The following is a 47141-nucleotide window of genomic DNA, read 5'->3' as shown; positions in this document are numbered from 1 at the left end:
CGCACACCTACGGCCGCGTCGACGCCGAGGGTACCTTCCACACCCTGTGGGGCGAAGACAAGTCCGAGATCTCGGCAGTCGACACGCACTAGGGACCCTGCCCCACTCGGTTCCTGACAAAGGCCGGCACTTCCCCGATACTGTGGGAGGCGCCGGCCTTTGCCGTAGGCAGGTCCTGCAGGAAACACCAACCCGCCACACGAGGAGCAGTCCATGCCGCAACGCGTCGCATTTGTCACAGGTGCGTCAACCGGAATCGGCTTCGAAGCCGCCATCAGACTCAGCAAGGCCGGGTTGCTCGTGTACGCGGGGGCGCGGCGCGTCGAAAAGATGGAGCCGCTCAAAGCCCACGGAATCAAGGTGTTGTCCCTGGACGTCACTGAGGATGACTCGATGAAGGCTGCAGTGGACCTTGTCCTGGCCGAGCAGGGGCGGATCGACGTACTGGTCAACAACGCCGGATACGGGTCCTACGGTTCCTTGGAGGAGGTGCCGCTGGATGAGGGCCGCCGCCAGTTCGAGGTCAACGTCTTCGGACTCGCCCGGATGTCGCAGCTGGTGATTCCCGTGATGCGTGCTGCGGCCTCCGGCAGGATCATCAACGTGTCCTCGATCGGCGGCAAAATGTATGAACCCCTCGGCGCCTGGTACCACGGAACAAAATTCGCCGTCGAGGGCCTCAGCGACTCCCTCCGTCTGGAACTGAAGCCCCATGGCATCGACGTGGCAATCATCGAGCCCGCCGGCACGGACACGGAATGGGGCACCATCGCGGGGGAGAGCCTGCTGACGGTCTCGGGACATGGACCGTATCGCGAGCAGGCAGGGATCGTCGCGGCCGCCTTGGCATCGACGTCGGGAACCGCGCTGTCGACGCACCCGCGTACTGTGGCGGGAGCCATAGTGCATGCGGCAACGTCGCGAAGGCCCAGGACCCGATACCCTGTGGGCAGGGGGGCCTGGACCATTCTCGCCTTGCGCAGGATACTTCCCGACCGGGCGTTCGACACCGTTTTCTGGAACGCCTACAAGCGCTTTTCCGGCTAGATCCGGTATTCGATGTAGTATTCGGCGGGATCGACGGCGGGCTTGGTTTCGCTCTTGGCATCGCGGTGCCGCCACGTTGCGGGAACGCCGGTGATGATCGACTCAGGCGGTGCGTCCTTGACCACCACGGCGTTGGCGCCAATGGCACTGTCGGCGCCGATGGTGATGGGACCAAGTACCTTGGCCCCGGCTCCGATGGTGACGCGATCTCCGATGGTGGGGTGTCGCTTGACCTTGGCCAACGAACGGCCACCCAACGTCACGCCGTGGTAGATCATGACGTCTTCGCCGATCTCGGCAGTCTCACCGATCACCACACCCATGCCGTGGTCAATGAAGAACCTGCGGCCGATGGTTGCGCCGGGGTGGATCTCGATACCGGTCAGGAAGCGGGCAAGCTGGGAAATGAGCCGTGCCGGGAAGCGCAGCTCAGGGTTTTGCCACAGTTTGTGCGTCAGGCGGTGCGCCCAGATGGCATGCAGGCCGGAGTATGCAAAAAAGTTCTCAAAGGAGCCTCGGGCCGCCGGGTCATGTGACCGGGCAGCCTCGAGGTCCTCCATAAGTCTTGCGAAGAAGCTCACAAAGACCTTTCTACAGGAAATGAAAGAAAGCGGTTGCGGGGAGTCCGCAATCAGCCGCGAATGTCGTCAAAAAGCACTGTGGAGATGTAACGTTCGCCGAAGTCGGGAACGATCGCCACGATGAGCTTGTCCTTGTTCTCCGGACGCTTTGCCAGCTCCAAGGCACCCCACACGGCTGCGCCGGCCGAGATGCCGCCCAGGATGCCTTCCTTGGTGCCGAGGGCACGTGCGGTGGCCACGGAGTCCTCGAGGGTTGCGTCGAGGACCTCGTCATAGACGTTCGTGTCCAGGATTTCCGGAATGAAGTTCGCGCCAAGTCCCTGGATCTTGTGCGGGCCGGGGGCGCCGCCGTTCAGGATGGCGGAGTCCTTGGGCTCAACGGCCACAATTTGGATTTCGGGCTTGCGCTCCTTCAGGACCTGCCCGACGCCGGTGATGGTGCCGCCCGTGCCGACGCCGCCGACGAAGATGTCCACTCCGCCTTCGGTGTCCGCCCAGATTTCCTCGGCCGTGGTGGCGCGGTGGATTGCCGGGTTTGCCTCGTTGGCGAACTGCTGGGCCCAGATGGAGTTCTCCGTGTTGGCGACGATCTCCTGTGCCTTCTCGACGGCGCCACGCATGCCTTCAGAGCCGGGAGTCAGGACAATGTCCGCACCGTAGGCGCGCAGCATGACGCGGCGCTCGGTGGACATGGTTTCCGGCATTGTCAGGATGACCTTGTAACCGCGCGCCGCGCCGACCAGGGCCAGTGCGATGCCGGTGTTACCGGAAGTTCCCTCGACGATGGTGCCGCCCGGCTTCAGCGCACCGGATTTCTCGGCGGCGTCGACGATGGCGACGCCGATACGGTCCTTGACGCTATTGGCGGGGTTGTAGAACTCGAGCTTCACGGCAACCGTGGCGTCCAAGCCTTCGGTGAGCCTGTTCAAGCGGACCAGGGGGGTTCCGCCGATCAGCTGGGTGACGTCGTCGTAGATCCGTGCCATGTAATCATGCCTATTCTCTGAATTCGCTGAAATAGCTACTGCTGAGGTCAGCCTAACGAGCGGTGCTACACGCTGCTACGCGCGGAGCCACGAAGAGTAATATTTCCGGGCCTTGGCGAGCTTGGGGTTGATGATCACCTGACAATAGCCTTGCTCCGGGAACTTGGCGTAGTAGTCCTGGTGGATGGACTCGGCTTCGTAAAAGTCCGGCAGCCTACTGACCTCGGTCACAATCGGCTTGGACCACAGTTCCTGGTTCCGGAGGATGGCTTCTTCGAAGAGGATCTTTTCTTCCGTGGTGGTGTAGAACATCGAGGAACGGTACTGGGTCCCGACGTCGTAGCCTTGGCGGTTGAGCGTGGTGGGATCGTGCAGGGCGAAGAACATGTCCAGGATGATGTCCGCCGGGATGATGTCCTCGTCGAAAGTCACAGCGACGACCTCTGCGTGGCCCGTCATTCCGGAGCAGACATCGTAATAGTCGGGGTTGCGGATGTGCCCGCCCGTGTATCCGGAAACCACGGAACTGACGCCCTTGGTCTTCTGATAGACAGCGTCAAGGCACCAGAAGCAGCCTCCACCAAGTACAAAAGTTTTCATGATCTCTTCAATGGCTGGGAGTCCTGGATGATTCCCGCACAACCTTACGGGACTGTGACGGCGCAGACCCGGCCGGTGGCAACAATCTCAAACAGTCCGGTAGCCGCAAGCGCGTCTTGGCCGTCGGATGCGCAAGAATGTAATGCATGGAAGCTGTGAACACCGCGGTTGCAGATACAGGATCCGGGGAAGAACCGGAAAACGGTGCAGCCGGAAGTCCAAGAGCCAGCACCCCTACGCTAGGTCAGGTCTTATTGGCAGTGGAAGAGCTCTGGCCGGAGTCGCTCGCTGAGGACTGGGACGAGGTGGGCCTTGTGGTCGGACGGCCAACCGCCACCGTCACCAAGGTCATGTTCGCTGTGGATCCGACCCTCGCCGCTATTGAAGAAGCCATTGAATGGGGCGCCGAGCTCCTCGTCACGCACCATCCTTTGCTGCTCAAGGGTGTCACCTCCGTTGCCGCCACGAGTGCCAAGGGCCTTGCCGTCCATCGGCTCATAGAGTCAGGTACCGGACTGTTGACCGTGCACACCAACGGGGACTCCGCCGTCGGAGGCGTTTCCGATGTCCTCGCCGACGCGTTCGGGCTGGACAACGTTGTCCCACTGGCGCCTGCGGTCCACGGCCTGCCGGAAGAGGGGATCGGCCGGGTCGGGGACCTGCCTGAACTCATGACCCTGGGAGATTTCGCCGCCCGGGTATTCGAGATCCTGCCCTCAGTGGCCGGTGGCGTGCGGGTCGCCGGGGACAAGGACGGACTGGTGCGCCGCGTGGCCGTTTGCGGGGGCGCCGGAGACAGTCTCTTCGACGCCGTCCGGGCGAGCCAGGCGGACATCTACGTCACCGCGGATATGCGGCACCACCCGGCGTCCGAAGCGCGTGAAGCTGCCGTTAACGGCAGGCCGTATCTCGTTGACGTATCGCATTTCGCGAGCGAGTGGCTCTGGCTGCCCGCCGCGGCCGAAGCGCTGGGCAACGTGCTCGCGGACCAGGGTCACGACGTCGAGATCCGGGTGGCTTCCACCAACAGCGATCCTTGGGACTTCATTCTGACTCCCGGCTAAGCCTGGCGTGCGTGCTCCATCCCGGGGCCCACCCCGGCGAGGGACCCACACCGAGCGCAGCGAGGTTTGGGAGCCGGTGGGGATGTAGCGAGGCAGGGGAGCACGCTAGGCGCTAGAGTCGAGACAGACAGGCCGAAAGCCTGGCTGGGGCTGAATATCATCCCCGGCACGATCAAGCGGAGGTAAGCGTGGCCAAGGCAGCACCGGCAGAACAGTTGAAATTGCTCGAACTGCAGGGGTTGGATGCGAAGCTCAAATCCCTGGCGAACCGCCGTCGCACTTTGGAGACCGACCCCCGCATCACCGATCTCCAGGACGCCCTCGGCGTGGCCAACGGGGCGCTCGGGAACGCTAAACTTGCCGTCCACGACGCCGAAGCCGAGCTTCGCAGGTCAGAGGCCGACGTCGAACAAGTGGTTGGCCGCATTGAGCGGGACGAAGCCAGGCTGAACAGTGGTACCGGACTTTCCAAGGATCTCGTCGCGCTGCAAAGCGATATTGCGTCCCTGAACAAGCGCCGCTCGGACCTTGAGGACGTCGAGCTGGAAATCCTGGAACGCCTGGACGGACTCAAGGAGCGCCAAACCGCGCAACAGCAGATCGTCGATGACATCCAGGGTTCCTTCTCCGGGATCCGCGCCGAGCTGGACGCCGCCATCGCCGAGATTGCTGCCGATGAGGCGGACGTGCGCGCCCACCGCACCGGCTTCGCCGAAGGGCTCGACGCCGGGATGCTGGCCATCTATGAAAAGACCCTTGCCAAGCGCGGGGTGGGGGCCGCCAGGCTGTTCCACGGCAAGTCCGAAGGCTCGGGGATGACACTCAGCCCCGGCGACCTTGCCGAAGTCAAGGCCGCGGCCGAGGACGAGATCGTGTTCTGCCCCGATTCCGGCTGCATCCTGGTGCGCTCCGCCGAGTGGAACTAACCGCCTGTTCCCCACCCAACTAGCCTCACTGCCCAACTAACTCGCAGTTAATGTCGTTTTCAGGCGTCATAACGACACCTACTGCTAGCTAGTTGGGGAGGATGATGCTGAGGGTGTGCGGCTTGCGCGCCGTGCCGTCCGTCAACTCCGCGGTCCAGATTTCCGAGGCGGCCTTGAGCAGCTGTTCGGGCGTCCCCGGCGCCTTGCCTCGTCGGCTCAACAAGTGCCGGGCCAGTTCGCCGCGGGTGTGCTTGGCGAAATGGCTGACCACGGTGCGTTTGCCATTGGACTCGGAAAAGACGTTGACGGAGACAGTTTGCGCCGCGGGCGGAGCCCAAGCCGCGGCGTAGGTGCTGGAGCGGCAGTCCACCAGCAGCTCGCCCTCCACCCGCGAAGCGAGGGCCTGCGTGAGCTGCGGCTTCCAGAATGAGGCGAGGCGCCCGACGTCGGGCAGCGCCGTTCCCATGGACAGGCGGTAGGCGGGCACACGGTCGCCGAAGCCAATGGCGCCCCACAGGGCGGACACCACGAGGATCGACTCCACCGCCTTGCGGCGCTGTGCCGGCGTCAGGGTCTTGTAGCCGAGCGCGTCGTAGAGAACACCGGAATACACCTGGTGGGCCGGGGCTGCGGGTTCGGCGTGGAGCCGGGTATTGCGTTCGACGTCGTCCTTCAAGGATGCGCCCACCCCCAACAGGGCGAGGGCGTCCTCATGCGCGCTGACCAGGCCGAGCGCGTCGAGCACTTTGGCCCGGTAACTGTTGAGTTCCGGAAAGCTCAGGGACTCCCATTCGACGGCGGAGCCCTTGGCAGCGGGGGTCTTGCCTTCGGAAGGCGGCAGGAGAATCAGCACCAGTCGATATTAGCCGTAATGCCGGCGCTGGTTGTCGGGGTGCAGTTCCGCAGTGCCGTTTGGAAATGCGGAAGGCCCGACGCCGGTAGACTGTAGGGCGGATGGGTTGACTAGGCGGCCGCGCGCCGCGTGAGTGGCTCGAGGAACGTCCGGGCTCCGCAGGGCAGGGTGGTGGGTAACGCCCACTCGGGGTAACCCGCAGGCCAGTGCCACAGAGAACAGACCGCCGGCGTCTGCTTGTGCCAGCACAGGCAGGCAGCAGGTAAGGGTGAAACGGTGGTGTAAGAGACCACCAGCTCCCTGGGTGACCAGGGAGGCTAGGTAAACCCCACCCGGAGCAAGGCCAGACAGGGCACGATCGAGGGCTGCTCGCCCGAGTGTCCGGGTAGGCCGCTGGAGGGCGTCGGCAACGGCGTTCGTAGATGGATGGTCGCCACTCCTGCGTCGGCAACGGCGCGGGAGGACAGAACCCGGCGTATCGGTCAACCCATCCCTCAGCACTGTGTGAGTGAATTCACGCATTCCGGCTGCCAAAGCCTCCCGTGCAAGACCTTAGAATGGACAGTGAACGTAGAAGTTCCACCGCCGGTTCTGCGTTCGCAGCCGGCGGTTTTTCTTTGCAACGTTCGAGGTGTCCGGGCAGACCGAAGTCCCGCCGATGCCAGTGCCGCAGGATTACTCCGGGCGGCCGCCATCTACGTACGAGGACGTATGTAGCTGACCCTAGGAAGGTAGTTCTGTGAGCCAGTCATCAGATTCTTGTCTTGATACGTGGATGGGCCGCGAAGCGCTGGCCGAGGCCATGATTCCGGTGATCGGCCGGCTGTACCGTGAGAACAACGTGGTCACGAGCATCCACGGGCGCAGCCTCATCAACAAGTCGTCGATGAACATCCTGAAAGCCCACCGCTTCGCACGCCGGATGAGCAAGGACGAACTCCTGCTCGAAGAAACCGCACCCCTGCTCAACACCCTCGCCGAACTTGAACTCGGGGCCGCTGCGATCGATATCGCCCGCCTGAACGAGAAGTACAAGGCCGAGGCCCCGGGAACGGCCCTGGAGGACTTCCTCCGCGCCGAACTTGCCGGGATTGTCGGGCGCCGCGGCGCGGATGACCGGACCAGCACCGACGTCGTGCTCTACGGTTTCGGCCGCATCGGCAGGCTCCTGGCCCGCCTCCTGATCGAAAAGGCCGGCGGCGGGCACGGCCTGCGCCTGCGCGCGATCGTGGTCCGCAAGGGCGCCGAGAACGACCTCGTCAAGCGCGCCAGCCTGCTGCGCCGCGACTCGGTGCACGGTTCCTTCGAGGGCACCATCCGCGTGGACGAGGCCGCCAACACCATCACGGCCAACGGTGTCCAGATCCAGGTCATCTACTCGGACAACCCCTCCACGGTGGACTACACGGCCTATGGCATCAAGGATGCCCTGGTGGTTGATAACACGGGCCGCTGGCGCGACGCCGAGGGCCTGTCCCAGCACCTGCAGAGCAAGGGTGTCGCGCGTGTGCTGCTCACGGCTCCGGGCAAGGGCGAGCTGAAGAACATCGTTCACGGAATCAACCACTCCTCCATCGAGGACACGGACAAGATCGTCACCGCGGCGTCCTGCACGACGAACGCCATCACCCCGGTGCTCAAGGCACTCAACGACAAGTTCGGGGTCATCCACGGCCACGTGGAAACCGTCCACTCGTTCACGAACGACCAGAACCTGATCGATAACTTCCACAAGGGCGACCGCCGTGGCCGCTCGGCTGCGCTGAACATGGTCATCACCGAAACAGGTGCGGCCAAGGCAGTGGCGAAGGCCCTTCCGGAACTGCAGGGCAAGCTGACCGGCAACGCGATCCGGGTTCCCACCCCGGACGTGTCGATGGCCATCCTGAACCTGAACCTGGAGAAGGGAACCACGAAGGACGAGGTCAACAACTACCTTCGCGAGATGTCCCTGCACTCGGAACTGCGCAAGCAGATCGACTTCATCGACTCACCCGAAGTGGTCTCCACGGACTTCGTCGGCTCCCGCCGCGCGGGCATCGTGGATGGCCTGGCCACCATCGCCAACGACAAGAACCTCGTGGTCTACGTCTGGTACGACAACGAATTCGGCTACTCCTGCCAGGTAGTGCGCGTCATGGAAGAAATGGCCGGCGTGAACCCGCCGTCGTTCCCGGCACGCAGCGTAGCTGTTGACCTTGAGCCCAAGGCAACGTTGGAGCACGCCGGCGTCTAGCCGGCCCTGGCCACTGCCAGGAAAGACACAGGGGTTTCCCGGCTGATTCGCTGGTATCAGCCGGGAAACCTGACCAGAATGGACGCATGGAAAGCGAAAAGATTCTGGAACATGAAACAACCCTGGAACACGCACTGGACGTGGCGCGCGCCAACCTTAAGGAAGCCCAGCGCCTGCTCGACGGCGCCAAGGCCGCACACGCAGCGGGTGATATCGCTGAGGACCGAGTCATCCAGTTGGGGTCGCTTCTGGAGCTGGCTGCCGAAGACCTGAAACGCGTTACCAAGGAGCAGTAAGCTGCGACTTGTCCTCCACACTGTGGATATCGGCCTCGGTTATGAGTGCCTGACCTAGTCTCAAGGGACGTAATCCTCCCTGAAAGGACGCAATCCCTTGAGCAGCACCTGGGCCGCCTATCGACGCGCCCGCCGCCAGTCCCGGCAGGCCTGGGTGCTGGTGATTCTCATCATCGCGGGTGGACTTGCCGGCATCGGGTGGTTCTTCACCAACGGCCAGTTCGCAGTTGGCCAGGGCACGGGCAATGGACCAACGGATGCTCCAGTCTTCGACCCGAGTTGGATGAAGCCGGTGGAAGCTGTTCAGCCGGTACCCGCCGGTTCAGCCGTTGATGCCCTGGAGGCGCTTCCTGTGAAGGGGCGTGCAGCCAAGGACAACTACGACCGCAACGAATTCGGCCAGGCGTGGCTCGACGTCGACCGAAACGGCTGCGATACCAGGAACGACATCCTGAGGCGGGATCTTACGGCAGTGGAGTTCACAACAGGCTCCAAATGCAGGATCGCTTCCGGGGAGCTACGTGAGCCATACATCGGGCAGGACATCCATTTCCGCAGGGGCGCCGAAAGCAGCTCGGCCGTGCAGATTGACCATGTGGTGGCTCTCGGGGACGCCTGGCAGAAGGGTGCCCAGCAGCTCACTGCCAAACAGCGCCAAAGCCTGGCCAATGATCCCCTCAACCTCATTGCCGTCGACGGTCCTGCCAACGTGAAGAAAGGCGCGAGCGACGCGGCAACTTGGCTGCCTGCCAACAAGGGCTTTCGCTGCCACTACGTAGCCCGTCAGGTCTCCGTCAAGGCCGCGTACCGGCTCTGGGTCACCCAAGCGGAGAAAGACGCCATGAGGCGCGTCCTGGACTCGTGCCCCGGTCAACAGACCATCAGGGCGATGTAGCCGCCTCAGAGCGCGGGGCGGCCGCTTCAGGCGGGGTTGGCCTGCGCTGGCGGAAGTTCCAAGTGGCCGTGTCCAAGTTGCCAGACGCCGCCGTCGTCGATCCTTTCGAGCACCACCCGCTGAAGCGAGGTCTCGCGGGGGAGCCGATCAAGGTTTTCCATGCCCCGGTGCCGGAAGGTGAAGTAGACAGCGTCGCTCGGGGCTTCCGAGCAGCGGTCCAGGGAGAACCGGCGGGCAAAAGCCGCGATGTTGCTGTCCGGCAGTTTCCGGGCAAGATAGGGATCCAGCATCCAGGAGTCGCAGCTCGCCACGGAGACCGCTTTGTCCGGGAAGTATCGGTCAAAGAACTCCCTGGCCTGGCTGAAGCTCGAGTCAACGAGGGCAGGGGAGAGACCGCCATCTTCCGGGATGTGTACACCCAGCACCCAAGAGCCGCTTGCGGTGACAGAGCCTGCTGCGTCGCGGACGAGATGGAATTGCAAGCGGCCGATCCGGAAGATGTTTCCGGCCATGTGGAGGGTCAGCCAGGCCCACGTGTCCAAACCGAAGTGTCCATGAACCCGTCGGTTGATACGAAGGTTCAGTCCCACATCGGCCAGGATCGCGGCCGAGGCTTCCGGCGGGATGCCAAGGGAAAGATGATGGCCGTGGACCACGGGTGCGAAGCGCAAGAGCGCCTCGATCCAGTCCGTTTCCGTACAACCATCCGCTGAGGCAGACCTGCTTGGAAACGCGCCCAGGCGGGCCTGAAGGATGGCAAGGGCCTGTTGGGTTCCGTCTTCGGGAGGTGACGCCAGCAGCGAGGCGCACTCAAAAGCGTCCTCGCCGTGGATGTCGAGAAGCCTGAACAATTCGCCCTGCTCGATGCCGGTCATCGCTCAGTGTCCGAAGGGGTCCGGGTCAACACCCGGCATCCAACTCAGGCCGGGCACTCCCCAGCCGTTCTTTTTGGCCTGCTTCATGGCCTTCTTGGCGTAGCGGTCAGCCAGGCGATTCACATAGAGCTTGCCGTCAAGGTGGTCGAATTCGTGCTGCATCACCCTGGCGAACCAAGCTGTGGCCACGAAATCCACCGGGTTGCCGTAGCCGTCGAAGCCCTGGACGCGCGCCCATTCGGCCCTCTGCAGGGGGTAGTGCTCCCCGGGGAATGACAGGCAGCCTTCGACGTCTTCCTCGGGATCCGGAAGGGCGCCGGGGATCTTGGAGAGAGTGAGGACCGGGTTCACCAGGACACCTTCGTCCGGTGCGTCGTCGTCATTCGGGTATTTGAAGATGAAGATCCGTTTGCCGACCCCCACCTGGGGTGCGGCCAGCCCGACGCCGTTGGCGGCTTCGTTCGTCTCGAACATGTCGGCAATCAAGGTGCGCAGTTCGTCGTCGAACTCTTCGACCTCGCTCGCCCGGCGGTGAAGCACGGGCTCGCCCCAGATGGTGACTGGCAGGACGGTCATGTCAGGTGTTCCTCTGGTTCTCGGGTCTGGAATGGCCGAAATCGGCCGGGACAAAGCAAAGGCCGCACTGGATAACCAGTACGGCCTTTGGCTGCGATCGATAAACTGCAACCGATCTCATGAGGGTGAGCGACGGGGGTTGAACCCGCGACCTCCTGGACCACAACCAGGCGCTCTGCCAACTGAGCTACGCCCACCATGCGCCTTTGACCACTTTCGGAATGACCCGTCAGCTGCGGAGGCAACGACAAAAACTATACCCCGTCTTGAGGGGTGGTTTTGCCACTTTTGACCGTTTGGGTGAAATTTCCCGAAAAGGTGCCGCAGATCACGTGCTTGCCGGCGTCTCCGGGCCAGCCGCAATCTGCTTGGAAATCTTCTGTGCCGTTGCGGTATCCGGTCCGGGAGCCGGGACGAACACGGCCTCGCGGTAGTAGCGCAGTTCGTCGATGGAGTCCCTGATGTCTCCCAGCGCGCGGTGGCCACCATGTTTGGCGGGCGACTGGAAATATGCGCGGGGGAACCAGCGGCGCGAGAGTTCCTTGATGGTGCTGACGTCGATGACCCGGTAGTGGAGGTGTTCGACGATGTTGGGCATGTCCCGCGCGAGGAACATCCGGTCTGTTCCGACTGAGTTGCCACCCAGCGGTGCCTTCTTCGGATCGGGTACCCACTTCTCGATGTACTCCAGAACGATTGCTTCGGCTTCGGCCATGGTCTTGCCGTGGGGGAGCTCGTCCAGGAGTTTCGAACGGGTGTGCATGTCGCGGACGAAGTCGTTCATCTGTTCAACCGCGGAGTCTTCGGGTTTGATGACGACATCTACGCCATCACCCAGGATGTTTAGCTCCGAATCGGTGACCAAGGCCGCGACCTCGATCAGGGCGTCGTTTTCCAGGTCGAGACCGGTCATCTCACAGTCGATCCAGACGATGCGTTCATTAGTAATAGGCACTCGCCCAGCCTACCGTTCGGGCGCATGGGAAGGGTGGCGGGGCGCTCCATTCCGCTCCTGCGGCTTACTCGGCTGGTAAACTGGGCCGTTGTCGAGCGGTTGTTGCCTGCATCGATGAGCTGGACCAATGTACGTAGGGACTGGAATATCATGACGGCAGGCGGAACGGGCGTGGGCACCTCAAATAGCCGGGATGAGGAAAAGGACCCCGCGGCGCCGTCCGAGAAGGCCGCCGCAAGTCTCTATTCCCCGAATGCCCCGCACATCGGCGCCGGTACCCCCGGCCAGGCCAAGGCCTACGTGGCAATCTGGCAAGGATTTTTTGGGTCCCTGATGATCTTCGTCGGTTCGATCGGCGCCGGCTGGATCGCCAACGGTTCGCCCATGTTCAGGCACCCGCTTGTTATCGCCCTGCGCACGGAGGGCTGGGGCGTCACGACCTCCACCATCTTGCTGACGGCAGGGGCCATGCTTTTGGTCAGGTCATGGTTGAGGCTCGGGCAAAGGCTCAAGGACTGGGGGCCAGGCTCGCTCAGATCCGTGGTTGTCGCTGTTGCGGCGTGGGCGGCGCCCCTGATGTTTGCCGTGCCCATCTATTCGCGCGACGTGTACGCCTACACCGGCCAGGGCAGGCTGGTCCTTGAAGGCCAGAACCCCTACACAGTGGGCATTTCCTCGCTCAGCAACTGGTTTTCCCTTGGCGCTGACCCGGCTTGGGCTGAAGCCAAGACGCCGTACGGACCCTACTTCCTGTGGCTTGCCAGATGGGTGGTGGGCATCACCGACGCCCAGCCCGATTTTTCCGTTTTGCTCTTTCGCGTTCTGGCGACCGTCGGAGTGCTGCTCTGCGTCGTGTATGTTCCCAGGCTCGCGGAACTGCACGGGATCAATCCGGGCCGTGCGCTGTGGATCGCCGTGGCCAACCCGCTCTTCCTCATCAGCTTCGTCGCCAGCGCCCATAACGATGCCCTCATGGTGGGCTTGGCAGTGGCCGGAATGTACTTTGCAGCCACCGGGCGCCATATCACCGGGCTTCTGCTGGTCACGGCTTCCATCGGCATCAAGCCGATCACAGTACTTCTCCTGCCTTTCATAGGCCTCATGTGGGCGGGCCCGGCAGCGAGTTGGGCCCGCAAGTTCCTGTTCTGGGGCGCGACGGCGGGTATCAGCTTTGCCGTCCTGGCAGTGAGCGGAATTCCTTACAACCTTGGCTTTGGATGGGTCTGGGCCATCCTCGATCCCACACCCGGCTACACGGGATATTCGCCTTCGGGATTCCTGGGGCAGCAGGTCGAGGTGATCGGCAATCTCTTGGGCCTGCCTGGCTCCACCGTGGCCACCGGGCTCCGCACCCTCATGAAGTGGGCCGGAATTGCGCTGGTGGTGGTCCTCATGTTCCGCGGAGACTATTCACGGCTGGTGCGACGCGCGGCCTTGGCGTTTGCCGCCGTCGTCATGCTTTCTCCGATTATCCAGCCGTGGTACATCCTGTGGTTCATCCCGCTGCTCGCGGTCACAGGCATCAGGGACGACTGGCAGATCAAGTCCCTCTATGTTGCCGTCACGTTTTTCGTGGCCTTCGGCGCACAGGACCAGATTTCGGTGCTGTCCTTCGTGGAACTGAACGTGAAAGTGTCATCCCTGTCCTTCTTGGTGGCCGTGGGATTCACTGTCTACCTGATGGTGTTGGACATTCACACGCGCAGACTGCTGATCCGTTCCACCCCTGCGCAACTGCTACGCAGGCTTGAGCGGCGGCTCAGGCGCTCCGAATAGCAGTTCTTGCGCTGGACTTGCGGCCCAGTTCCAAGGTCCGCTGCACGGACCACCAGAGCAGGACAACCAGAAGCACATTCCGTGTAGTGAGCACTGTTGCCATCACGGGGTTGGCATGGATCAGCGGCGTATAGAACAACGGGTAGATCACAAAAGTCGTCATGGCGATCCCCATCAGGAGGGCGGCAGGGACCCGCCAGCGATTCCAGTCGTGGGTCAGTCCGGCCACAACAACCGGGGCAAGCCAGATGATGAATTGCGGCGAACCCACCTTGTTGAACACGATGAACGCCGTGGTCATCATGAGGGCGCCCTCAAGGAACAGCTCTTCCGGTTCGGCACCCCGCCGAAGCGCCCAAAGCAAAAGGGCAGAGCCGGCGACGGCGGCAAGCACCAAGAGGGGCTGCATCATGAATGCCGCCACATTGGCTCCCGGCCCATACACCTCGGTGGAATTGATGGCGACGTTGTCGGCGATTTTGGAGCCGCCGATGTTCAGCACGCTCAACCAGACCCAGGGGGTCGAGAACGTGGCTTCCAGTTGCATGCCGCGCTCGCCCTGGTTGGTCAAAAAGTCGAGGATATGCGGGAAGCCGCCCGAAAGGTAGGTACCCAGTGCCACGGCCGCAGTTACAGCGGCGCCGCACGCGATGATCCGTAGCCTGCGGCGGCTCGCGATGACGATAGGTACCAGGACGGCGGCTGGCCAGACTTTGATCCACGTGGCGATGCTGAGGAGGATCCCCGCCGCCACGGGCCGCGTAGCGCCGTACAGCAGCGCGACCAACACGATGGGCGCGGTGATGCCCTCTACCCGCGCGAAGCTGAGGTAGCCCATGAAAGCCGTAAAGAACAGCCACCACCAAGCAGGGGCAATACCCGTTGTCCTACGCGGGCCGCGGGTCAAGATGAACAAGCCAGCGGCATTGAGCGTAGTGATGATCAACGTCCACACCAGCAGGTATGGACCTGGGCCCGCGATGTTGGCCAGGAAGATCGGAATCTGGGCGAGCACCGGGTATACCCAAGGGCTGATCGCTCCATGGAGATCCGCAGGGTTGTAGCCGGTCATCGCCCACTGGCGGTACTGCTCAGTGTCGCTAAACGTGTTTCCGGACAGGAAGAAACTTGCCATCCAGCCGAGGAAGTACACGTGGACGGCGGCGAAACCCCACCAGACGCTGGAAGGACGGCTAAACCACGCGACGGCGGCAGGCGGCAGGGCGGCGTCGCGCACGCGGGCCAGCCCGTCGAAGAATCGAACGGAAATCTCAGAACTCCTTGGCAGCGAGGGCTGGCTCGTTGGCCGGGATCTTCTTGCCGAGAAGGTACAGGCGGCGTACGGACCAGCAGAAGAGCACCACCAGCAGGACATTGCGCACCGTCAAAACCAAGGCCATCAAAGGGTTGTTGTGGCTGAGCGCGTCGTAGAAGAGCGGGTAGATGAAGAATGTGGCCACAGCAATAGCAATGAGCATCGCCGCGGGAACCCGCCATTCCTTCCAGCTGTGGGCTAGCCCGACGGCCACAGCTGGCGCCAGCCAAACCATGAACTGCGGGGACCCAACCTTGTTGAACACGACGAAAGCCGTGGCCATGGTCAGGGATCCGGCCAACAACAGTTCGGTACGGTCCGCCCCGCCGCTTCGTTTGCCGTTGTGAAGCGCCCAGAAGATCATGGCGGCAACCAGGACCGCGGCCAAGGCAAGAAGGGGTTGCATCAAGAAAGACATGAGGGTCGTGCCCGGGCCATCCACCTGCATGGAGTTGATGTCCGTGTTCATGTACATCCTGGAGCGGCCAACATGCAGAACCGAGAGCCACAACCAAGGCGTGGTGAAGGTGGCTTCCAACTGCATTCCACGATCGCCTTGCTGGGTCAAGAAGTTAAGGAGCTTCGGCAGTTGGCCTACGGCAGCCGTAAGGGCGATGACCAAAACGCTGGTCAGAATTCCGGCAGCCACCACCCGTGTTCTCTGCTTGACGACGGTGAACAGCGAAAGGACGACGGCGGCCGGCCAGACCTTCATCCAGGTGGCAACGCTCAAAAGGGTCGAGGCAATGAACGGATGCGACACCCCGTACGCCAAGGCGATCAGCACAATGGGCGCGGTCAATCCATCCACGCGGGCGAAATTCAGGCAGCCCATGATCAACAGGAAGACCAGCCACCACCATCCCGCCGGGATAGCCTCGCGGCGGCGGCCCCACCCCGTGAGCTTTCCGAGAGCCAAGCCGTTGAGCAAGGTGATCATGACTACCCAAAGGAAAAAGAACGGACCGGGACCGGCCACGCCGGCGATGGCCATCGGCACCAAGGCGAGAACGGGGTAGACCCACGGACTGGGCCCGCCACTGAGGTTCTCGTCATGGAACCCGGCGGCGGTCCAGCTTCGATAGATGACCGTGTCGCTGTAGGCCCCGCCACGCAGCGAGACGATCAAAGAGAACACGAGGAAGACCAAGTGCACAACGCAGAATCCAGCCAGCAACCCTTTGGGGGAGTTAAGCCAGGCCTGCAACGAGGAGGGAAGAACACGATGACGGAACCGTGTGAGCGCGCTGAAGAATGAGTCCGTGGAAATGGGAGGATCCTTGTCAGGTAGTTATCGTCACAGGGTGCCGTAAGCCGTAGCGGCCGGAGCCGCTCCAGACAACATCGGTTCCATTGAATTTCATGTGGAACCAGAGCGGCCGTGGGTCTTCGGCATCAAACCAGAGCCCCGTTCATTCTATCTCAGGCCCCTTTCGCGGGCAGACCCATGGTCCGGTGGGCCCCGGGAGGCCTCAGACGGCGATGCTAGAGTTGCAATAATCCATGGCAGCCGGCCTTACCACTTTGGCCCGGATGCGGCAGGGAACCGGACAGGATTTTTTTGATGGTGACGTCGAAGTTTCGTGAGCGTGAGGTGGGGAGTTCGTTGGCTCATCCAGAGGCGCTTGGCGATTCCAACGCCCCGGTCCACGGCACTGTGATTGCCAAAGCGGCAAGGACGGCGATCCTCCAAGGGTTCATCGGGTCCTTGCTCATGGTGGCAGGCTCGGTCGGAGTCGGTTGGATGGCAACAACCAGCGGCGCCCTTATCCGCACCCCCATCTTCATCATGGCCCGGACATCTCCGGTTGGAGTGATCGTCTGCACCGTGATGCTCTGCCTCGGCGCACTCCTCCTCCTCCGCTCATGGTTGCGCATTGCCCAGCGGATCGGCGGATGGAACCCGTCCTCGCGTCCCGTGCTGCGGCGCGCATTGTGGATGTGGGCGGTCCCGATGATGTTCAGCTTGCCGCTGTTCAGCAGGGACGCATATGCCTACATCGGCCAGGGCCGGCTCATGGAACAGGGCCTGAACCCATATACAAACGGCATCTCCGCCCTTAGCAACTACTTTTCACTCGGACCCGACAAATTGTGGACGGAAGCACCCACACCTTACGGTCCGCTATGGCTCTGGATCGAACAGGGTGCCGTCTGGGTGAGCGCCGGCGTCCCCGAGCTTGCGCTGATTCCCTTCCGCCTGGCTGCCCTCGCCGGGGTCGTGCTGCTCGCTGTCTACGTTCCCCGCCTGGCTGCGCTCCACGGCGTGAACCCGGAGCGGGCGCTCTGGCTTGGGGTCCTCAACCCGGTTCTCCTGATCAACTTCATCGCCAGCGCGCACAACGACTCCTTGATGTTGGGACTGGTAGTTGCCGGGCTGTATTTCGCCTCCGTCAAACGACCCGTGCTTGGAATCGTGCTGATCACGGCCTCGATCGCCATCAAGCCAATTACTTTGATTGCCTTGCCTTTTGCCGGACTGCTGTGGGCCGGTACCCGTGCCGGTTGGGGCCGCAGAATGATCTGTTGGGCGGCTACGTTGGGCTTGTCCCTGGGGCTCCTGGCGGCCGCAGGATTGGTGAACGGCCTAGGATTTGGCTGGCTTGGCGCCCTCCAGACTCCCGGCGCCGTCTGGATCTGGTACGCGCCGGTGGGCTTGCTGGCACACACGGCGGGACTCGTCGTCGGACTCTTCGGTGGTCCCGGCGTTCCGGTGACGGATATCATCCAGACCGCCGGAACGGCGGTCTCGGCCCTTGCCATCGTCTGGCTCGCCGTTCGGACGCCCGGCCGCGGATTCGGCATGCCCGCGCCGCTCGACGACGAACCCGAGTTCAACAAGACCGTGCTTCGTCGGATGGCCTGGGCCTTCGCCGCCGTCGTCGTCTTGGCGCCGGTAATCCAGCCTTGGTACATGGTGTGGCTGCTGGTGTTTTTCACGGTGACGGGCATCGCAGACGGCCCCCAGCTGCGGACGGTCTTCTATTTGACGGCGTTCTTCACCCTTATCGCCCTGACGGACCAATTGAGTGTCTTCCAGTGGATCCCCATTGATGTGGTGCGCGGAGTGGCGATCGCCATCGCGGTCTCCTTCATCGCCTACCTGGTGTTCTTTGACAAGAAAACCCATGTGCTGTTCCGCCCCCATCGCGGGATTTTGAAGCTCAAGCTCAAACCGAAGTCCTGAACCGGATTCAGCCGAGGTGTTTCATCGCTTCACGTAGGGACAACGGGCTCAGCCTGGCCCGTCGGGTTTCCACGTAGCTCCGCACCCATTGAGGATCGGTCTTGGCGTACTCCCGCAACGTCCACCCGATTGCTTTCCTGATGAAGAACTCCGTGTCGGCCAGGTTGGCGTCGAGCGCCGTGGCGAGAAGTTCTTTGTCCGTGGCCGACTTTGCCTTGAGTTGGGAGGTGATGGCCGCGCGACGGATCCAGAAGTCCTCGTCGCTTGCCCATTTCCGCAGGAGCGGGGTCAGCGTGCTCCGGTGGTGTTGCAGAAGGGCGCAAATACGGTCGGAAACGCCGTCAACGAAGTCCCACCATGCACCTGTCCGGATGATTTCTTCGTACAGAGGCAACATCTCCAGATCCTTGGCCACGGTCTTGAGCGAGGTCAGATCGATGGCGGCGTAGCGTTCTTCCCGCCATGTAGCTTCCCGCCACAGCAGCCGGACATCGTCACGAAGTTCGGCAGGGGACGCGAACGGCAGTTCCTTCGCGGTCGCGAGCACCATGTGACGGACTACCGGGACCCTGACACCGAGGGAAGGCATGGATGATTTCATGTACGCCTGCACCGCTTTCGCACGTTGCGGATCAGCCTCTGTCTGCAGGCGTTCCCGGATGATGGCGATTCTTCGGTGTTCCATACCGCGACTTTAGGACACTCCTGCGCCGGCTCGGACCCGCCACCCGGTTGACTGCCATCGGGACGCCCATAGAGTGGGTGGAAAGAGTTCGTTCGGTGGCCGGTCCGGCCCCTTGTTCCTCATGCTTGGAGGCCCCAGTGTCTATGGTGAAGACGCCAGAAGAGATTGCGCTCATGCGCGAAGCCGGAAGAGTGGTTGCCAACACGCTTTCGGCGGTTCGTTCGCACGCCGGGGTTGGAGTGTCGCTCAAGGAGCTGGACGAGGTTGCTGCCGCTTTGATCGAATCCGCCGGAGCCAAGCCGGCGTTCCTGAATTACCGTCCGCGGTGGGCGTCCACGCCCTTTTCAGGGGTCATTTGCACAAGCGTCAACGACGCCGTGGTGCATGGCATCCCGGACGGATATGTGTTGCAGGACGGCGATCTGTTGAGCGTCGATTGCGGTGCATTCGTGGAGGGATGGTGCGGGGACGCAGCGGTCAGTTTCATTGTGGGCACTGCGGATCCGGTGGATCAGGAGTTGATCGACGCCACGGACGCCGCCCTCGCCCGCGGAATCGAGGCTGCCCGGATTGGAAACAAGATGGGCGACCTTGCGTACGCCATTGGCGGGGAAGCCAAGCGCAGCGGCTACGGGATCCTTGCCGATCACGGTGGGCACGGTATTGGCCGGACCATGCACGCCGAGCCGAACGTGCCGAACATCGGACGGCCGGGCCGCGGGGTGAAGCTTGTGGATGGCCTGGTGATCGCTATCGAGCCGATGTTGATCCTGGGCGGCAGCGATGACTACTACCACGACGACGATCAGTGGACCCTGCGCTCCGCCAACGGCCGCCGCGCGGCGCACAGCGAACATACCGTGGCGATCACCGCAGACGGCCCGGTTGTCTTGACGTTGCCTTAGCTGGGTTGTTTCGGCATACGGGGGCGCGGAAAATCAACGCCGCAGGCGCATGACAGCCCTTCCGGGCACCGCTGTGGAAACCGCAGAGAAGCCAGCCGCCGCGAACAACTTCAGCGTTCCCTGATAGAGATCGGCCGAACCGGCTTTGGGCCGTAGCGAGGGATTCACGGGGTAGCCTTCCACGATTTCGGCGCCATGGGCGAAGGCATGCCCGACGGCGGCGTCCAGTAAGGCCGCGGCCACCCCGCTCCGGCGGTGGCTGGGAGAAACCACGAAACAACTCACCGACCAAACTCCCGGGCCTTCCGGGGCGCCTGCGCCTGCGCCTGCGGCCTTGAGGACCTGGGATCGTTCGATGCGCGGATAGCACCGGCGCGGTTCGACCGCGCACCAGCCCACTGCTTCGCCGTCTCGGAACGCCAGGACTCCGGGTTCGGGGCCGTCGTCGAATTTGGCTTTGAGCTGTTCCTTCCGCGCCTTAGGGGGAGTGGTCTTCCAATCCTGACCGACGAGAGCGAACCATCGGCACCAACAGCGCGAGGGTTCGCCGCGGACGCCGAAGAGCCTTTCGACGTCCGGCCAGCTTGCGGGGCCCGTGGTGATGGCTGCGGAGTCGCCGAGGTTCGAGACCATGGGAACAGCGTAGAGCGCAGCGAGGGCTGACGGCACGGGTTGGCTTGTGCGTCTGGCCGTGGGTCTTCACGCCCTGACAAAAACCAAGAGCGGCTCTGGACTACGTTTCCGCAGCTCAGAGCCGCTCTTTGGGTGCCCCGGGAGGGAATCGAACCCCCGACCAAGAGATTAGAAGGCTCCTGCTCTATCCTCTGAGCTACCGAGGCAGGCGACGCACGCACAGCACGTGGCTGAGGCGCCATCAAGAGTTTACATTGCGGCGGCTGCCTGTGTGGTCAACGCTGCGTGAGCCGCGACTCTTCCCCCACAGGCGGCCATTGGGTCTGGCTATCCACATACGCGAAGTGGGTACTGCCGCGGATCTGCGCGGCACGTGAAGCTGAAAGAGCCAGACAGGCAGCTCAACTCACGTTAGGACAAGACCATGAATGACATCATCACTGTCCGGGGATTCGTTGCTACGGAACCCAAAAGTTCGACGACGCCGGGCGGAACGGGGACGGCCTCGTTCCGGCTGGGTTCCACGGCGCGCAGGTTCGACCGCGCCAACGATGTCTGGGTGGATGGCAACACCAATTGTTTGGAAGTTCCATAAAGTACAACCAAAATCGACGTCCAAAATACTAGGGGGCATCATATGTCTTGACAAGGCATGCTACTGCGACAAAACGGCGGAACCTTGACCGAATCGTTAGATTCTGGGTCAGGCTCCGCCGTCGAACTTCCGCGAGATACGGGGGTTATTCAGTTGTGCGAGCTGCGGGTTAGAACTGTGCTCCGATGTCGCGCACCACGAGTCGTCGCGTTGCGATACCGACGTTGCCAGTGCCTACGGCTCGGGCAATACACGCTTTGATATTGACGGTGCCGGTAGCAGAGGCTTTGAACTGCCAGACGGGTGTATCCGTCTTGCCGGAGTCCGCAAGGGGCGCTGTCCAGAGGGTGGCATTGTTATCCACGTCGGTTCCGGTTGCCGTGCTGTCCGTGGTTGCGCTTGAGCGAACGGCAACGGCTAGTGGGACGTTGGTGGCTGACACTGAGTGAGTGAATGTGTAGCTCACTTCGTACCAGCGGTTAGCGATCAGCGGCACGGCCAGCAGGTCGAACATGACGAACGTGCCGTTCGCGATGTAGTTGGTTCCGGCGTTCGAGTTGCGGGCGATGATGCCCTTTGACATGTTCTCGGCAGCGATGCCGTTGAGAGCGGCCTCTACAGACTCCATTGAAGTTTGCATGACTACGGGCACATTGGGCGCGGTGGTACCGGCAGGATAGGACAGGGCATATTTCACGGTGCTTGGCATTTCGGGCCTTTCTAGCTGTTGAGGATTGTTAGGTCTTCCGGCTGGCGCAAGCGGAGGCTCATGGCACCGGAAGGGAAGTTGAAGCTGACGGAGGACACCAGAAGGCGCTCTTGGTCTCCGGTCGGCAGGGTTGCCGTAACCGTCATGCCGGGAAGAACCCAATACGCGGAGATTGCATCAATGGAGAAGAAGCGTCCGCGCTTTGCCATGGCTTGCAGCGCGGCTGTTGCGGCAGCGTCGGCCTGTGCCTGTGTCGCCGGGATGTTGCGCTCCTCGAAATAGGTGTTGTGCCCTATGGCGCTCATGGCAAACGGACCAGAAGAGATGTAAGCGTGTCCGTAAAGGACGTGATCCACGTTTGAAACATCGCGCCATTTGTAGGCGATGCAAACCGCGTTGTTGAATTCCTCACGGCTGTAGAGGGCTGTAGATTCCTTGATGATTCCGCCACCGCCAGTAGTCAGGTTCAGCGCCGTGTCACTTGAGATGACCGGCCTAGCGGCAATGCGCCACTTCCTGTCACCAGTGCAGTAGATCTGCACACCCGCACGGTTGGCGGCATCGCTGAGCAGACTCCAGGAATCCTGTCCGGGGTCTTGCGTGACGCCGGAAACTGCGGAAGCTCCGAAGTTTGACGGGAAGTCGGTTACCACTGTCGGAGCAGCACCGGGAATGACCGCGATGTTCGCGTGATACTGCACGACATCCAAGAGGTTGGATTGTGGCGGGGCGCTGTCCCATGCAAGACGTTTGTAGTCCTGAGCCAATCCCTCGTCAGAGTGGCAGCGGAGTACCAGCCGGTTGGAAGGTCGCTTGACCTCTCGGCTTCTGACGTGGAGATCCGCGAGTAGCTGGATGTCCTCCGTCACGGAGTCCCAGACGTAACCTGCGTATATCTTGACGCGGACATTCTTACGGGCATCCAGCGATTCAAGAACGGTTTTGTCCTCGGGAACCTTGCACGTCAGGGTTGCCTGAATTCGTGGTGACCAAGACTCGTCAAACTGGACTTGAGCGTCCTCGACATCAAGCTCAAAAGGTGAGCCTGACACCGGATACGCCGTTGCCGTGATGACGTGGCGGGAGCTGAAACGGATGCGGTCTTGTGCGTCCGCTGCGTAGGGAGCTGTGATGCTCATAGTTAGATACCTCCGAGAGTAAGGGCGTCGAATGTGGCGTAGTCCGCGAGGATCTGATCGAACGTCGAGTAGCGGGAGGCCAGAGCATCGAAGGTCCAGCCAAGAGCGCCAGCAAGGTTGCCGTAAGGGCGCACAACTTCCCGATAGCGGACGGTGAACTTGTAGCGGGTGAGTCCTGCGCCTGCTACGGAGTAAGGCGAGATGTCCAGATCGTCAGCCGTGAAATACATGTCCATTCCGGCGTTGTCGCCCTGCTTGAGCATGACGATTTCGCCACGGTCAAAGACGCGAGCAAGAGCGTTGGCGGACGCAATTGAATCAGTCCAGATTTCAAGGGTTCCGGTACGGGTACCAAGCTTCCCGAGAACTACCAAGGGGTCAGCGCGTCCAATGATCTGGTGCACTGTGGAGTTGCTTGAACGGCCTGCGCCGTAGTTGGTGACGGTCTCTACGGTCGATGAATAGTTCGGCGCGATAGGGACCATTAGCCATGGCTTGGCGAGAGTCAGAGTGGTGGAAGCGGTAGCAATATCGCTGGTGTTTGTAGTGGTCACTGTGTAGTTGCAGACGCCAGAAGCCGCCTCATAGTCGGTGACGATCGTTGTTCCTGTGGAGGCAGACGGAAGTTGACCGGCTGCAACGCGGACCTCTGCAATGCCGTTGGCATCGGAACGGGTGATCTTGGTGACGGAGTTTGTCTGAGTGATGCTGAGCTGAATTGAACCGGTGCTTGGGTCCGGTACTGCGGTAAGAGTGGTCATTTAGTTCGTAATTCCTACCCCGCCACGTGGGGCGATATCGACATAAACTTTCTTGCCGTTCATGCCTTCGATGTAGTTGTCTACGGCGGATGTGTCGCCGGTTTGGACGTTGACGTAGAGGTGACGGCCCTTGTCGGTGAACTGGCGTAGGCGCTCTTCGGCGTCAGGAATGCCGTTGAGATTCACGTCCGTATCAACCTTTTTCGGGGTCTTCAGAACTTGGTCGATGTAGGCGGCAGCAGCGTCGCGAGATCCAAAGAACTTCGTGGCTTGGTCGATGAGCGCGTCTCGCTGCTCAGCCACCTTGCCTTTTACGGTGTCTGTGCTTACTCCCGCGTCAACCTGAGCCTGTGCATAGGTGTTGATAGCGTCCGCGCCTGAGATGATGGCGCGTTCGTTGTCGCGGGATTCCTTGGTGTGGTCAGAGACTTTGGCGCTGGAATCGGCCAGCTTTGTCGCAAGGTCGGCCTGAGCGTCCGCGAGATCCAGCTCAGAAGTGATTGCGCCCTTGTTGGCATCTGCAAGGGAGTTTTTGAGGTCTAGCTGTTCCTGGAGTACGGAATTCTCGGTCTTGCCGACGTTGACGGCATCCCACGCGGCCTTGTTCGCGTCGCGGACTGCATCAGCATTCTTCTGTGCGGCCTCACGCTGCTTCTTGAGCGCTTCGGCTTGGTTCTGCGTCTCAATGCTGGCGTTGGATGTGCTGTTTCCGTACTCGTCATAGGTGCGGCCAGCGTCCTCAATGGTCTTGTTGAGATCGTTGAATTCCTTGTCAGTGTCCTTGAGGAACTGAAGGGAATCATCCATGGAGCCGTGAGCGCCCTTGAACGCGGATACCCACTCCGTGCCAGCCTTGCGGGACTCTTCTTGCACGACTTCAAAGCCGTCCTTGGCGTCCTTCTGCCAGACCTCCCACCATTCCTTGGTGTCTTGGATCGCTAGTCCCCAGTCCTGCATTTTGCCGACGAAATCAACCTTGGACAGGTCGCCGCCTGCATCGCGGATTTCTCCGGCTAGATCCAGAATGTTCTGCTTGTTCTGGTTGATCTGGTCGGCGTTGTCCTGAAGAGCGGAGATAGCAAGACCGATTCCGGCAGCAGCAAGGATGCCAGCAGCCATACCGGCTGGGCCGAATTCTGTAAACGCATTCGCGGCCACTTCCTGTAGCGCGTCGGCTGCATCAGTGATGTTGGAGAAGCTGGCGGCTGACTCTCGGGCGGTCTGCTTGGACTCGTCCCTAAGGGTCTCCATGCCCTTACCGGCCTTGTCAGTGCCTTCCTTGACATTCTTTCCAACGGAGCCACCAGTTGATTTGGCGCTGTCGGATACTCCGTCGAGTGCCTTGGTCAGATCACGGTCGATCTGCTTGGCAGCGTCGGACATGTCGGACTTGAGATCCTTGGCGGATTTGCCACCGGCCTTGGATACGTCTTTGAGACTTCCTTCGAGATCGTCAAAGGCGTCAGCTACTTTGGAGACTCCTTTTTCCGCGCCGTCTGCGGTAACGGAAATGGGAATTTCAATTGGGCGTCCAGCCATGGTTAGCCTCCTACGGAGTCATAAATTCTTCGGGTAATGGTTTGTACTGAGAGCGAAACAATGCGCTTGGTGGCCCTTCCAGCGGCTGGGTAGACCACATATCCGCCACGCCTGCGGGTAGGCAATTGGCGGGAAGTCCTACGGGTGACCGTGTGGCGCTTGCCGTTCGGTGAGACGCGGTTGTATTTCGTATATTTGTTCTGTCGCGTGGTTCCGAACTCGGCAGGACGTACCAACTCAGCCGGGGTAGCTCCACCGGAAAGCTTCTTATTGGAACCGCCAGCCTTGAGGGTGATAACCGCTCCGGCTTTGACCGTGTTGCCCGTCTTGAATACGCGCTCCGATATCGGGGTGACGCCTACTCGTTCGGCTACGGATTCTTTCCAGATCGGTCCCGCCTCCGCGCGCTGATACTTGCGGAGATCGCTTTTGATCTCTTTGGGCATCTGACGGAAGACCTTTTGAGCCGCACGAAGGCGGGACTGATCTGCGGAAATCATTAGACGCCGTAGGTGAATACAGGCTGTCCGTTAATCGGCAGGTCTACAGAGGTAGTTGCTACCCCCACGCCGCCACCAACGGTCTTCGGGATCTTGATGGTTGCCGTGAAGGTGATGACCTGAGTAGTTGAGCCAGTCGGCTTGATGGTCACAACCTGCTGTGTGCCGTGAAGCGCAATGAGCTTGGCGGTCAGTGTGCTGTTAGCGCTGAGATCCTGACCAAATTCAAGCGTGGCAGTCCAGATAGGAACACCGGTTGAGGTCTGGGTGTTTCCGGAAATCGGAATCCAAGTTGTATCCGTGGATGTCGCGGAAAGGTAAGCGGAAGTAATAGCGTCAGAGTATTCGACGCCTGAAACAGCAACTGTCGCGGCAGAAATCTGAAGGACTTTGTGTGGAGTTGAAGCCATGGTGGGTTATTCCTTTCAGGAATTAAGGTGTGTGGGTGGGGCGGTAGACGTTCACTGAGGACGCCTCAGCGGAGATTTCGTAAGCGTTCGCGTACTTTTCACCGGCTGTACTGCGGTCTGCTGACTTCCACTGCAAGCCGGGGAACGATTCGAGACTGAACAGGAGGTCATCTAGCGCGGCCTCAAGTCTTGTTTCGTTTGCCGTGCTGAAGATGTCGCCGGGAATAATCAGCGTGATCTTCAAGGCATGCCCAAGGACATTTGCTGAGGCTTTGTTCAGTGTTTCCCTGTGAACGTGGACCGCTACTTTGCCAGCCGGAATGTTTTCCGGTGCTCCGGTCGGATACGTCTTGAGAATGAAGGTCGGATTATCCGTCGCAATGTGCGCCGCAACCTGCTCGGCTACGGTGCTCATCGGAGCCTCTTTAGCGGGAGAGTTTTAGGCCTGAGCAAATCCTGTGCAAGGTAGCTGAATCGCATTACCGGAATGGTCAGGCCATCGTGACCAATTGAATCCGCGTTACCTGCGTTTTGCTGGCTCCAAATATCTCTTGCGAAATAGATCTCAGCGAGCTTGTAGTTATCCGGTACGGGGTCACCCAAAGGAAGGGCAGGCGCATAGGCAACTGCCAAAGCGTTGGCTGAATTCATCAGCGCTCCGTAAGCGGTGCTGTCGATGTCGGCAGCTTCCGGCCAGACACTGAAGACATAGAAGACATTGCCGAAGTTCCAGTACATGCGCCTGCCTCTTTCTGAGAGTGAGTGTCATTCGCAATAAGCGAATTAAAAAATTAGGAGACCTTGATGAGTTCGCGGTTGTCGTGAAGGAGCGTGGCGTAAGCGCCCCATACGCCTCGGAGTTCACCGTTACGGGCAACGTCGGCAGCGTTCACGCGGACAGGACCACCGGCAAGGGTGTAAAGCTCTGTTGCCTTGGTGGAGCCAACGATGACCTTGCCGTTAAGGTCTGTGCGGGAGAGCGGAGCCGGGACTAGGCGGAAGCCCTCTAGGGAGCCTTGCGTCAGACCGATCTGCTTGGACAGGAGTTCCAGGTTTACGCTGCTCTGGGTCTCCATGAGTGTCAGCCAGAGGTCGGAGCCAACAATTGCCCATTCCGGAGTTCCGGTTTCAGCGATCATCTGTGCGCCTACAAGGAGCTTGTGCCACGCGGTGCCGCCAGCTCCGGTCACTGCAATGGAGTTGGTGTTGATGAAATCAAGGGCGATCTTATCCATCTTGCGTTCCCAGTCATCCGTGCACTCACGGAGGTAGGAAGCAACATAGCCACCGTCATTGAGAGTGAGGGTCAGGCGGTCAAGGGTGTGTCCACCGGCAAGCTCGGCAGCGGTAGCCGAAACCTCAGTGACAACAGGTGTGTTGGAAGCTAGAGCGGCTGGGAATCCGGCGTAGTCGTAGGCAACCTGAGGAAGTGTGGAGAACTTCCAAGACTTGATGGACTTCGCTACAAGGGTCTTCTGTCCCATGAGCGGAGCGAATTTCGCGGTGTAGCCGCGCCCGGTCTGGTAAAGCTCGCCAATGTAGTTAGGAATTGCGGTGTGAGAGTAAGAGTCAGCAGCAGCAATGTCAGTCAGGGCAGCGTGAAGGGCCGGGGTAGCGCTCATGCTGGCACCGCTCGCGAGCATTTCGGAAAGATCCTCAAGAGCGGACTTAGAAGTTGCACCGCTAGCTGAAGCGGCAAGAAATTCTGCTGCGGGAGCAGCGGTGGATTCAGACATATCGTCTTCCTTTTCGGGAGTTGGGTTTGTTGCTTCGGCCACTTCGGCTTCTGCGGGTGTTGCCTCGGCTTCAGGGGCTTCCTGAGCTTCGGAATCTTCGGGTGTGGTTGGTGCTGCAATGGCCGCTGAAAGGGTCTGTACGGCTTCCTGAAGGGCTGCTAGAGCGCCTTCAATGTCTCCGGTGTCTGAGGCCATGAGCAGAGCGCTTGAGTAAGCCGGGGTCTTGCACAGTGCGGCTCCGGTCAGCTCTCCGTCGTACATGACGCCGTTACGGATGAGCGGGTTACGTACCTCTACGGAGATGCCTGTTAGGTCGCCAGCGCGTGCGGCCTGTAGAGCATCGTTGCCGCGCTCAAAGTCGGACAGCGCAACGGTCGCATAGAGGGCGTCATCGGCTTCCTGCACCGAGAGGAAGCGCCCTAGCGGGGCATCCTGCCTGTGCTCGGCGTTTAGGATCAGGTGCGATATGTCGGACGGGATCTTGACGGCTCCCTTGGAGACCGTGACGCTTCCCTTATTGGTGCGGCCCGCCTCATTGAACGGAAGCAGTTTGTAAGTCAGGGTGCGGGTGTCTTCGGAGGCCGTAAGCAGCTCTCCGTATGCGTGGATGGTGTTAGACATTCGGAATTACTCCTGCGGGTGTGGGATTAGTGGTATTGCCTTTTGCGTCGGCAGTCACGTCGAATGACGAGTAATCAAAGGAGACCTTTACGCCGGGAGGAACAACGTCCGGTTGCGAAAGGCGGTCGGCAATTGGTTCCGTGAAGAGCTTCAGGCTCAATTCGAGAAGTTCCGACTTGCTTTGCAATGCGTTGGAATAGACATCGGAGTTTCCGGTTGTACCGTCTACCATTCCGCTCGCGATATTCAGATGGTTTGCAAGGTCGGTACGTACTGCCATGCGTGCGGCGATGAGCATTTGGGATGCAGAATCGGAGCCGCCAAAGTCCTTGACCTCAAGCCCGAATGGCTGGAATAGAATCCCGCCGTTATCGTTCTGACGAGCGGTTGTGTAATCGCTGATCATCGCGTCGATTTCTTCTGCTGATGCTTCCTGCTGCTGAGTCTCGGCAATAACCGTGATAGGGGAAGGATTGGCAGCGCGGTTTAGGATGGTGCGCTCAAGGGCCGCTGCGTGGCGTACGGACGTACGGGCAGAGACAAGGAAGCCCTGTGGCTTCAGACCTGAAAAATAAATGATGGAGTTCTGATCAACTGGCTTCTGATCAATGAGGACATTTCCGTTGTTGTCCAGACTCCAGCGGTTCGGGTGAACGCGGACTGCATCGGAGACATAACCGTCAGCACCACGAGCGACAAACCAAACGGAGCCGTTTTGAAAGATGAGATCCTGCACGGTGGCAGCAATGCGGAGCTGCGGTGTGACAGCGCCTTGTGTGTTGGATAGCCAGTCCGGGCCTTGGATCGGGAAGCGGCTGCAAACGCCGGAGTAGATGCCGATAGCTGCACTGACGGCGGGGATTGCCATGGCCTCATCGACGCTGACGGGCAGGGCAGTATTCGCAACGTTAGGGAAGACCAGGCTCTGAAGAGTGGCGGTAGACCAAGGGGATTGGATTAGCGGCTCGGTCGAATATGCGCTCTGTGTGGCGAACTCGTAGAGCTTCGAACCGCGCTTATCAAAAATTCCCAAACTAACTCCAATGAAGACAACGAATGATGCGTTTGTGTTGTACTTTTCATTGGCAATTAAGGCCGGGAGTTCCTAAAGACCGGAACAAACGTCTTCAAAGTATTCCGCTTGTTCCGGTCTTACATTAGGAGTTACAGACTGCAAGATCTGGTAATACAATTATACCAGAATTCCAATACCACTAGTTGAAGCGTTTGTCTACAAGAGAACTGCTTCGCGCTTCCTACGTGGCTCTTTCAGGCGCTTTCCAGAAGCCACAAACAATGCTGCGGACCCTGCGCACAACGCGGAGATATCCGAATTGCTGGCCTTGCGCCCGAAGAGCCTTGTCTCGTTGTTCCAGCGCCACACAACGGCTTCCGCTGACTGATCCAATGAAGCACTGTTAGCGTGGCGCAATGTGCCATCCGCGAGAGCCTGAGAAATGAACGCGGCTCCAGCTCCAACTTCCTTCAGCGTCAGCGCCTTCAGGCGGGAAGTGTTCGCACGTGGCAAGCGTCCATAGGACTGGGCAACCTGGACGTTGAAACCAATAGGGTCATAAACCACATCAAGGCGCGGATTTGCAGTAACAGCCTTCTGGATTTCCTTGGCAACCCAGTTTGTGCCCGCGCGGTGCTCCATTACCTGCATGAATGCATGGCCTTCCTCATCAATCCAAGAGGCTGTGAGGCTTGCCGAAATGCCGTCAATTGCACAGTCAAAGCCAAGGGTCCAATTCCCGTCAGGAATGGGCTGTGGATCTACCGCTGTCGCCTCCCACAAAGGCGCTGGAAGGGCGCGTGTGACCATATCGGGAGGCCACTGGCCCATGTACTCCATCGACCATTGCGGAGTCGTTAGGGAGGCTCTGCGCGCTCTCATCTTGTCGATGGTGGTAAGGGTTCCGATACCGGGATGAGTGGCTAGCCATACGGATTCATTCTCAATGTCTTCGTGCTCCGCTGCTGCGTACTCGGAAATAGCGTGGCCAGCCAAACCCTGACGGCCGGCCTCAAGCGCGTTCCAGTACCAGCCCGCTCGCTGGCGTCCCGGTGTCCCACAGAGTAGGAACATGCCGTCTTCCACGGTGTCCAGAAGGGGCGCGGCTCCCTGTCGGATGTCCTCGGACTTCTCGGGGTCGATGGCTTGGAACTCGTCAATGAGGATGACGGAAGCTGCATCGCCTCGGAAGTTGTCGGGATCCGGAGAAATACTGTGCAGACGCGAGCCATTCGGGAAGTACATAGACAGGTCGCCAGCGCCACGGAGGATGCGGGGTCCGCCCTTGTCCTCCGGATAGTAGCGATCCAGACGACGAGCGGCTGACAGGTAGCGCTCTCTGGACTTCTGTCCTGACTGTGCGGTGACGACAACCTCAAAGTCCTCATTGAGATCACACATACCCAAGATCCACGCCCAAAGAATCGTGGTCTTTCCCGCACGCCTCGGCCAGCAAACGGCGGTGGTCTCGTGACGTTCATCCAGCAGCTTTGCTAGCTCTAGCTGGTGCGGGTGAAGGGTCCAGCCAAGCATCTCAGCGCCTCTTAGCGCGGCCTCACTCATCGCCAGCCGCCACGGAGACAAAAAAGGGAGGGGCAACAGCCAGGGTTCTCAAGCCTTGGCCCGAAAAAGGCTTTGAGTCTCGGATGTCGTGACACTTGATGCAGAGAGCGTCGTAGTCAGTGATGTTCGTTGACCACTTGCTATGCACCAGCTCTTGCTTGCCTGCCCTATTGCGGACACGCGTGCCTTCGATCTCATACGCGCTGCTGTTGCGGTAGCTCCACTCGCTGGCCTGTGCACCACAAGAGCAGACGCGCTCACGTGCTGGGCCTCGATAGTGGTTGAGGCGTTGGTGCGCGGCGTCATAGCTGCATGCTGTGGTTGGTGGTACCGCTGCGGTGTAGACCAGCGGTGCTGGCGTGTAGCTCTCACGTGCTGCTGTGCGCCACTGCTCACGGAATGCTTCGGGGTTCTCTGCCCTGCGTCGGGCTTGGTAGCAGCGTGAGCACTCCTGTGTCTTCTGGCATCTGATCTTGGTTGACCCGCACTTACACATGTGAGCCGCCCAACTGAGGCAGCAGCAGAAGCGCGGCGACATTCCAGAACTTGTTAGTACGCTCGGTCTCAACGGCGCGGACTATCTTTGTCTTGGCCTTGCTCTGGTTGCCTAGCTTTCCTCCATGGCTGCGGTTGCAACGGGAGTGGCTGACAGTGAGGTTGCTGGCTTGGTGGCTACCGTTGTGCGCCTGTGCCGTGATGTGGTCTACATCCCACGAGACGCCTTGTCTCTTGCACTCGGCAGCGCTGGGGATGGTGACCCCGCACCTGTAGCAGGGGAGTGGTAGTTGTTGCGCGAGCTGTGCTCTAGCGCTGGTGACCCTACGGCCTGACCAATTGGCTGATGCCATGACGAATACTGCTTTCCGCTTTCGCGTTCATTCGTCATTTCGGCAGGACCATTTAGGTCAGTGGCGTATTTCTCCGGTTGCCTTCCGCTTGCACATGCTGTGCTGTGTTCCCCGTCTAATTCCGGAGCGTCAAGCCATTCGGTGGCTAATCCTCATCCCGCATTATCAGCGCTATCAATATGAAGCAGATCAATACCGGGATTATTGTCCAGGCTGGGAGTCCGGTGTAACTGAATGGGATCACTTGATCACCCCGTTTAATTATACCTTAGTGATAACCGTTCTCAGTTGATGCATAAACGGCTTCACGTCCTAGTCCAGTCTTTGTGATGAGACCTGCATTAGCCCATGTCTTCAATCGGTCAGTAGCGGCTATCTGACTCTGGCCGGTAACCTCCATAAGTTGCCCCACCGTGAATTCGCCACCGGTCTCCCTCATTAGCTGAGAGCAAGCAATCCAGTTTTTGGAACGGACCAGACGCGTTGAATGTGATCCACGCTCAGTAATGATCTTCGGAGGTTTTACCGATTTGGGTCTTGGTTTACGTGGGTAGGCCTGACGGGGTTTTGGCTTTTGTGGAGACGATCCGGGAGGGTTGTACTCGTAGACGTTTCCCGTATGCCTGACCGGCTCCCACGCGCCAGCTTCCTTGAGCTTGGCTACCGTGGCGTCTATCTCGTCTTGAAGGTCATCGAGCTTCACAAGCTTCCTGAGGATCTTGTCCTCATACCTCTCAACGTCCCCGTCCTTGACGGTCATAAGGGACGTGAGCATGTTGTAGACGATTCTTTCCAGTGTGGCCGCTTGCTTCTCCAATTCGAAGAGTTGGGCCTTTAGTACTCTGCTCATGCTGTGCGCTTTCCGTATGCTCGTGCTTGCTTTCCAAGCTCTTTCATTCTTCCGTGGTGATTCTTGACCAGTACGCCTACAAGGACTAGGCAAAGGATTTCAATCACTTGGCGCTCCTACGGATTTGCTCTTCTTCGTACCAGCGGTCAATGTCGAATCCGGATTCAGGCAGGATGTGGACTGTTCCTGTGTTTGCGTCCGTCATGAAGAGCGCTGACTCTCCATCCCAATAGTTCGGAGTTGGACTGATTTCGATGTTGCTGCTCATTGTGTAACTTCCTTCGTGATTAATGGCTTGGTTGTATGGTTTGGTTATTGGTTGGGGCTAAAGCCCCCCCAACCAAACCAACCATCCATCTACATACCCGGTTCTATGGTTATGTAGTGGTTGGGTTTATGGTTGCCAACCATAGAATCCCCTAGATCTAGGGGAACTAGAGGCCAATAGGCTTCTATGGTTGGGTTATGGTTGGATGCTTAGGAATTGATTGCAGGGTCTTCCGGAGCCACTGCAAAGGGAGCCAATCCAACCATAGAAGAGCGGCCTTGCTTGCTCTGAGTGAGGTAGTTGGAATACGTCATCCATTCAATTGCGTCTTTGAAGGCCTTGGTGTTCCTGTCGATGCCTACCGCTTCGGATAGTGCACGAACGGAGAGTTCACCGTTGGTGAGGGCATTCATGATGAGGCGCACGGTGTCGTCGGTCGGCCTCTTGGATGAGATCTCCGAATAGGCGGCAGCGGTCTTGTCCAGCGGAACACAGACAGCGCCCTCAGAGTCGAATCCCGGAATGTCGCGGTAGCCCTGAATGTGGTAACTGATGGAATCCTGGGGGACAGCGCGTCCCTTGACCTTCGTCCATTCGAGCTTGGCCTTACCGGACTTCTCGCCAATGCTCGTCAGCTTGGCCTGAGCATCGCACTTGCCCATCATTCCGGATGCGCCACGGGCCTTGTTGCCGTCGTGTCCGGTGTGGTGGACAACTACCGCCATGAATCCGGCAGTGTCGCCAAGGCGCTTGACCTCTCGGAGGACACCAACCATGTCAGTGTTGCTGTTCTCATCCACGCCGGGAGCAAGGTCAATCTGAGTATCGAAGACCACTAGAGAAGGGTTGAGATCCAGCTCGGCTACTTCATACAGGAGACGCGTCCATGAGTCCTTCGCCTCAACGTCGGACTTGCCGACGCCTAGGAACATGTGGTCTCCGTCGCCACCGTCAAGGAAGACCAGACCATCAAGACGGGAAGGGTCAATGTCTTTGTGGTACTTCAGCCATGCGTCCACGTGTACGGACAGGGCCGCGCCACCTTCAGCGGCCACGTAGACGGCTTCCTGAGGCTCGCCGCCATTGTTGAGCCTGTAGCCCTGCCAGTTGTCCAGACCGGCGCACCAGCTCATCACGAGATCCAGAACCACCAGCGTCTTGCCGGTGTAAGACGCTCCGAAGATCTGGAAAAGTCCTGAGCGGTGGATCTTGTCTTCTACAAGCCAGTCAATTTCAGGGGTCTTGAGCATGTCCGCTACGGACTTTAGGCGGTTGGTCTCTTTGAAGTCGTCAGTTCGGGCCTGATCTTCGGCAAGAAGCCTTGCTTGGGTCTCCGCGATCTTTGCGGCTGTTTCGGCTTGCTTGCGCTGTTCGGCTGCTTCGTCGCATAGGAGTTCGGGAACGAACTTTAGATATCCGCGCTCGTTCTTGACGTAGGACGGGAGTCCTTGAGCTGCTAGGTCGCGGCCTTCTTCCAAGCTGTCCACGGTCGGGATGCTTGTAAAGCCATTCATTTTCCACAGAGCTAGCGTGCCTGCTCTGGACTTGAATTGTTTGAGGTCTTCCATCAAAGACGCTCGGTGTTCCTCGCGGCTGGCAAAGCCCGTAGAGGCTAGGGAGTTAGTAGTTGCAGTTTCCATCTTGATTGAATCTTTCTAAGTGCTGAGTCCATTTGGTCTCTTTTCTTGGTCATTTGAGTTGAGCTGTATTTTTTCTTGGCTCTGCAAATCTGGTATAATAGATATGCAGGTAACCGGATTTCTATTCAGTTATTGATTCGTTGTTTCGTTGGTTCTTAACAACCTCTGGAAGGCCTCCCGTAGTCGTAGCGGGAGGCTTTTCCTATTTGCGTGCGTTCTCGCAACGGTCGGCAATCATCCGGTCAACCTTGGTCGCGTTGTCCCGGTAGTGGGCTTCTCCGTATTGGACCTTGTAGTCATCCGTTTCGCCCTTCACACACTTTGCGTACCGGGCATCAGCTTCACTTGGTCCCGCTGGCGTCTTGGCTGCACAGCCTGTCAGGAGCGCTCCGGCGATGAGTACCGCTGCAAGTCGTTTCATTGTTCTGCTTTCTCTAGTTCTTCGATTTCCGCTGTTAGTGCCGATATCTTAACTTGCCTCTTGGTCATCTCTTCAACGTGCATCCTTGTGATTCTGTCGAGAGATCGGATGGTGGCTGTTCGTGATTGACGGAGTAGTTCCAGTCGGCCTCTTTCGCGCCCTGCTCGTTTATCCATATTGCTTCCTTAGTGGTTGTTTCGTTCTTTGTCAATTATATATCAATTCTCAGAGGCCAAGTTGATGGAACCTGTTTTCTAATATGCCGATTCCGGGCTTTTTGTAAACTTCTATAGACTTAAGAAGTTTGCCGTTAACGTACGAAACCCCCGAATTCTCAAGGAATTCAGGGGTTTCAACGCGACATAGAGTCTATCATGGCGGACCCATTATCACCTAATCGGCCTCCACCGCAAGTTCGCAAGATCCAACGGGAAGTCACCGAAACATCCAAATCAGTCGCGGATGCGCTCCCAAGTGCGCGTATCGGCTCGATAGGTAACCCAATACCCGTCCTCTACGATGCTTGGCGTCATGTAGCGTCGTTCGCCGTTCTTCGGTTCTTCTTCGATGGTCTTTGACACTGTGTTCTCCTATCGTCTGGCCCGAGTTTTTCCCGGTGTTAATGAGACTACGCAAGGGGTTAATGTTCGCGCAGCAGTCCCAAGAGAATGCGTTACATTCTGGGATCGAATCCGCGCCATTGCTCGAAAAACCTATAGCGTGTCGCGGTAAAGCTGGCGTGTCGCTACATCCGGTGAGTCAGGAACGCGCCAGCTCACGCGGAATCATCACGATATTTGCGTTGTCCCAGCGTGCGCCCTTGCCAACGGCTTTCAGGGTGATGGTCTTCCACATGAGCGAGACCATGCGACGGCGCTTCTCAATGCTGAGCTTGTCCCAGTCGAAGACCATCTCAAGCTCGCCTTCCGGATTCATGCCCTCTTCCCCAATCTCCGGAAGTCGCACCAGTGAGACTTTCTCCAACTCTGCAATCTTGGACTCAATGTCCCTCAGGCGTGCCTCATGGCTTTGGCGGTACGGGCGTATCTCGCTCGGCTTCATGCGGTCCTCAGGATCGGCTGTTGCATCTTCCTCCAGCCAGTCAGCCCAAAACTTCAGCTCCGTTGCTCGCTTCTGTCTGAGGGTGCTGAGGGCCTGCTTGTCCACTTCCACGGCCTCAGGCTTGATCTCCAGGATTCTCTCAAGGGTCCGAAGAATCACGTAGTCATCCGTGGGGTAGAGCATCTTGGAGACATGCCCGTTGGTGCAACGGTAGATAGGGGATTCCTTGTAGCTTCCGTCCTTCTGCTTGCGGCGAGTCTTCCGCCCATACGCTTTGTCTTTGCAGACTTCACAGGTCAGAAGGCCACTGAGCAGATACTCATAGTCGGTCTGCTTGGGCTTCGGTCGGCCTTTGGTCTCAAGCCGCGCCACGAGAGAGCGCCACTGGTCTTCCTCTAAGACGGCTTCCCAATTGCCCTTGATGAGTTCATAGGTTTCCTTGTCCGGTTCGCCGTCCTTGCCCTTTATTACCTCCACGTTGTGTTTCCGGAGTCCAGCAAGGCGCGGATGCATCAGCGTGCGGCGTAGCGGTTGCCTCTGCCATTGGTCGCCAAACGTGGTTTTGAGGCCGCGCTCATTAAGCAGAGTCACACCAGCGGAAATGGTTCCGTCATTAATGATGCTGTCCGCGATTTCCTGAATGGCCACTGCCTCTTCCTTGACGAGCTTGCCCTCAAGCGTCAGACCGAACGGCCTACGTCCGCGCCAGTGGTGATGTCCTGCTTCTCTATCCTGCGCAAAGCGGGCTTTCTGGCGTGCGCTTCTCTTGTCTAGCTCGTCCTGAGCAAACGTGGTGAGGATTCGCGCCATGGTCCGGCCTGTGGGGGTGGCAAGGTCGATGTCACTGTCAGTCGTGGCAACCGTCAGTGAAGACTTCTCCACCAACTCGATGATGTGTTCGAGTTCCTTGGGTCTGCGCCATAGCCGGTCGAGCTTCCACGCTGCAATGGCGTCGATCTTCCCGGCTTCGAAGTCGGCAAGCATCTGTTGATACGCGGGACGCGGAACCTTGCCGGATGCCGAAACATCGTTGTCCAGATACTCTGTGCCAATTTCCCAGTTTCTGGCTTTGAGCATCTTATGGATGTCTTTGCGTTGGCGGTCAACGGCGTGGCCTTCGGACTCGGTACCTAAGCCCTTGTCCTTGGAGATGCGGAGGTATACAGCGGAAGTGGTCATAGTCCCATATGGTACCGCTAACTGGTTCAGCGTCCAGGCGTTCAGGCATCTCGCGGGGAATATTGGATGCAGCGTCAAGAAGGGCCAGCGGATCATCGTGGTCGGGAAACTCAGGTTGAGGCAATGGGAACACGACGGCAAGATCTACCACGTTGCAGAGATCGTCGCCGAGTCGGTGGGGCACGATCTCATGTGGGGCTCGGCGAACTTTATCCGGACCAGCAGTAGTACCAGCCCGCAGAGCACGCCCACGGCCGCTGAGATGGGGCCGGAGAACCCGTGGCCGTCGGCGGATGACGATGGCGAAGACGGCCCGCATGAGGACGAGGATGGCAGCGCCGCGGCCCAACGGGAAGTCATTCTTCCAGCCGGAGAAGGCGATGAGCCGGCTCTCGTTGATACTGACACCGGAGAACTTGTGGACGCGAGTGCCTGAAATCACGCTGGCGCCTGAAATCACGCTAGTGCCTGAAACACGGACGCCGCGGATATCCGTGGATGCCATACGGCGCAGCGGGTAGTGCACCGCATGGCAGAATGGCCGGGTGATGAGCAGGGGAATGCCGCGAAAACCATCAGGACGCCGCCACGCGGCCGCAGGCCCAGGTTTGCTGCTTGCGGTGCCGTTACTCATGGCCGGGCTAGTGGCGGGCTGCACGGCACCTGCTCCTGTGGTGTCTGGAAGCACGCCGGCTTCATCGCCTACCCCGTCGAGTACGGCCAGTGCCCCTCCCACGGCCACTTCCAGTGCTGGAAGCCCGTCGGCATCGGCATCGGCATCGCTCAGCCCGGGCACTGCCGCCCTGAAGCAGACCATGGAGTCCGTACTCAAAACCATCGCCTCCGGAACCCCCAAACCGGCACAAGATGCACTGCGATCGCAACTCGTTTCGGCCGGCGTTCCGGCCTCCGCCTTGGAGGTATCCGCGAGCAAGACGCCGACGGGCCTGGATGTCGACGCCATCGAGGCCGCGGCCAAACTGGACAAGGACTGCGTCATGGGCGAGATCAGGGACGGCCAGGTTTCAGTAGCAGTCCTGCCGGTGTTGGCCAGCGGCAAATGCTTCGTCGGGGATTCCCGCTAGCAGGGCCGAATGTGAGTTATGCCTTGCCACCCATTAGATTTAACGGCATGGCGGAATTCATTTATACGATGACCAAGGCTCGCAAGGCCGTTGGCGAAAAACTAATCCTGGACGATGTCAGCATGTCGTTCTTCCCTGGCGCGAAGATCGGCGTCGTTGGCCCGAACGGAGCCGGCAAATCCACGATCCTGAAGATCATGGCCGGCATCGACACACCGTCGAACGGCGAAGCGCGCCTCAGCCCCGGCTACTCCGTGGGCATCCTCCTGCAGGAGCCGCCCCTGAACGAGGAAAAGACCGTCCTGGGCAACGTCCAGGAAGGCGTGGGCGAGATTTACTCGAAGATCCAGCGCTTTAACGCGATCTCCGAGGAAATGGCCAACCCGGACGCCGACTACGACACCCTGCTGGAGGAAATGGGCCACCTTCAGGAAGCCATCGACGCCGCAGATGCGTGGGACATCGATTCCCAGCTCGAGCAGGCCATGGACGCACTCCGCTGCCCGCCGGGCGACTCCGACGTGACTGTCCTGTCCGGTGGTGAGCGCCGCCGCGTAGCCCTCTGCAAGCTCCTGCTGCAGAAGCCTGACCTCCTGCTCCTTGACGAGCCCACCAACCACTTGGACGCCGAAAGTGTCCTGTGGCTGGAGCAGCACCTCTCTTCCTACCCCGGTGCCGTCCTCGCCATCACTCACGACCGCTACTTTCTGGACCACGTCGCCGAGTGGATCTGTGAAGTGGACCGCGGCCGCCTTTACCCCTATGAAGGCAACTACTCCACGTACTTGGAGAAGAAGCGCGCCCGCCTCGAAATCCAGGGTAAGAAGGACGCCAAGCAGGCCAAGCGTCTCACCGAGGAACTCGAATGGGTCCGCTCCAACGCCAAGGGTCGCCAGACCAAGTCAAAGGCCCGTCTGGCCCGGTACGAGGAAATGGCAGCCGAGGCTGACCGCACCAGGAAGCTCGACTTCGAGGAAATCCAGATTCCGCCGGGACCGCGCCTGGGTGGCCTGGTTCTGGAAGCGAAGAACCTGCAGAAGGGCTTCGAGGACCGGACCCTGATCGACGGGCTTTCGTTCACACTGCCCCGTAACGGCATTGTTGGCGTCATCGGTCCTAACGGCGTCGGCAAGACCACCTTGTTCAAGACGATCGTCGGGCTGGAACCGCTGGACGGTGGCGACCTCAAGATCGGTGACTCGGTCAAGATCTCCTACGCCGATCAGAGCCGTGGCGGCATCGACCCCAACAAGACCCTGTGGGAGGTCGTTTCAGACGGCCTCGACTTCATCCAGGTCGGCCATGTGGAAATGCCGTCCCGGGCCTACGTGGCGGCCTTCGGGTTCAAGGGACCGGACCAGCAGAAGAAGGCCGGGGTGCTCTCCGGTGGTGAGCGTAACCGCCTGAACCTGGCACTGACCCTCAAGCAGGGTGGAAACCTCCTGCTTCTTGACGAGCCGACCAACGACCTCGATGTTGAAACCCTCAGCAGTCTTGAGAACGCCTTGCTCGAGTTCCCCGGCTGCGCCGTAGTGGTCTCGCACGATCGGTGGTTCCTCGACCGGGTTGCCACCCACATCCTGGCCTACGAAGGCGACGAGGAGAACCCGTCGAAGTGGTACTGGTTCGAGGGTAACTTCGAATCCTACGAAGAAAACAAGGTGGAACGCCTCGGTGCGGACGCTGCCAAGCCGCACCGTGTCACGCACCGCAAGCTGACCCGCGACTAAAGCGAATTTCACCACAGAAGGCCGGCGCCCCTGGATATTTCTCCCGGGGCGCCGGCCTTCTTTGCTGCGATGATCTTGGCCGCGTTTGGCAGCGTTCTGGCTGCGACGCAATCAACTACTGCGGGATCCGGAGCATACCCTCCTGCGCCACCGTGGCGACATGCTGGCCGTCCTGGCTGAAGATCTTGCCGGTGGCCAGTCCGCGGGCGCCTTGGGCGCTGGGGGACTCCTGCACGTAGAGCAGCCACTCGTCCACGCGGACGGGACGATGCCACCACATGGCGTGGTCAAGGCTCGCTACGCTCATGCCGGGCGTCATCCAGCTCAATCCGTTCTTGCGGAGCACCGATTCCAGGATGGTGTAGTCGCTCGCGTAGGCCAGGGCGGCCAGATGAAGGTTGGGATCGTCCGGCATCGGGCCAAAAGTCTTCATCCAGACGGCATTGCTGGCTACCCGGTCCTTGGGCGCTTCCACATAGAGTGCGGGGTCTACGTGGCGGACATCGAAGGGCCGCTCGAAGGACATGTGGCGGGCGAGCGGATGGTCGTACTTCTGCAGGAGTTCCGCGGTGCTTGGCAGCGTTTCGGGGTCCGGAATTCCGGCCGGCATGGAGGACTGGTGCTCCACGCCCTCCGCCTCGGTCTGGAAGGAAGCGATCATCGAGAGGATCGGTTGACCTTCCTGGTAGGCGTGCACCCGACGGGCGGAGAAGGAGCGTCCGTCGCGAAGCCGTTCAACGCTGAAAGTGATGGGCTGGTTGGCGTCTCCGGGACGGAGGAAATAGCCGTGCATGGAATGGACGGTTCGGTCCTCCTCCACAGTGCGCATACCGGCCACGAGCGACTGGGCGAGCACCTGCCCGCCGAACACGCGGTGGCGCGGCTGTTTCTGGGACGGCCCGAGGAAGATGTCCTCGGCTGTCCTCGCGCCGTCGAAATCGGCTAGGGACAACAGCTCGATGAGGGTGGATGTGGGGTCCTCAAGGGCAACCTGATGTTCCAGGCCGGCGTGCGCGTCAGTCATGGTTCGACTCTAGACGCCACCCTGACCCCTCTCAACCGCGGACATGCCGGTAAAGTCGATGATGTGTCCGATGTATTGACCCAGTCCTTCCATTTCGTCGATCCTCGTGATCTGGCGGATCTCCGCACTTATGTCACGCGTGCCAAGAGCATCGACGATGGCGCCATACGGCTGCAGGCTTCCGGGCGCGTCCTGGCTGCATATGTGTGCGTCCTGAGGCCGCGCCTCCTGGGCGAAGCGACCCCCACCATTCTCGGGCTACGGACCATCGCCCTCGCCGATGACGCGCATTCCGACGTCACCGTGACTCTGTCCTCGGTCCTGGACCGCTTGGCGCGTTCCGGCGCCGACGACGTCGAGCTTCCGATCCCGCCGTCGACCGTTTCCGAATCGTGGGCGGGAGTCGGGGCGCCCCGCAGCGGCTGGGAGCCGCTGGGTTCAGTGCCCGACGCCGAACTCAGGTCTGTCGCGAATGCCGGCATTGCCGAGGTGGCCGGGATTGTTCCGGAACAGCCTGGCGCATTGATCGTCAACAATGCCAGGGCAGCGGTGTGGGGACGGGAGATTCCGGGACTCAGCGGCGTGCCCGCAGGCGCGGCGTTCGCGGCCTTGGCGCTCGGTTTCCTTGGCGATGGGGAACACCGACTCTTCCGCAACGGCCGCTGGTTCCGGCTCAGCGGGAGCCGGGGTCACATCCTGGCACGATCCGGATCAGGCCTGGGCTTCCAATCCCGCTGAGATTGGGGCAGGCCCTTTCGTGTCGCGTTCCGCGCCACGTAGGGACCCTGCTGCCCCACTCTAGGCGGGTACAGCCCTAAGCGCCTACGCCCTCAGGGCTGCTGGACCGACGGGCTGTTGACCATCGTGAGCGCGGCCCGCTCCATGTAGTCCCACAGCGTACCTTCGTGAAGCGGCGACAAGTCGAGCGAATCCACTGCCGCGCGCATGTGGAAGAGCCAGCGTTCCTTGGCTTCGGGTGTCACCTGGAACGGCATGTGCCGCATCCTCAGGCGGGGGTGCCCGCGTTCCTCGCTGTAAGTGCCCGGACCGCCCCAATACTGCTCAAGAAACATGAGGAACCGTCGCTTTGCCGGGGCGAGGTCTTGTTCTGGGTACATGGGCCGGAGCAATGGATCTCCGGCGACGCCGTCGTAGAAGACATCGATGAGTTTCGCGAAAGTCTCGTGGCCGCCGACGGCTTCATAGAAGCTGTCGGTGTAGGCAGGCTGGCTGAACGGATCGTTTTGCATCAACTGCCGCCGTTCGGCCGGTTGCGGTGCTGCGGATTCCTGCTGGCTGCTCATGTCACTCACCTGCTTTCTGCTCTTTGATCTTGACGGCGTCCTTTGAAGCTTGCGGCGCCCCGGCTGCAGCGGATTCGGCAGGCGCAGTACCGGGAGGTGCGAGCGGAACGTCCTCCGATGCGGCTGGTTCCTGTGGCACGTAGTCGCCTTGCGAGCGGTTGCCCACCCTCAGGATTTCTCCGTTGCGCAGATACCAGATGGCGCCGTCTTCGGCCCGGAGCCGGGTGATCCGGAGGCCTACCGATTCAACGGTGCCAATCACTTCAGTGGTCACGATCACATCGCCGATCCCGAATTGGTCCTCGATGGTGATGAAGATGCCGGAAAGGAAATCGCGGATGAGTTGTTGGGCGCCGAAGCCAATGGCCACACCCAAAATACCGACGCTCGTGAGCAGCGGTGCAATATCCACATTCAGGTATTTGAGGACGTAGATGATGACGATGACCACCACCACCACGCTCAGAACGCTTGTCAGCAGCGAGCCGATGGTGTGGGCGCGTTGGGCGCGCCGTTCATGGTCGAGCGCCCGGAAGGCCGGCTGGACCCACCTGAAATGCGCTTTCTTGAAGAAGCTGGTGCCCTCTGCCACGCTGCGGGTAATACGCAGGATGATGAACCGGGCCACAACCCAGACCACCAACCCAATGCCCAGCGTCACGAAGATTGACGCGAAATCGATCTTGGCTGCATCGGCCACGATGTTGTCGGTCGACGAGGCGACGTTCATTTGCGGGAATGCTCCTCACGGGATCCAATTGTTCGCCGGGCCCTTTTTCGCCGGGCGCTGAACACTCTGTCCACGGTCAACCCTATCGCCGTAGCGTGGCCGCATGCGCATCCTGATTCTTGGCGGAACGGCCTTCTTGTCATCCGAAATCGCGCGGCAAGCCGTCGCGGCCGGCCATGAGGTCACGTGCTTGGCGCGCGGCACAACCGTCCAACCGCCCGACGGCGCCACCTGGGTCCGCGCCGACCGCGCCGAAGGATCAAACGCCTATGCTGAGCTGAGCGGCGCCTGGGACGCGGTGGTGGACGTGTCGCGCGATCCGGAACACGCCCGGCAGGCCATGGAAGAGCTGGTTTTGCGCGCAGCCCATTGGACATTCGTGTCGAGTTGTTCTGTTTACGCGGACCATTCAACCCCGGGAGCGGACGAGGACGCAAAGTTGCTGGCGCCGTTGCCTCTTGGCGCTGCCGCTACCCCCGAAAGCTATGGTGAGTCAAAGTCCGCGATCGAACAGTTGACCATGGACATGGCCGGGGCGAAGGCTCATATTGTCCGGGCCGGGCTCATCGGAGGGCCTGGAGATTCGTCCGACCGGTACGGATATTGGCCGGCCCGATTCGCAGCTTCCCAGGATCCCGTCCTCCTGCCGGACATCCAGGACCGTCCCACACAAGTCATCGATGTTCGGGATCTCGCCGCCTGGATACTCACCGCCGCCGAGCGAGGGTTGACGGGTACCTTCAATGCCACGGGGACAGTGGTTCCCTTCGGTGAATACATCGAAGAGTCACGGCACGCCGCCGGAGTGCGCGCGGAGACCGGGGTGTTTGGGGAGACGGTGGTGGCGGACGAGGAATGGCTGGTGGACCACGAGGTCCGGTACTGGTCCGGTCCCGAGTCCCTGCCACTTTGGCTACCGCCCGGCCACGAAGGCTTTTCGGCGCGTTCGAACGCCGCGGCGCGCGCCCGCGGCCTGGCTTTGCGTCCCTGGCGGGAAACCGTGCGGGATACCTTGGTGGACGAACGCGTCCGCGGCTTGGGCAGGGAACGCAAGGCCGGCCTGACTCCGATAAGGGAACAGCAGCTGCTCGAAGAATTACGGGAGCTATCGAAGCCCGCTGGGAAGGCGCGTCGGGAGACTTAGCTAGCGGCCGCCGTCGTGCTCGGCTCGTGCAGAACGGGAAAATTGACGCTCCGGGCGATAAAGCACACCTCGTTCGCCTCATGGTGCAATTCGTCCACGAGGGAAATATGCGCCGGGTCGGCAACCGTGACTTGCGGCTTCAAGGTGACGTTTTCGAACTGGCCGCTGCCGTCGCGATTGAGCCTCATCATGCCCTCGGCGTGGTCTACATAGTCTGTGACCACCACTCCGTGTTTGACCGCGACATGCAGGAAAGACAGCATGTGGCACTGGGACAGGGCAGTGAGGAGCAGTTGCTCGGGGTTGTACCGGCTGCGGTCGCCATGGAAGGTGGGGTCCGAGGATCCCCTCAGGACGGGCAGGCCGGGGATCTCGACGTCGTGGTCCCTGGCATAGCCACGGTAGGAGGAAGTCCCGGTGCCCAGATTTCCGGTCCAGCGCACGGTCAGGGAGTAGTGGTGTTCGTCCAGGCTCATGCGGAAAGTCTAGCGGCGGTGCTTTCGCGGGCGGCACACGGAAAGGCCCCGGTTCCATTGAAACGGAACCGGGGCCTGACGGTGATTTACCCGACGGTGCTTAGGCGTCTGCCGCGCGGGCCTTCAGGGCACGGGCAACGCCGTCGCGGTTTTCGAGCATCATGCGCCGCAAGGCGTTGCTGGCCGCCGGCAGTTCAGCCAGGAACTTATCTGTGCGGTCCACCGTGGCCTCTGTGGTCAACTGCGCCGGGTAGAGTCCGACGACGATTTGCTGGGCCAGCGCGAAGGTGCGGTTGGCGACAATCTCAGGGACGGCCTCAAAGTACTTTTCGGCGTACGGTTCCAACAGGGACGTGTCCAGCACCCGTGTGAAGCCCGCTACGGCGGAGCTTTGAATGGCGTTGGAAAGCTCGCCTGTCACGACGATCTTGTTCCATGCATCGGCTTTGGCTTCTGGCGTGGGAAGGGCTGCCGTCGCCAAGGCGGCAGCGTTCTGGCCATTGGCCGTGTGGTCGCGCTCCAGTTCTGCGTCGATCCGGTCCTGACCCTGGCGCCCGCCCACCACCAGCGAGGCGAGGAGTTCCCAACGCAAGTCCTGGTCAACTGTGAGGCCATCCACGACGGTGCTGCCGTCCAGGACAGCCTGGACGGTGTCCAGCTGCGAGATGCTCCCGGCAAGCAACGCGAAAGACTTCACGAATTGGAGCTGGGCGTCCGATCCGGCAGCCGCGGTGGACGAGAGTTCCCACAGCCTGTCAGCGGCGGCCACCATGGCGGCATCCTTATGCTCCGCTGCGACGTAGTACGTCAGGGTGGTGGCCAGCTGGCGGAGCTGGGTCAGGATCACGGAGGAATCGGTCTCGGACGCGATATTTGCCAGGATCAGATCGACGTAGCCACGGGCCGGAGTTTCGCCGTCGCGGGCCGCATCCCACGCCGAACCCCACACGAGGGTCCGGGGCAGGCTACCGGCGAAGTCCTTCAAATGGGCCTTCGCAGTGGCCAGAGACGCGGGATCGAGGCGGACCTTCGCGTAGGCGAGGTCGTCGTCGTTGAGCAGGACCAGGTCCGGGCGAGCCAGTCCGGCAAGGGCGGGGACATCGGTCCGCGGGCCATCGACGTCCAGCTCCTCCCTGTGGGTCCGCTCAAGTTTGCCTTCGGCTGAGAGGCGGTAGAACCCGACGGCGAGGCGGTGCGGCCGCAGGGTGGGCTGCTCCTCGATAGCCGTCTGCACGATCGCAAAAGACGTGATGGTGCCGTCCGCGTCGACCTCGAGCTCGGGGGAGAGGGTATTGACGCCGGCAGTCTCGAGCCAGAGCTTGCCCCACTGGTCCAAGTCGCGGCCGCTGGCAGCTTCGAGTTCCTTCATGAGGTCCACCAGTTCGGTGTTCTGCCACGCGTGCTTCTGGAAGTATTCGCGGACGCCGGCCATGAACTGTTCCGGCCCCACCCATGCAACCAACTGCCGCAGCACCGAAGCTCCCTTGGCGTAGGTGATGCCATCGAAGTTGACCTCGACGTCCTGGAGATCGTTGATCTCGGCGAAAATCGGGTGCGTCGTGGGCAACTGGTCCTGCCGGTACGCCCAGGATTTCTCCACGGACGCAAAGGTGGTCCAGGCACGGTCAAATTCGGTGTTTTCGACCGCGGCCAGGTGGGACATGTACTCGGCAAAGGACTCGTTGAGCCAGAGGTCGTTCCACCAGCGCATCGTGACGAGGTCGCCGAACCACATGTGGGCCAGTTCGTGCAGCACGGTGATGGCGCGGCGTTCGATCTGGGCGTCGGTGACCTTGCCGCGGAAGACGTAGCCTTCGAGGATGGTCACCGCGCCGGCGTTTTCCATGGCGCCGGCATTGAACTCGGGAACGAACAGTTGGTCGTACTTCTCGAAGGGATACGGGAAGCCGAACTGGGCCTCGAAGAACTCAAAGCCCTGGCGGGTCAGCTCGAAGATGTTGTCGGCGTCCAGGTACTGCATGAGGGATTTGCGGGCGAACACACCGAGCGGGATGACGCGGCCATCGGAGCTCGTGACCTTGCTGCGGACCGATTGGTACGGTCCCGCGATCAAAGCAGTGACGTAGGAAGAGATGCGGGGAGTGGGGGCGAAATGCCAGACGGAGCGCGCACCGCCGTCGTCCCCGGGGGTGGTTTCCGCTGGTACCGGAGTGGGTGAATTGGAGATCAGGTCCCAGTGCGAGGGCGCAGTGACCGTGAAAGTGAATGCCGCCTTCAGGTCCGGCTGCTCGAACACGGCGAACATGCGGCGGGAATCGGGCACCTCGAACTGTGTGTACAGGTAGGCCTCGTTATCCACCGGGTCCACGAAACGGTGCAGGCCCTCACCGGTGTTCATGTAGGGGGCATCGGCAACTACCGTGAGTTCGTTCTCCGCGGC

48 protein-coding genes, 2 tRNA genes, 1 other RNA gene and 1 pseudogene (1 of these 52 only partly in view) are annotated in these 47141 nt (G+C 60.5%); 16 read left to right on the top strand and 36 right to left on the bottom strand.

Annotation, left to right across the window (positions count from 1 at the left end):
- The first annotated feature begins 213 nt into the window (after window positions 1-213).
- Window positions 214-1047, top strand: coding sequence for an oxidoreductase (locus NFJ07_RS18450; protein WP_269996514.1), 834 nt, complete (start codon window positions 214-216; stop codon window positions 1045-1047).
- Here NFJ07_RS18450 and epsC read toward each other — a convergent pair.
- The 3 genes from epsC to msrA all read right to left on the bottom strand — a co-directional run bounded on the left by epsC (window position 1044) and on the right by msrA (window position 3214).
- Window positions 1044-1628 (bottom strand): serine O-acetyltransferase EpsC, encoded by a 585-nt coding sequence (gene epsC / locus NFJ07_RS18445; protein ID WP_059387763.1) that lies wholly within the window; start codon window positions 1626-1628, stop codon window positions 1044-1046. The genes NFJ07_RS18450 and epsC overlap by 4 nt on opposite strands.
- Window positions 1629-1678: 50 nt before the next feature.
- Window positions 1679-2614: a cysteine synthase A gene (gene cysK, locus NFJ07_RS18440; protein WP_269996512.1), complete on the bottom strand. Its 936-nt coding sequence runs from the start codon at window positions 2612-2614 to the stop codon at window positions 1679-1681.
- Between the two features lie 75 nt (window positions 2615-2689).
- Complete coding sequence (msrA, locus tag NFJ07_RS18435) at window positions 2690-3214, bottom strand: peptide-methionine (S)-S-oxide reductase MsrA (RefSeq protein ID WP_269996510.1); 525 nt, start codon at window positions 3212-3214, stop codon at window positions 2690-2692.
- A gap of 146 nt (window positions 3215-3360) precedes the next feature.
- Here msrA and NFJ07_RS18430 point away from each other — a divergent pair, with 146 nt between their 5' ends.
- Complete coding sequence (locus tag NFJ07_RS18430) at window positions 3361-4278, top strand: Nif3-like dinuclear metal center hexameric protein (RefSeq protein WP_269996508.1); 918 nt, start codon at window positions 3361-3363, stop codon at window positions 4276-4278.
- Window positions 4279-4466: 188 nt separating this feature from the next.
- Complete coding sequence (locus NFJ07_RS18425) at window positions 4467-5204, top strand: zinc ribbon domain-containing protein (protein WP_269996506.1); 738 nt, start codon at window positions 4467-4469, stop codon at window positions 5202-5204.
- An 88-nt stretch (window positions 5205-5292) separates the two neighbouring features.
- Here NFJ07_RS18425 and NFJ07_RS18420 read toward each other — a convergent pair whose 3' ends face one another.
- A complete protein-coding gene (locus NFJ07_RS18420) occupies window positions 5293-6057 on the bottom strand; it encodes a YaaA family protein (protein WP_269996504.1) in 765 nt (254 codons plus the stop codon).
- A 102-nt stretch (window positions 6058-6159) separates the two neighbouring features.
- Here NFJ07_RS18420 and rnpB point away from each other — a divergent pair.
- From rnpB to NFJ07_RS18400, 4 genes are all read left to right on the top strand, one after another.
- Window positions 6160-6551, top strand: an RNA gene (rnpB, locus tag NFJ07_RS18415) — RNase P RNA component class A.
- A gap of 245 nt (window positions 6552-6796) precedes the next feature.
- Window positions 6797-8293: a glyceraldehyde-3-phosphate dehydrogenase gene (locus NFJ07_RS18410; protein ID WP_269996502.1), complete on the top strand. Its 1497-nt coding sequence runs from the start codon at window positions 6797-6799 to the stop codon at window positions 8291-8293.
- 86 nt (window positions 8294-8379) lie between these two features.
- Window positions 8380-8589, top strand: a complete 210-nt coding sequence (locus NFJ07_RS18405; protein ID WP_269996500.1) for a hypothetical protein — start codon at window positions 8380-8382, stop codon at window positions 8587-8589.
- Between the two features lie 97 nt (window positions 8590-8686).
- Complete coding sequence (locus NFJ07_RS18400; RefSeq protein ID WP_269996498.1) at window positions 8687-9484, top strand: HNH endonuclease family protein; 798 nt, start codon at window positions 8687-8689, stop codon at window positions 9482-9484.
- Between the two features lie 26 nt (window positions 9485-9510).
- Here NFJ07_RS18400 and NFJ07_RS18395 read toward each other — a convergent pair whose 3' ends face one another.
- The 4 genes from NFJ07_RS18395 to orn all read right to left on the bottom strand — a co-directional run bounded on the left by NFJ07_RS18395 (window position 9511) and on the right by orn (window position 11890).
- Entirely contained in the window at window positions 9511-10359 is an 849-nt protein-coding gene (locus NFJ07_RS18395) for an acyltransferase domain-containing protein (RefSeq protein ID WP_269996495.1), read from the bottom strand.
- Window positions 10360-10362: 3 nt separating this feature from the next.
- The gene (gene def / locus NFJ07_RS18390) at window positions 10363-10935 is read right to left on the bottom strand and encodes a peptide deformylase (RefSeq protein WP_269996493.1); all 573 of its coding nucleotides are present in this window, start codon (window positions 10933-10935) and stop codon (window positions 10363-10365) included.
- A gap of 124 nt (window positions 10936-11059) precedes the next feature.
- Window positions 11060-11132 (bottom strand) — tRNA-His (locus tag NFJ07_RS18385).
- 131 nt (window positions 11133-11263) lie between these two features.
- Complete coding sequence (gene orn / locus NFJ07_RS18380) at window positions 11264-11890, bottom strand: oligoribonuclease (RefSeq protein ID WP_269996490.1); 627 nt, start codon at window positions 11888-11890, stop codon at window positions 11264-11266.
- A 150-nt stretch (window positions 11891-12040) separates the two neighbouring features.
- On the opposite strand from orn, the gene mptB (NFJ07_RS18375) reads away from it, so the two are divergent.
- Window positions 12041-13666, top strand: a complete 1626-nt coding sequence (mptB, locus tag NFJ07_RS18375) for a polyprenol phosphomannose-dependent alpha 1,6 mannosyltransferase MptB (RefSeq protein ID WP_269996525.1) — start codon at window positions 12041-12043, stop codon at window positions 13664-13666.
- On the opposite strand, the gene NFJ07_RS18370 is transcribed toward mptB (NFJ07_RS18375), so the two are convergent.
- Entirely contained in the window at window positions 13650-14903 is a 1254-nt protein-coding gene (locus tag NFJ07_RS18370) for a glycosyltransferase 87 family protein (RefSeq protein ID WP_269996488.1), read from the bottom strand. The genes mptB (NFJ07_RS18375) and NFJ07_RS18370 overlap by 17 nt on opposite strands.
- A gap of 34 nt (window positions 14904-14937) precedes the next feature.
- On the bottom strand, window positions 14938-16251 hold the full coding sequence (locus tag NFJ07_RS18365) for a glycosyltransferase family 87 protein (protein ID WP_269996523.1): 1314 nt from the start codon (window positions 16249-16251) through the stop codon (window positions 14938-14940).
- A gap of 294 nt (window positions 16252-16545) precedes the next feature.
- Here NFJ07_RS18365 and mptB (NFJ07_RS18360) point away from each other — a divergent pair, with 294 nt between their 5' ends.
- Window positions 16546-18168: a polyprenol phosphomannose-dependent alpha 1,6 mannosyltransferase MptB gene (gene mptB / locus NFJ07_RS18360; RefSeq protein ID WP_269996486.1), complete on the top strand. Its 1623-nt coding sequence runs from the start codon at window positions 16546-16548 to the stop codon at window positions 18166-18168.
- Between the two features lie 7 nt (window positions 18169-18175).
- Here the strand turns inward: mptB (NFJ07_RS18360) and NFJ07_RS18355 are convergent, their stop codons facing one another.
- Entirely contained in the window at window positions 18176-18853 is a 678-nt protein-coding gene (locus NFJ07_RS18355) for a DNA alkylation repair protein (protein WP_269996484.1), read from the bottom strand.
- 137 nt (window positions 18854-18990) lie between these two features.
- On the opposite strand from NFJ07_RS18355, the gene map reads away from it, so the two are divergent.
- Window positions 18991-19758: a type I methionyl aminopeptidase gene (map, locus tag NFJ07_RS18350; protein ID WP_269996482.1), complete on the top strand. Its 768-nt coding sequence runs from the start codon at window positions 18991-18993 to the stop codon at window positions 19756-19758.
- A gap of 33 nt (window positions 19759-19791) precedes the next feature.
- Here the strand turns inward: map and NFJ07_RS18345 are convergent, their stop codons facing one another.
- Window positions 19792-20391, bottom strand: coding sequence for a GNAT family N-acetyltransferase (locus tag NFJ07_RS18345; protein WP_269996480.1), 600 nt, complete (start codon window positions 20389-20391; stop codon window positions 19792-19794).
- A 133-nt stretch (window positions 20392-20524) separates the two neighbouring features.
- Window positions 20525-20597: transfer RNA gene (locus NFJ07_RS18340), tRNA-Arg, on the bottom strand.
- A gap of 218 nt (window positions 20598-20815) precedes the next feature.
- Between NFJ07_RS18340 and NFJ07_RS18335 the strand changes: the two are divergent.
- Window positions 20816-20968, top strand: a pseudogene (locus NFJ07_RS18335) (single-stranded DNA-binding protein); the annotation flags it as partial.
- Window positions 20969-21155: 187 nt separating this feature from the next.
- Here the strand turns inward: NFJ07_RS18335 and NFJ07_RS18330 are convergent.
- From NFJ07_RS18330 to NFJ07_RS18250, 18 genes are all read right to left on the bottom strand, one after another.
- Complete coding sequence (locus NFJ07_RS18330) at window positions 21156-21695, bottom strand: hypothetical protein (RefSeq protein ID WP_269996478.1); 540 nt, start codon at window positions 21693-21695, stop codon at window positions 21156-21158.
- A gap of 11 nt (window positions 21696-21706) precedes the next feature.
- Window positions 21707-22834 carry a hypothetical protein gene (locus NFJ07_RS18325; protein WP_269996476.1) on the bottom strand — a complete coding sequence of 376 codons (1128 nt, stop codon included), beginning with the start codon at window positions 22832-22834 and terminating at the stop codon, window positions 21707-21709.
- Window positions 22835-22836: 2 nt separating this feature from the next.
- Window positions 22837-23595 (bottom strand): hypothetical protein, encoded by a 759-nt coding sequence (locus NFJ07_RS18320; protein ID WP_269996474.1) that lies wholly within the window; start codon window positions 23593-23595, stop codon window positions 22837-22839.
- Window positions 23596-25134, bottom strand: coding sequence for a hypothetical protein (locus tag NFJ07_RS18315; RefSeq protein WP_269996472.1), 1539 nt, complete (start codon window positions 25132-25134; stop codon window positions 23596-23598).
- Between the two features lie 2 nt (window positions 25135-25136).
- Window positions 25137-25634, bottom strand: a complete 498-nt coding sequence (locus NFJ07_RS18310; protein ID WP_269996470.1) for a hypothetical protein — start codon at window positions 25632-25634, stop codon at window positions 25137-25139.
- Window positions 25634-26044 carry a hypothetical protein gene (locus NFJ07_RS18305; protein WP_269996468.1) on the bottom strand — a complete coding sequence of 137 codons (411 nt, stop codon included), beginning with the start codon at window positions 26042-26044 and terminating at the stop codon, window positions 25634-25636. Before NFJ07_RS18305 ends, NFJ07_RS18310 begins: the two co-directional genes overlap by 1 nt.
- 22 nt (window positions 26045-26066) lie before the next feature.
- Window positions 26067-26459: a hypothetical protein gene (locus tag NFJ07_RS18300; protein ID WP_269996466.1), complete on the bottom strand. Its 393-nt coding sequence runs from the start codon at window positions 26457-26459 to the stop codon at window positions 26067-26069.
- A complete protein-coding gene (locus tag NFJ07_RS18295) occupies window positions 26456-26782 on the bottom strand; it encodes a hypothetical protein (protein ID WP_269996464.1) in 327 nt (108 codons plus the stop codon). The genes NFJ07_RS18300 and NFJ07_RS18295 overlap by 4 nt, the downstream gene beginning before the upstream one ends.
- A gap of 53 nt (window positions 26783-26835) precedes the next feature.
- Window positions 26836-28401 (bottom strand): hypothetical protein, encoded by a 1566-nt coding sequence (locus tag NFJ07_RS18290; protein ID WP_269996462.1) that lies wholly within the window; start codon window positions 28399-28401, stop codon window positions 26836-26838.
- Window positions 28394-29434, bottom strand: a complete 1041-nt coding sequence (locus NFJ07_RS18285; protein WP_269996460.1) for a phage portal protein — start codon at window positions 29432-29434, stop codon at window positions 28394-28396. The genes NFJ07_RS18290 and NFJ07_RS18285 overlap by 8 nt, the downstream gene beginning before the upstream one ends.
- A gap of 198 nt (window positions 29435-29632) precedes the next feature.
- Window positions 29633-30979, bottom strand: coding sequence for a terminase large subunit domain-containing protein (locus NFJ07_RS18280; RefSeq protein WP_269996458.1), 1347 nt, complete (start codon window positions 30977-30979; stop codon window positions 29633-29635).
- Between the two features lie 488 nt (window positions 30980-31467).
- On the bottom strand, window positions 31468-31827 hold the full coding sequence (locus NFJ07_RS26070; protein ID WP_442865368.1) for an HNH endonuclease: 360 nt from the start codon (window positions 31825-31827) through the stop codon (window positions 31468-31470).
- 268 nt (window positions 31828-32095) lie between these two features.
- The gene (locus tag NFJ07_RS18275) at window positions 32096-32677 is read right to left on the bottom strand and encodes a hypothetical protein (protein WP_269996456.1); all 582 of its coding nucleotides are present in this window, start codon (window positions 32675-32677) and stop codon (window positions 32096-32098) included.
- 103 nt (window positions 32678-32780) lie between these two features.
- A complete protein-coding gene (locus tag NFJ07_RS18270; protein ID WP_269996455.1) occupies window positions 32781-32945 on the bottom strand; it encodes a hypothetical protein in 165 nt (54 codons plus the stop codon).
- Window positions 32946-33154: 209 nt separating this feature from the next.
- Entirely contained in the window at window positions 33155-34432 is a 1278-nt protein-coding gene (locus NFJ07_RS18265; RefSeq protein WP_269996454.1) for an AAA family ATPase, read from the bottom strand.
- Window positions 34433-34787: 355 nt separating this feature from the next.
- On the bottom strand, window positions 34788-35006 hold the full coding sequence (locus NFJ07_RS18260) for a hypothetical protein (RefSeq protein ID WP_269996452.1): 219 nt from the start codon (window positions 35004-35006) through the stop codon (window positions 34788-34790).
- 452 nt (window positions 35007-35458) lie between these two features.
- The gene (locus NFJ07_RS18255; protein ID WP_269996450.1) at window positions 35459-35587 is read right to left on the bottom strand and encodes a hypothetical protein; all 129 of its coding nucleotides are present in this window, start codon (window positions 35585-35587) and stop codon (window positions 35459-35461) included.
- 178 nt (window positions 35588-35765) lie between these two features.
- The gene (locus tag NFJ07_RS18250; RefSeq protein WP_269996448.1) at window positions 35766-37247 is read right to left on the bottom strand and encodes a recombinase family protein; all 1482 of its coding nucleotides are present in this window, start codon (window positions 37245-37247) and stop codon (window positions 35766-35768) included.
- Between NFJ07_RS18250 and NFJ07_RS18245 the strand changes: the two genes are divergently transcribed.
- The 3 genes from NFJ07_RS18245 to ettA all read left to right on the top strand — a co-directional run bounded on the left by NFJ07_RS18245 (window position 37240) and on the right by ettA (window position 40062).
- Entirely contained in the window at window positions 37240-37683 is a 444-nt protein-coding gene (locus NFJ07_RS18245) for a single-stranded DNA-binding protein (RefSeq protein ID WP_269996446.1), read from the top strand. The genes NFJ07_RS18250 and NFJ07_RS18245 overlap by 8 nt on opposite strands.
- A gap of 124 nt (window positions 37684-37807) precedes the next feature.
- On the top strand, window positions 37808-38332 hold the full coding sequence (locus NFJ07_RS18240) for a DUF6993 domain-containing protein (protein WP_269996443.1): 525 nt from the start codon (window positions 37808-37810) through the stop codon (window positions 38330-38332).
- A gap of 47 nt (window positions 38333-38379) precedes the next feature.
- Window positions 38380-40062 (top strand): energy-dependent translational throttle protein EttA, encoded by a 1683-nt coding sequence (gene ettA / locus NFJ07_RS18235; RefSeq protein WP_236811427.1) that lies wholly within the window; start codon window positions 38380-38382, stop codon window positions 40060-40062.
- A 115-nt stretch (window positions 40063-40177) separates the two neighbouring features.
- Here the strand turns inward: ettA and tesB are convergent, their stop codons facing one another.
- Window positions 40178-41086: an acyl-CoA thioesterase II gene (gene tesB / locus NFJ07_RS18230; RefSeq protein WP_269996440.1), complete on the bottom strand. Its 909-nt coding sequence runs from the start codon at window positions 41084-41086 to the stop codon at window positions 40178-40180.
- A 63-nt stretch (window positions 41087-41149) separates the two neighbouring features.
- On the opposite strand from tesB, the gene NFJ07_RS18225 reads away from it, so the two are divergent.
- On the top strand, window positions 41150-41824 hold the full coding sequence (locus NFJ07_RS18225) for a hypothetical protein (protein ID WP_269996438.1): 675 nt from the start codon (window positions 41150-41152) through the stop codon (window positions 41822-41824).
- Window positions 41825-41916: 92 nt separating this feature from the next.
- On the opposite strand, the gene NFJ07_RS18220 is transcribed toward NFJ07_RS18225, so the two are convergent.
- Both NFJ07_RS18220 and NFJ07_RS18215 read right to left on the bottom strand, forming a co-directional pair.
- Window positions 41917-42390: a globin gene (locus NFJ07_RS18220; protein ID WP_269996436.1), complete on the bottom strand. Its 474-nt coding sequence runs from the start codon at window positions 42388-42390 to the stop codon at window positions 41917-41919.
- Window position 42391: 1 nt separating this feature from the next.
- Entirely contained in the window at window positions 42392-43120 is a 729-nt protein-coding gene (locus tag NFJ07_RS18215; RefSeq protein ID WP_269996434.1) for a mechanosensitive ion channel family protein, read from the bottom strand.
- Window positions 43121-43223: 103 nt separating this feature from the next.
- Between NFJ07_RS18215 and NFJ07_RS18210 the strand changes: the two genes are divergently transcribed.
- Window positions 43224-44264 carry an NAD-dependent epimerase/dehydratase family protein gene (locus tag NFJ07_RS18210; RefSeq protein WP_269996432.1) on the top strand — a complete coding sequence of 347 codons (1041 nt, stop codon included), beginning with the start codon at window positions 43224-43226 and terminating at the stop codon, window positions 44262-44264.
- On the opposite strand, the gene NFJ07_RS18205 is transcribed toward NFJ07_RS18210, so the two are convergent.
- Both NFJ07_RS18205 and pepN read right to left on the bottom strand, forming a co-directional pair.
- On the bottom strand, window positions 44261-44740 hold the full coding sequence (locus NFJ07_RS18205) for an OsmC family protein (protein ID WP_269996430.1): 480 nt from the start codon (window positions 44738-44740) through the stop codon (window positions 44261-44263). The genes NFJ07_RS18210 and NFJ07_RS18205 overlap by 4 nt on opposite strands.
- Before the next feature lie 100 nt (window positions 44741-44840).
- Window positions 44841-47141, bottom strand: the 3' portion of a protein-coding gene (gene pepN, locus NFJ07_RS18200; RefSeq protein ID WP_269996428.1) for an aminopeptidase N. The gene runs 261 nt beyond the window's last position; 2301 of the gene's 2562 nt are visible here — the last part of the coding sequence; the start codon falls outside the window, past its right edge — the gene reads right to left on this strand; its stop codon occupies window positions 44841-44843.

It is taken from the genome of Arthrobacter sp. B2a2-09 (genome assembly GCF_027587375.1).
GTDB lineage: Bacteria > Actinomycetota > Actinomycetes > Actinomycetales > Micrococcaceae > Arthrobacter.
Note: the sequence above shows the minus strand (reverse complement) of the source record. Positions and strands in the feature narration are given on the sequence as shown.

Excerpts from the sequence above, each read along its gene's own strand:
- NFJ07_RS18450 (WP_269996514.1), top strand. The coding sequence starts at position 214 with ATGCCGCAACGCGTCGCATTTGTCACAGGTGCGTCAACCGGAATCGGC.
- cysK (WP_269996512.1), bottom strand. The coding sequence starts at position 2,614 with ATGGCACGGATCTACGACGACGTCACCCAGCTGATCGGCGGAACCCCC.
- msrA (WP_269996510.1), bottom strand. The coding sequence starts at position 3,214 with ATGAAAACTTTTGTACTTGGTGGAGGCTGCTTCTGGTGCCTTGACGCT.
- NFJ07_RS18430 (WP_269996508.1), top strand. The coding sequence starts at position 3,361 with ATGGAAGCTGTGAACACCGCGGTTGCAGATACAGGATCCGGGGAAGAA.
- NFJ07_RS18405 (WP_269996500.1), top strand. The coding sequence starts at position 8,380 with ATGGAAAGCGAAAAGATTCTGGAACATGAAACAACCCTGGAACACGCA.
- NFJ07_RS18395 (WP_269996495.1), bottom strand. The coding sequence starts at position 10,359 with ATGACCGGCATCGAGCAGGGCGAATTGTTCAGGCTTCTCGACATCCAC.
- def (WP_269996493.1), bottom strand. The coding sequence starts at position 10,935 with ATGACCGTCCTGCCAGTCACCATCTGGGGCGAGCCCGTGCTTCACCGC.
- mptB (WP_269996525.1), top strand. The coding sequence starts at position 12,041 with ATGACGGCAGGCGGAACGGGCGTGGGCACCTCAAATAGCCGGGATGAG.
- mptB (WP_269996486.1), top strand. The coding sequence starts at position 16,546 with ATGGTGACGTCGAAGTTTCGTGAGCGTGAGGTGGGGAGTTCGTTGGCT.
- NFJ07_RS18355 (WP_269996484.1), bottom strand. The coding sequence starts at position 18,853 with ATGGAACACCGAAGAATCGCCATCATCCGGGAACGCCTGCAGACAGAG.
- NFJ07_RS18345 (WP_269996480.1), bottom strand. The coding sequence starts at position 20,391 with ATGGTCTCGAACCTCGGCGACTCCGCAGCCATCACCACGGGCCCCGCA.
- NFJ07_RS18330 (WP_269996478.1), bottom strand. The coding sequence starts at position 21,695 with ATGCCAAGCACCGTGAAATATGCCCTGTCCTATCCTGCCGGTACCACC.
- NFJ07_RS18325 (WP_269996476.1), bottom strand. The coding sequence starts at position 22,834 with ATGAGCATCACAGCTCCCTACGCAGCGGACGCACAAGACCGCATCCGT.
- NFJ07_RS18320 (WP_269996474.1), bottom strand. The coding sequence starts at position 23,595 with ATGACCACTCTTACCGCAGTACCGGACCCAAGCACCGGTTCAATTCAG.
- NFJ07_RS18315 (WP_269996472.1), bottom strand. The coding sequence starts at position 25,134 with ATGGCTGGACGCCCAATTGAAATTCCCATTTCCGTTACCGCAGACGGC.
- NFJ07_RS18310 (WP_269996470.1), bottom strand. The coding sequence starts at position 25,634 with ATGATTTCCGCAGATCAGTCCCGCCTTCGTGCGGCTCAAAAGGTCTTC.
- NFJ07_RS18305 (WP_269996468.1), bottom strand. The coding sequence starts at position 26,044 with ATGGCTTCAACTCCACACAAAGTCCTTCAGATTTCTGCCGCGACAGTT.
- NFJ07_RS18300 (WP_269996466.1), bottom strand. The coding sequence starts at position 26,459 with ATGAGCACCGTAGCCGAGCAGGTTGCGGCGCACATTGCGACGGATAAT.
- NFJ07_RS18295 (WP_269996464.1), bottom strand. The coding sequence starts at position 26,782 with ATGTACTGGAACTTCGGCAATGTCTTCTATGTCTTCAGTGTCTGGCCG.
- NFJ07_RS18290 (WP_269996462.1), bottom strand. The coding sequence starts at position 28,401 with ATGTCTAACACCATCCACGCATACGGAGAGCTGCTTACGGCCTCCGAA.
- NFJ07_RS18280 (WP_269996458.1), bottom strand. The coding sequence starts at position 30,979 with ATGAGTGAGGCCGCGCTAAGAGGCGCTGAGATGCTTGGCTGGACCCTT.
- NFJ07_RS26070 (WP_442865368.1), bottom strand. The coding sequence starts at position 31,827 with ATGGCATCAGCCAATTGGTCAGGCCGTAGGGTCACCAGCGCTAGAGCA.
- NFJ07_RS18275 (WP_269996456.1), bottom strand. The coding sequence starts at position 32,677 with ATGAGCAGAGTACTAAAGGCCCAACTCTTCGAATTGGAGAAGCAAGCG.
- NFJ07_RS18270 (WP_269996455.1), bottom strand. The coding sequence starts at position 32,945 with ATGAGCAGCAACATCGAAATCAGTCCAACTCCGAACTATTGGGATGGA.
- NFJ07_RS18260 (WP_269996452.1), bottom strand. The coding sequence starts at position 35,006 with ATGAAACGACTTGCAGCGGTACTCATCGCCGGAGCGCTCCTGACAGGC.
- NFJ07_RS18250 (WP_269996448.1), bottom strand. The coding sequence starts at position 37,247 with ATGACCACTTCCGCTGTATACCTCCGCATCTCCAAGGACAAGGGCTTA.
- NFJ07_RS18240 (WP_269996443.1), top strand. The coding sequence starts at position 37,808 with ATGCCGCGAAAACCATCAGGACGCCGCCACGCGGCCGCAGGCCCAGGT.
- ettA (WP_236811427.1), top strand. The coding sequence starts at position 38,380 with ATGGCGGAATTCATTTATACGATGACCAAGGCTCGCAAGGCCGTTGGC.
- tesB (WP_269996440.1), bottom strand. The coding sequence starts at position 41,086 with ATGACTGACGCGCACGCCGGCCTGGAACATCAGGTTGCCCTTGAGGAC.
- NFJ07_RS18220 (WP_269996436.1), bottom strand. The coding sequence starts at position 42,390 with ATGAGCAGCCAGCAGGAATCCGCAGCACCGCAACCGGCCGAACGGCGG.
- NFJ07_RS18215 (WP_269996434.1), bottom strand. The coding sequence starts at position 43,120 with ATGAACGTCGCCTCGTCGACCGACAACATCGTGGCCGATGCAGCCAAG.
- NFJ07_RS18210 (WP_269996432.1), top strand. The coding sequence starts at position 43,224 with ATGCGCATCCTGATTCTTGGCGGAACGGCCTTCTTGTCATCCGAAATC.
- NFJ07_RS18205 (WP_269996430.1), bottom strand. The coding sequence starts at position 44,740 with ATGAGCCTGGACGAACACCACTACTCCCTGACCGTGCGCTGGACCGGA.